This is a genomic window from Paraburkholderia ferrariae NBRC 106233 (assembly GCF_000685035.1).
GTDB lineage: Bacteria > Pseudomonadota > Gammaproteobacteria > Burkholderiales > Burkholderiaceae > Paraburkholderia > Paraburkholderia ferrariae.
The window spans coordinates 55104-111357 of record NZ_BAYB01000027.1; the positions used below are offsets into that span (position 1 = coordinate 55104).

Consider the following 56254-nt stretch of genomic DNA (forward strand, 5'->3'; position numbering starts at 1 on the left):
CATATCGGCTACTCCGGCCCGCTTTCGGGCGGTGCCGCGAAGTACGGCAAAGAGGTGCTCGAAGGCATGCAGATGGCCGTGAACGAGATCAACCAGGCCGGGCTCACGGTGGGAGGCAAGAAGGTCAAGCTCGATATCGTTGCACTCGACGACCAGTACAACCCGAGCGAGACCGCCATCAACGCGCGTCGCCTCGTGCAGGAAGACGGCGCCGCCGTGGTGCTCGTGCCGCATTCGGGCGGCTGCTATGCCGTGCAGACCATCAACGAACAGTTGAAACTGCTGCTGCTCGCCTACACGAGCGTGCCGCAACTGGCCGCGCGCGGCAATCCGCTCACGCTGCGCATCCCGCCCGAGTTCACCTCGTACACGGGGGCGTTCGTGAAGTACGAGATGGACAAGTACGGCAAGGCCGTCGCGCTCGCCAATACCGACACCGACTACGGCAAGGCCTGGGTCGCCGCGTTCAAACCCGCGTGGCAGGCCGCGGGCGGCACCGTCGTGGCCGACAACCCCATGTCCTATAACCGCGCGACCGACTTCTACAGCGGCGTGAGCCGCGTGCTGGCCGCCAAGCCGAACGTGATCTTCCTCGGCGGCCCGTCCGAACCCACCGGTCTCATCATCCGCCAGGCACGCGAACTGGGCTACAAGGGCGGTTTCGCGGTCATGGACCAGGCGAAGCTAGACGAAGTCGCGAAGATCGCGGGCGGCTATGGCCCGCTTGAAGGTGCGATCGGCGTGATGCCCATTGCCGACGACCCCGCGCCCTCGGCGAAATCGTTCGTAGTCCGATTCGCGAAGACGCACGACGGACGCATGCCCACGCAGGAGGCATCGCTCAACTACACGGCGGTCTGGGCCACCGCGCTCGCCATGAAGCAGGCCGGCACGACGAGCGATGCGGCCGCGATCCGCAAGTCGTTCGACCAGGCCATCAAGAGCCTCGCGACGGATAACAACCCCGATGGCCTCTCCGGCGTGGATGCGCGCGGCGGCTTCACGATGGGCCGCGCCGTGGTGGCCGTGGTGGAAGGCGGCAGTATCAAGGCGATGCCGGGCAGCGAGTTGAGCGCGGCAAAGTGAGTGCGTTGGGTTTGTTCGATGGGGGTGGTGTATAAGCGCGTTTCCCTCGCTCGAGATTCCGGTCGACGTGCGCCGCAAGTCCGACTTGACCGGAGACTGGCCCCCGCCAGGCCAATCGGGTCATTTAGTCGTTGTCGTGCCGCTCGAGCGGATCACGGACACGGCGGCCGGCCGCGCACGTCCGACAGCGGTCTGGCCAGAGTGCCGTAGATGCGATGGTCGCCGTGGACAATCGCCCGAGCACAGACGTGCTCGATAACGCCAAGTGTTGGAAGCAGCGCGCCCCTTCGGTGCAGGCCGTCCGTTAAAGCTCGGGGCCGCACGATGCCCTTGTCGGTTTGCCTTACCAGATCATCAAGGCTGCAAGCGCTGGGGGCGATATTGCCGCGTCGTGAACGTCTGGGCACTCAAATCAGATTTGTACGATTCTCGGAAGCGGTTCTTGAAGTCCCATTCTCGATTGCCTACCATCTCGGCGGTTTTTGGCAGGACAGGACGTCGGCGTGACCATCAGTTTTGCATGGCATGAAGCAGCAAGTCACTCGCGCACCGCGAACCCGCGCGTCTTCGCACTCGGTGCTATGCGGCGCAGACCGTGATGGCAGCGACCTTGACGTAGATCACATGCACAACTCAACCGGAAAAGACTGATATGGCGATTCAGGCAACACCGAAGACGGGCTTCGAGGTATGGCAAGACGGTATCAACAAGGCAGTCGGAGATGCTAGATGGAATTCTTGGGATTGCGAAATCCAGACAGCAGTCAATGAGTACAACCGCCACCTTTCTGGCACAGCAGGGTATGTGCCATTGGATTGGCAACTCGTCAAAGCGATGATTTGGGTCGAAACGGGAGCCAATCATTCTGAGTGGAACACCAAGCCAATGCAAATTGGCGTAGCCGGTGATCCAGGGATGACATCGCTTCTTTCCGGCAAAGAAGGCGGTAACTTAATTCTCCCGCCGACCTTTCAAGGGCGACTGACGACGAGATCAGTCCGAGTCATTCCAGCAGATAACATCCGGGCAGGTATAGGCTACCTGCTCATGCGTATGGCGAGCTTCGAGTACCGAAGCTCGCCCGATGCTGACACCGAGGTTTACGAAATCACTGTAAAGCCGGGCGATAGTCTTGACAAGATTGCCAAAGCACAAGGAAGTACGATCGATACGCTGAGAGGGTTGAATCCGACAACTACTGTTCTACGGTCCGGGCAGGTGTTGAAATACAGAAAGGCATCGGTACAACGTGTCATCACACGCTGGCGACCCATATCCACGCTGCTGATCTCGCAGCGCTATAACGGAGGCGGCGCTCCCAACTACGCCAGGAAGCTCGATTACGCATTGTCGTTGGTGCGCAAGGGGAAGGTTGTCGTATGCACACAATGAAGCTGTTAGGGGTTTTCCTCGCGGCTTATATGCCCGTATCGGCACTTGCAGCCGCCACTCCTCCCGCTCCTGGCGAGCGAGCCTTGCGCGAGGAATGCAGCGCCTTCTCCGAAGCTGGAATGCGAGACTGTTTGGCAAAGCACGCCGACAAAAGCCAGAAGGCATTACGGCAAGCAGAGGAAAAAGTAGCTAGCACCCTCTCAAAATGGGATGAGGACAATAAGTACGCTAACGAGGCCAAGGCCAAACTTGCTGCATCAAACAAGGACTTCGCCAGATACCGGGATGCCCAATGTGCATTTGCGTCATCTTTGGGCGGGGGAGCAATTGGCAACGCCCTCGATATGCGCCGTTTGGCTTGCGTTTCGGAACTCAATGACCGACGAGCCGAACAGCTACTTGACGCGGTGTCTGATTTGCCGTTGAAGTAGTTTGCATGAGCATGTCCCATTTCGAGGCGCTGGCCAGCGCCTGGGCGCGAATCACCGCGGAAACCGAATTTCCCGCCGATTACGAAGGCCCGGCAGCGCAGAAGGCGTATCGCGCGAGTCAGACCATGCAGGAGCGGATTCGGTAGTGCCGCCCACCGGCGATATGTGCCTGTTCGCCCGGCCCCCTGCCGGGTCGGGCCTCGCGGCGCGCGGATCACGCGTCGCGACGGGTGGAAAACCCGTCAGACCTACGAAGCTCTACGAGCCGTAATTCTACGCAGCGCCAGCACTGGGCAAAATATCATCCCCGTCCGCTCGAACGCCATCGAGTCGTGCCAGTCGTGTTCTCGCAGCCGGCGCCAGCATGTCGTGCCTCAGTCGCGGCCGAGTTCCTGCCGAAGGTCCTCCCATGGAATGCAGGTTCGTGAGACCTGCAGGATGCGGTTCAATGCTGCTCGGCCCTTAACCGTGCAGTGTCGACCTCCTTTGGACGACGGCGTGCATACCGAAATCAGCGGTTCCAGTGTAGTCCACAAATAGCTAATGATTTTTCTGATTTATCAAGTGTTATTGACGACGACTTCGCTATAGCGTTGGAGAAGCTGAACCCACATGCCAAAGACTGCCGAAATCGCTTGATACAGGAGGCGTTTATATGACAGGCGAAGAAAAATGTCCGCTTTGCCGTACAACATATTCGATATTCGAAAATTTTCCGGATCTACCCACGGGAATGGCGTTGAACGTCGAGACCGGCCGCTTCTTTCCACTTGCCATGCTCCGCTCGTATCAGTCCGGTTACGAGATGACCGAAGCTCTGGGCACCGCGTGGGCATGCCGGTGTCGCGAGTCCATCGCGAATCGTTTCGATGAACAATTCACGCTTCAAGATGCAAAGGGTCTGCCAGTCACCAATACGTACTACACCATCGAATCACTGGGGAGGCTAGTCCATGGCGTTACTGATTCATCGGGGCGTACCAGGCGACATAGAACAGAAGGTGCGAAAGCGATTCGCATTTATCTCGGCCATCGAAATTATGTTTAATATTTTACTGAAAATCTCAATAATTCAACAAACCAAAAATGATCGATCCGTTGCACAAATGCACAACCAATACAAACCCTGATTCGAATGTCAATGTTTACATATCTCGATATTGCAAGCCGTGGAAAATTTCCGATGATGGCTTGTCGTTCATTGCCGTATGGGAGTCCGGCGCTCTCGATGGAACGTATGCGGGACATAAAGTAATTGAAGGTTTTATATTGACCGCATATCTTGATAACGCCGGTATTCCGACGGTTGGGTGTGGACACCGCATCTACCCATCTGATCACATCAAGGTTGGAGATACCATCTCCCTTGAGCGTGCGAGAGGCTTCAAAGCGAAGGCCATTGAAAAAGTGGAGAGTCGATTAAATTCCGATGTCAATGTTCCCCTGTATCAGTTCGAATACGATGCTCTGGCGAGTATTATCTATAACTGTGGAGAAAATAGTGGTGCGGGCGCAATAATCGACAAAATAAACACAGGACACTACGAGACAATGTTCGACTATATTTTGACATATCGCGTGGGCCGCAATAAAGGGCTTCCTCCGCGGCGTTTTTCGGAAGCACGCTTGTTTGAATCGGGGATCTATGATGCATCTTACTAGCAGATATTTGATCAGCCTTGCTTCATTTATCGTCCTCACAAGCATGGCAGTAGCAAAAACGAACCCTGCATGCCTCAAACATTTAGGTGGAGGATATGGCGATGCCGAGTGTTACCACGGTTTGAGCGCAGACATAACTGCCGATAACGACAAACTCTATAGGAACTTACGGGCAACCATCCCTTTGGGAAATGCGCATCAAAAATTACTCAACGATTACATGGCATCACAGAATGACGCCATAAAATACTGTGAGCTGCAACGAAACGCGGGGGCGCAATGGAAAGCAGAGCATGATGGCTCAATGTTTCCTGCACTTTACGAGCAATGCGTTTACAATATAAGAAAGACGCAAAGCACATTTCTACAGGATTTACTGAAAATGGCAAACTGGAAGTAACCGAATTCATCGACCGAATTTCACGTTAACATTGAAATATAAAACATATATCTCAAAAAAAGAAAATGATAAATCGATTTTTTTCACGAGAATCGATATTTATATTAACTTTCTTATCGATTCCCATGAGTACCTATGCCGACGGATCCATCAGCTTTAATGAAAAAATCATTCCAATCATAAATGATCGACCACAATTCAGAGATTTTATATTACAGTCTTTTTCGGTAACAGACACCGGCTGGGGCGTCCGGATAAATAGCTCAACAATGCCGCATATGGGTGGTGCGCGTATGGGGCCATACAGATTTCAGGCTATCTGGCATAGCCCCGCCGGCGACACGCCGGTTACCCTCGTCATCGATACAGAAATTAAATTTTTCGATAAAAACCATCGCCAAATAACGGGCGACGATCTGCGAGGCGTTACCTCCATCACGGAAACGCTCGATTCTATTGAAATAGACCCGCCACGTCCGCAGTCTAAGCAAGCCCCCGCCCAAACCCCTCCCGCAAATCCCGCTTGAGCACCTTGCCGATGGCGCTGCGCGGCAGTGCATCGACCACGACCACCGCAGCCAGCCGCTGCATCTTTCCCAGCCGTTCGTTCGCCCAGGCCATCAGCGAAGGCGGCTCGAGCGCTGCCCCTTCGCGCAGCGTGACGAAAGCCACCGGCGTCTCGCCCCAGCGCTCGGACCCCACGCCCACCACGGCGGCCTCGATCACGTCGGGGTGCTCCACGATCACCTGTTCCAGATCGCTCGGATAAATGTTGAAGCCGCCCGAAATGATCATGTCTTTCTTGCGGTCCATAAGGACGAGAAAACCGTCTTCGTCGAAGCGGCCGATATCGCCCGTGCGGATGAAGCGCTCGCCCGTGGCGTCGTACCACTCCGCCTCCGCGGTCTTGTCCGGCTGCCCGTAGTAGCCCGTCATCATGGTCGGCGAGCGCCCCACCACTTCGCCGATGCTGCCCGGCGGCAGTTCGCGTCCTTCGGGGTCGATCAGCCGCATCTCGTGGCCCGGCATCGGCTGGCCGACGGTGTGCAGCTTGCCGGGGTGCTCTTCGGCGCGCAGTTCGCACGACGCCCCGCCCTCGGTCATGCCATAGAACTCGGTGAGCGTGCCCGGCCAGCGGCGCACCACCTCGGCCTTGAGATCGGCCGCGAACGGCGCGCTCGTGCACGACTTCGACTGGAAGCTCGTCAGATCGTAGCGGTCGAAGTCGGGATCGGCGAGCAGGCGCCGGTACTGCACCGGCACAAGCATCGTGTGCGTCGCGCGGTGCTGCTGCGCGAGTTCCAGATAGCGCTTCGTGTCGAACTTCGGCATCAGGACCACGGTGCCGCCGAGACCCAGCGTCGGGAAAAAGCTCACGAGCGTGGTGTTCGAATAAAGCGGCGTGGAGATCAGCGTCACCGCCCCGGGGCCGTAGCCGCGCGAGATGCTGCGATGCGCATAGGCAAAGCGCATGGCGTGCGACTGCACGATGCCTTTGGGCATGCCCGTGGTGCCCGACGAATAGATGATGTTGAAGGCCCATTCGGGCTGGATCGCGACAGGCTCCGGCACGGTGCCCGCAGGCGCGAGCCAGCTATCGAATGCATCCTGGCCGGTCTTCGTGTCGAGCCGCACCGTGCGAACCGCGGGCGGCGCCGCGGCGGCCGCCAGTGCCTTCTGAACCTCCGCATCGAGAAATACGAGGCCGGCGCCGGCATTTGCGATCATGCCCGCGAGGCTGTCGGGATGCGCCGTGGGCGATAGCGGCGCGACCGCGGCGCCCGCGCGCAGCGCGCCGACGAACGCCACCGCATAGGCAATCGAGCCCTGCGCACAAATGGCGACGACGTCGCGCGGCGCTACGCCATCGCGCTGCAGAGCGGCGGCGCAGCGATCGACGAACGTGTCGAAGGCCGCATAGCTCACCGTCTCGCCGTCGCAGACCAGCGCCGCACGCTCGCCTTGCGTGCGGGCCAACAGGCGGATCTCGTCGGGCAGGCTGACGAACGGTACAAGCGCCGTGTCGGGGGTTCCCGTCATGACTTTCGCACTCCTTTGCAGTTCAAAGATACGCGCCCAGCTCCATCTTCGCGATGGCGTTGCGATGCACTTCGTCGGGACCGTCGGCGAGGCGCAGTGTGCGCGCGCTCGCATACGCGCGCGCCAGCCCGAAGTCGTCGCTGACCCCGCCGCCTCCGTGCGCCTGGATGGCCCAGTCGATCACCTGGCAAGCCATCGAAGGCGCCGCCACCTTGATCATCGCGATCTCCTTGCGGGCGAGTTTGTTGCCGAGCGTATCCATCTTCCAGGCCGCATGCAAGACCAGAAAGCGCGCCTGGTCGATCAGGATGCGCGCATTGGCGATGCGCTCGCGCGTGACGCCGTGATCGGCGATCTTGCGGCCGAATGCCGTGCGCTTCACGGTGCGCCGGCACATGGCTTCGAGCGCGCGCTCCGCGCGCCCGATCAGGCGCATGCAGTGATGGATGCGGCCCGGCCCGAGGCGCCCCTGCGCAATCTCGAAGCCGCGCCCCTCGCCCAGCAGCACGTTCGAGACCGGCACGCGCACGTTTTCGAACAGCACCTCGGCGTGGCCGTGCGGTGCGTCGTCGTAGCCGAACACCGGCAGATGGCGCAGGACCGTGACGCCCGGCGTCTCCATGGGCACAAGGATCATCGACTGGCGGCGATGTGGATCGGCGTGATCGGGATCGGTCTTGCCCATGAAGATCAGGATCTTGCAGCGCGGATCGTTCGCCCCCGAAGTCCACCATTTGCGCGCGTTGATGACGTAGTGGTCGCCGTCACGCTCGATGCGGGCTTCGATGTTGGTCGCGTCCGAAGAGGCCACGGCAGGTTCGGTCATCGCGAAGCCCGAACGAATCTTGCCTTCCAGCAGCGGCTTGAGCCATGCGTCCTGCTGCGCGGGCGTGCCGTAGCGCACGAGTGTTTCCATGTTGCCGGTATCGGGCGCCGAGCAGTTGAACGGCTCCGAACCGATGCCCGAGCGGCCCATGATCTCGCACAGCGGCGCGTATTCGAGGTTCGTGAGGCCCGCCGCGCGCGCCTTGTCCTTCAGCCCTTCGATCACGGGCGCAGGCTGCCAGGCGTTGCCCGCGCGGCGCGCCGCGTCCATTTCGGCCTCGAACTGCGCCTCGGCGGGGTACACGTGCTGATCCGCGAACGCCCGAAGACGTGCCTGCAGATCCTTCACTTTATCCGAATGCTCGAAGTTCATCGCGTGATTCCTTCTATCAGAATGGCACCGGGCCGCCGCGCGGGCGCAGTGCGAGGGATGTTGGAATGGGAGCGCATCGGGTCCGCGCGCCCGGCTCAGATCAACTCAGCGCAGCGCATCGACCTGCTGCGCGAGCGCCCAGGCTTGTTCCGCGAGCGGCCGCGTGCGCCGCCCGGTTTCGAGCGCGAGCGCGCTCGACGCATTGCCTTGCAGCGCACGCGCCATCACGCCCTGCAGGATGCCGACGAGCCGGAACATGTTGAAAACGAGGTAGTAGCCCCAGGCCGCAGGCGAAACGCTTGCCCCCGTGTCGCGCGCGGTGCGTTCCAGATAGCGCAGCAGATAGCTGCGTTCGTCAGGAATGCCAAGCGAATCGAGATCGAGGCCAGCCAACCCGCGCCGCTCGCCCGCCGTCATGCGCCAGATCATGCAGTGATACGCGAAATCGACCAGCGGATGGCCCAGCGTGGAAAGCTCCCAGTCGAGCACGGCGAGGATGCGCGGTTCGTCCGGATGGAAGACGACATTGTCGAGCCGGTAGTCGCCGTGCACGATCCGGCTTTCGTCGCCGGGCGGCACGTGCTTCGGCAGCCAGTCGATCAGGCAGTCGGCGGCTTCGATGCGCTCGGTTTCCGAGGCGCGGTACTGCTTCGTCCAGCGCGCCACCTGCCGCGCGATATAGCTGCCCGGTTTGCCGTAGTCGGCAAGACCGATGGCGGCCGGATCGACCGAATGCAGTTCGGACAGCACGCGGTTCATCTCGTCGAAGATCGCTGTGCGCTCCTGCGGCGTCATGCCCGGCAGCGCCGGGTCCCAGAAAATACGCCCCGCTACGTACTCCATCAGATAGAACGGCGTGCCGAGCACGTCGGTGTATTCGCACAGCGCATAGGTCTTCGCCACGGGGACCGCGGTGCCCGCAAGCGCGCGGATCACGCGGTACTCGCGCTCCACCGCATGCGCGGAAGGCAGCAGCGTGCCGGGCGGTTTGCGGCGCAGCACATAGCGGCGGCCATCCGCTTCGAGCAAAAACGTGGGATTGGACTGGCCGCCCTTGAACTGCTCGGCGCGCAGGCGCCCCGAGAAACCCTCCACGTGCACGCGCATCCAGGCACTGAGGCGCACGAGGTCGAAGGCATACGCCTCGGCCACGGGGCGTGTGCCGCTGAAGCTGTTCTGGAAGTCGATCTTCATGTCGCCGAGCGCCCTCCGTCCACCGCGAGGTACTGGCCCGTGACGTGCCGCGAGGCGTCCGAGGCGAAGTACACGAGGGCGCCCTTCAGGTCGTCGTCGTCGCCGAGGCGTTGCAGCGGCGTGCGACGGATCACTTCGTCGCCGATCGTATCGAGCAGGCCCGCCGACATCTTCGAAGGAAAGAATCCCGGGCAGATCGCATTGACGTTGATGCCGTAACGTCCCCACTCCGGGATCTCGCCCAACGCCTCGGCCATCTGCAGGCCGAGGCCGCGCGAGCCACCCGTCACGAGCGCGACGCGCCCGTCCAGCCTGAACCGCTCTCTTACGCCCATTGCCGAATCCCTCGCGTTGCCCCGTCAATGAATCATTCCACTTTGCAGATAATGATTCTGCATTGCAGAAATGCTAACGCCTTGTCGTTCAACATGCAAACGGCACTGGGGCATCATTGGACGGGGGAAACCCTGGGAATCGTATGGAAAACTCGCGTCGCCGGGGTTCTCGGCGAATGGAAAGTGGCCGGATGCCCAACCTCGCGATTCTGAATTCCACCATGCGGACTGAAATTCCGCGAAGCATGAAGGATCAACCCGAGCGCTCCTGCGCCCCGCCGCGAGCGGTGCGCAATCGGCGGCGGCCGCTGCGCTCGCGAGCGAATTTCTGCCGGCCGCGCGCGCGGGTTGGAAACGGGCTGGAGGCCCATGCGAGCATGCGGCGCAATAGCCGGCGCATCCTGTTTGCACAATGCCCGCCCAGGATCGGGGAGCGCGAGAGGCTGCAAGCGAGCGGCACGTTCCTGCCGCTCGCTCGCAGACGGAAGACCCCGGAGCGCCTGCCCCGGGCTGCGCGTTTAGCGCAGCGAGACGTTGCCCTCTTCGAGCTGGGCGACCACGCGCAACAGGCGCGGCTTCACCGCTTCGAGCAGGAATTCCTTCGAAAGCGACGACGAGGGGCCGCCCACGTTGATCGCCATGACGGGCAGGCCGCCACCGGGCTGGAACGCGCGCGCGATGCCGTTGACGTCCTTCTGCCAGTCGCCGAACGAGCAGGTCACGCCGAGCGAGCGGTGATCTTCGATGCCTTCTTCGATGCCGCGCCGGATCTGCGGCCAGGCCACGTCGTCGAGTTCGCGGACCTGCTCCATCGCATCGATCCGCTCGCGCGCACTCGCGAGGGCAAGCCATGCGCGCCCGATCGCCGAGGTCGCGAGCGGAATGCGCGAACCCACATCCAGCGTGAGCGCGAGCGCGCCCGGCCCGCGGCAGCTTTCGATGTAGAGCATGGAAAGGCGGTCGCGCATGCCGAGCGAGACGGTGCCGCCCGAGAACTCGGCCAGTTCCTGCATGAGCGGGCGCGCCATCTTGCGCACGTCCAGACGCGCGAGGATCGAACTGCCGAGCGCGAGGCACGCCGTGCCCAGCCGATAGCGGCCGCTATCCTCCAGATGAATCAGGTAGCCGAGCTTCGTGAGCGTCATGGTGAGACGCGAGACGGTGGAGCGCGGCAGCTTGCAGCGCTGCGCGATTTCCTGGTTGGTCAGCGCCGTGTCGCCGCCGCGGAAACACGCCAGCACTTCGAGCCCCCGTGCCAGCGCAGTCACGAAATGCCGGTCTTCCTTGTGGGCCGTGGGCCGGTCTGTCTTGTTCTCGATGTCAGCCATCATGAATAAAGAATATGCGTTCGAATGGCGCCCCCTGCGGCGCGGCCTTCCAGGCTGTCCGCAAGCGTCTTTGCAGGGCAGCCAGCGCTGCCGGAATTATATTCTGTTATGCAGAACCGGGCGGCGGTCGATCGGCTTGCGCGGGCCTATGTGGGGCTTGCGTGGCCAGTCCGGGCGCCCTTCGCATGCGAGGCAGGCGGGCCGTCGCGGCGGCGCTCCGGCTTCGCCCTGGGTGCCCCGCCGCACGCACCATGCACCGCGGGAAAGACGAGGCCCCCCGGACGCAAGTAGACTCGTCGCTATCGGCCCGCATGGGGCCAGCCCGATCGCGCCGCATTGGCGCCCATTTACGGAGGAACGGTCATGCCGAACGAAACGATGCTCGCGCAGATGCGCTCGAAACCCGGCTTCATCGCCGCACTGGACCAGAGCGGCGGCTCGACGCCGGGCGCGCTGCGCCAGTACGGCATTCCCGAGAGCGCCTATAGCGGCGACGCGGACATGTTCCGGCTCATGCACGAAATGCGCGTGCGCATCATCACCGCGCCGGCGTTCACGGGCGAGAAGGTGATCGGCGCCATCCTGTTCGAGGCCACCATGGACGGCACCGCGCAAGGCAAGCCCGTGCCGGCCTTCCTGTGGCACGACCGGGGCGTGGTGCCGTTCCTGAAGGTGGACAAGGGCCTCGAAGCCGAAGCGGACGGCGTGCGCCTCATGAAGCCGATTCCGGGCCTCGACGCCCTGCTCGCGCGCGCGGTCGAGGCCGGCATCTTCGGCACGAAAATGCGCTCGGTGATCGAGCACGCTTCGCCCACGGGCATCGCGGCCGTCGTGGCGCAGCAGTTCGAGGTGGGCGAGCAGATTGGCGCTCGCGGCCTCGTGCCGATTCTCGAGCCCGAAGTCTCGATCAAGATTCCCGACAAGGCCGAAGCCGAAGCCCTGCTGCGCGCCGAACTGCTCAAGGGTCTGGATGCGCTGCCCGCCTCGCGCGAGGTCATGATCAAGCTCTCGATCCCCACCACGCCCGACTTCTACCTGCCGCTCGTCGAGCACCCGCGCGTGGTGCGCGTGGTGGCGCTCTCGGGCGGCTATTCGCGCAAGGATGCCTGCGAGCGTCTTGCCCGCGACCACGGCATGATCGCGAGCTTTTCGCGGGCGCTCATCAACGACCTCACGAAGTCGATGACCGACGCTGAATTCGACGCCGCCCTTGCCGAGAGCATCGACGAGATCTGGAAGGCATCGGTCCAGAAGGTTTGACGGAATGACGAGCTGCCCCGGCGAGCCGCCCCGGGGCGTGGCTTGCGCCGGGCGGTCCGCAAGGGCCGCCCGGCCTTGCACTGCACCAAAGTGCCTGCACACGCAACTGCGTGCACCGCCGCCAGTGCGGTTATACTTGCCCCTTCCCCTTTTCTCGACACGCACTGGCCATGAGGCGATTACTCTGCCTGATCGTCCTGCTGCCGGGCCTGCATGCGCAGGCGTGGGCCCAGCAAAGCCCCGCGATTGCTGCGAGCGCCCCGGCCCCGGCCGGCAACGACACGATCACGGCGTATCTCATGCAACGCTTCGGCGTGGCGAAAGAAAAGGCGACCACGATCTCCACGGCGGTCACTACGGCCGCCGAAAAATACTCGCTCCCCCCGGCTGTCCTCCTCGCCATCATTTCGATCGAATCGCGCTTTCGCGAGAAGGCGCATGGCGCCAACGGCGCGACGGGCCTCATGCAGGTCGTGCCCTCGGCGCACCGCAACCTGCTGCGCAACGTGAAAGACCTCACCAAACCCGATGTGAACATCGACATCGGGTCGTCGATTCTCTACGGCTACAAGCGCGCCGCGGGCGGCGACTTGGCCGCGGCCATGAAGAGCTATGGCGGATCGACGGCGTATGCGCAGAAGATCCAGTCGCGCGCCGTGGAATTCAACCATCTGTTCGAAACGCCCGCGGCAACGCAGGCCGGCTCCGATGCCGCGGATGCAGCGGATGCCTCGGCCGTGCCCGCCGTGTTCGTTGCCCCGGCGGCGTTCTTCGCTTCTTCTGCGGCGGCTTCTGTGGTGCCCGCCGGTTCGGACGCTACCGCGACGGCTGCCGTTCAATCCATGCACTGAGTCCAGAGGCCGGTGAGCCTGAGCGACTGGCGCTTTGCGTGATTGCCTGGCAGTGCGTATCGATTTTCAGCGCAGGCATCGTGTCTGGCGTGACGCCAACGAAAAACCCCGACATATCCGATTGGATATGTCGGGGCGGGAACCCCACCCTGGCGGCACGCCACCGTAGACGCGCCGGGCGGAAATTGCCCGGCGTGGCGCGTCAGACGCTCAAGCGTCGGTCGCAGGCGCCTCGGTATCGCCGGCGGCCGGTGCGGCCTGAACGGGCGTTTCGGCTTCCACCGGTTGCTGTTGGGGCTGCGGTTCGACCTGCTGCTGTTCGACCTGCTGCTGTTCGACCTGCTGCGCTGCGGCCTGCTGCGCTGCGGGCTGCCCGGCGGCCTGCGGCTGCGCTTCCTGTGCCTGCTCGTCGGCGGCCTTGGGCTTTTCCGCGCCCGCTTCCTTCGCCTTGACTTGCGCCTCGGCCTTGGCCTTCTGGCGCGCGAGCGCCGCGTTCGCGCGGCCGACGTGCGACGCCTCGATGCCCGGGCCCGCCGACACGCTGCCGTCCAGCTCGTAGCGCGAACCGCCCGCCGCCACACGCTCGTGGTAGCGCGGATGGTTCACGTGGCGCTTGAGCACGGCCACGATCAGCGTGCGGTCGTAGTCGGGATGGCGCGCCACGAGGTCTTCGGCCACGCCGATCTTCAGCGGCAGGCGGTCGCGAAACGCCGGATAGTGCTTCGCGAACACGTTCCAGACCGTGTTGAGCTGGCGATTGCGCTCGATGCGCGCCTTTTCGGCCTCGGTCAGATTGGCTGCCGGCTGCTGGGCGCGGGTCGGGCGCTGGCGCGCATGCGCAGGCCGCTGGCCATGCGGCTGGGCCGGCTTCTGACCAGAATTCTGACCAGGATTCTGGCCGGCATGCTGACCGGAGCTCTGGCCAGCCTGCTGCGCACGGGCCTGCCGCGGCTGCTGGGGCTTGGCCCCCTGCGGCCGGCCGCCGCCGGATGGTTGCGGGCGGCCGCGCGCACGCGTGTCCTTGCCCTGGGCGGGCGCCCCCTTGCGCGGGGGCTTGCTCTCAGGCGCTTGCGGCTGTTCTTCGGGCGTTTGCCCCGTGCCCTTCCCCATGCTCCGCTTGATTTCCAGCAGACCTTCCTTGAAGCTCAGGGGGCGGCGTTGTTGCGATGCGGCTTTCACGTCCAGCTCTCTTCCTTATTGGATCGGACGCTATGATACAGAATCGCGGGCGGCATTTCCGGCGCGCCGCGTCAAAACCCTTCGCAAGAACGTCGCGCGCACGGTCCCACCATTCATTGCGGGGCACCGCGCGTCCGTTTTTTGCGTACCCGTCCCTTCATTTCCGCCCTTTCCCATGACTGCTTCCACGCCTTCGCACACCGCTCCTTGCGCCATCGTCACCGGCCACACCCGCGGCCTGGGCGCCGCACTAGCCGATCTTCTGCTCGCGCGCGGCATCCGCGTGCTCGGCCTCGGACGGGGCACGAACGAGGCGGCTGGCCGCCGCCACGGCGAGGCGCTCGTGCAGGCCACGATCGATCTGGCCGATCCCGCCGCGCTCGAACGCTGGCTCGCCACGGACGCGCTGCGCAGCTTCACCGGCGAGGCGCGCTGCGTGCTGCTCTTCAACAATGCCGGCACGGTCGATCCGATCGCGCCCTGCGGCACCCAGGATGCGGGCGCGATTGCGCGCGCCGTCACGCTCAACGTTGCGGCGCCGCTGATGCTGGCAAACGCGATTGCCGCTCCCGGAGCGGCGCACCCGGAAGCCGAACGACGCATCGTGCACGTGTCGAGCGGCGCCGCGCGCAACGCCTATTCCGGCTGGAGCATTTATTGCGCGACGAAGGCGGCACTCGATCATCACGCGCGCGCCGTGGCGCTCGACGCACCGCACGGTGTGCGTATTTCGAGTGTCGCGCCGGGCGTGGTCGATACCGGCATGCAGGCAACGATCCGCGCAACGGGTATCGAACAGTTCCCGTTGCGCGAGCGCTTCGAGCAGCTCAAGCAGAACGGCCAGTTGGCGACACCGGAAGCCGCCGCCCTGCAACTGATCGATTACGCCTTGAGCGATGCGTTCGGCTCGACACCCGCGACGGACGTGCGCGAACTCGCGAAAGCGTGATGGGGCTCCCGCAAACGCTCACCTGTGCGTGTGCATAGAGGGCAGGGAAAATCACGCGCAGCCCTTGCTCTCCCGGGAAATAGCGCTGCCTTGTGCGGATGACGAACACCACTTCCCGCAAACACTCACCTTCGGTGACAAGGCCGTGCTCAGGTGAGCGCCACGCGGCGCGGGCGCGGCGTCTTCAGCCAGCGCGCGCCGCCGGCCAGCGTGAGCAACGCCGCAATGGCCAGCAGATCGCCGGCAAGCCGCGCCGGAAAGTACGTAGTCAGATGCAAGGCGCGCAACAGGGTATCGACCACGTTCGACGCCACGGCGCCACCCACGAAGCAGACGAGCGCCTGTTGCCCGATCGTCACCATGCCGGGCAGGCGTTCAGCGAGCCGCCCCACCCAGCCGAGCCGCACCGCCTGCGCGACGAGCCACGCAATGGCGCCGAAGCTCACGATGCGCAGGCTGGCGAGATTCTGCTTCATGTAGCCCGGCTGCGGTTCGACCTCCACCCACAGGCGGATGATGGCGAACCCGACGACAACGGCAAGCGCCACGATCGTGATCGCGCGCCCGGCGGGCGACACCTGGAACGCGTGCGACACGGGGTACAGTCGGCATAGCAGTCCGAGTATGAACATGGCCTGCCACGCGAACGGATTGAACGGCCAGATCGCGCCAGGCGCCGCCGGCAGATAGCGCACGAGCCAGCACGACGCCAACCAGATGCCGAAGCTGCCCATGAGCGCGAGGTCCGGCGAGCGGCGCGCCACCGGCATGACGAACGGGAGAGCCAGCACGAGCGCGACATACATCGGCAGCACGCCGGCAAGATAGGGCTGATCGCGGAACAGCGCGACATTCGCGAGCATCGTGAACGGATGCGCAATAAAGCGCGCGATGCCCGAATCGGTGACGAGCGGCGAGTCCACGCGCAGCAGCATGGCGGCCGCGCCCGAAAGCAGCATCAGCGCGGCGGTGCAGAGATAGGCCGCATAGATCTCGCGGCCGCGCCGCCAGAAACGCCGGTTCGCGGCGTCGGTGCCTCTGCGCGCGGCGAGCGCGAGCCAGCTTGCCGCGCAGACATAGCCGCTCACGAATACGAAGACCTCCGCCGAATCGCAAAAGGCGAAGTTGTGGAGCATGGCGTGAGAGAGCACGCTCGACGGAATGTGATCGAGTGCGATGGCGATCAACGCGTATCCTCGCAAAAAGTCGATTTCGATCGATCGCTTCGCAGTCTGACTCATCAATCGCAGCTCCATTCAGGTCGAAAATTCTGGTTGAACACAGGAAACAGGCGCGCATGCGTAGCGCGTTTCGATTCGCCACGCATGAAAATAATCTTGTAAGGATGACTGATCAATAGCGCCGCCCTTTCCACTCGCCTACGACGGTCTTTCCCACTATTTCGGCGTGAAAGGACTGCGTAATCGCACAGTGGGCATACAGTGGGCAGCGCAGAGATTCGAGCGCTCTGCAATGCGACTTTAATGCCAGAAAAACGGCATGGGGGGCGTTCGTAACGACCAGTAGCAATTCTCTGCTGCGCAATGGCGCGCATCCTCTCCTGCCTCGTTGCGATCGACGCTGCGCAGATCGAGACGCCATGCGGCTTTCGAGCCTGGGCCCGAGCGTCGCCCCGATAATCGCATCGCGAACAGCACCATTTCATTCCTGCCGAAGACGCGCACGCGCCGCTCCCGCACGCGGGCGAGTTCGGTGCGCGTCGCACACAACAAGCGCTGCCCGCACGTTCGTGGTGCCAGACCCTCAAACCAACGCGCGCCCGCAACATCAAGGCATTCGTAATCTCGCATGGAATCGGCGCAGCGCTCATGGGTGGGTTGACGCCAATGCGCGCGGCAGGTTCCGGCGATTTGTACACTTCTACCTCAATGGCCGATCCGCTCACGCCTCGCCAATTTACTTGACATATAAAATATTTAAACCTACATTGATTGGCAGATACACAAGGAGCGAGCATGCGCATCGTTTGCATCGGTGGCGGCCCCGCGGGCCTGTACTTCGGCCTGTTGATGAAGCGGCGCCACCCGGACTACGAGATCACCGTGATCGAGCGGAACCGGCCATACGACACGTTTGGCTGGGGGGTGGTGTTTTCGGACCAGACGCTCGGCAATCTGCGCGCGGCCGACCCGGAAAGCGCGGCGGAGATACTCGACGCGTTCAACCATTGGGACGACATCGAGATCCACTTCGGCGGCCGCGCGATCCGTTCGTCGGGGCACGGCTTCTGCGGCATCGGCCGCAAGCGCCTCCTCAATATCCTGCAGGCGCGCTGCGAAGCGCTCGGCGTCAAGCTCGTGTTCGAAACGCAGAGCACCGACGACGACATCGGCGAAGCCGACCTGATCATCGCGAGCGACGGCCTGAACAGCGCCACGCGCCAGAAGTACGCGGCCACCTATCAGCCCGACATCGACCTGCGCGACTGCCGCTTCGTGTGGCTCGGCACGTCGAAGCTCTTCGATGCGTTCACGTTCGCGTTCGAGAAAACCGAATGGGGCTGGTTCCAGGCGCACGCGTACCGCTTCGACGAAAACACCTCCACATTCATCGTGGAAACCCCCGAGCACGTCTGGCGTGCCGCGGGGCTCGACACGATGAGCAAGGAGGACAGCATCGCCTTCTGCGAAAAGCTCTTCGCACGCTATCTGGACGGCCATGCGCTGCGCTCGAATGCCTCGCATCAGCGCGGCTCCTCGCAATGGATCCGCTTCCCGCGTGTCGTGAACCGCGAGTGGGTGCACTGGAAACACGGCGCGAACGGACATCAGACGCCTGTCGTGCTGATGGGCGACGCGGCGCATACGGCCCACTTCTCGATTGGCTCCGGCACCAAGCTCGCGCTCGAAGATGCGATCGAACTCGCCAACAGCATGGAAGCGCATCCCGGCGATCTACGCGCCGCGCTCGCGCACTATACGAGCGTGCGCAGCGTCGATGTGCTGCGCATCCAGAATGCCGCGCGCAATTCGACCGAGTGGTTCGAGCACGTGGACCGCTACGCTCACTTCGAGCCCGAACAGTTCGCCTACTCGCTGCTCACGCGTTCGCAGCGTATTTCGCATGAGAACCTGCGCGAGCGCGACGCCGCCTACCTCGCGGGCTTCGAATCGTGGCTGGCGGCGCGCGCGGGCATGGGTACGGGCATAGGTGCAAGCGCAAGCGGGCGCACCGTGCCGCCGATGTTTACGCCTTACAGGGTGCGCGGCGTCACGCTGAAGAACCGCATCGTGGTCTCGCCGATGGCGCAGTACTCGGCGCACGACGGCGTGGCCGGCGATTACCATCTCATGCACCTGGGCGCGCGCGCAATGGGCGGCGCGGGCCTCGTGATGACCGAAATGACCTGCGTGTCGCCCGAAGCGCGCATCACGCCGGGCTGCCCGGGTCTCTACAACGAAGCCCAGCGCGATGCATGGCGGCGCATCGTCGATCTCGTGCACGCGCAGAGCGACGCGAAAATCGGCATCCAGCTCGGCCACTCGGGCGCCAAGGGTTCGACGCGCGTGGCGTGGGAAGGCATCGACCAGCCGCTCGCGGACGGCAACTGGCCGCTCGTTTCCGCGTCGCCGCAGCAGTATCTGCGCGGCGTGAGCCAATGGTCGCATGAAGCCAGCTTCGAGGAATTGCAGGAGATCAAGGCGCAATTCGTGCGCTCGACGCGCATGGCCGCCGAGGCGGGCTTCGACTGGCTCGAACTGCACTGCGCGCACGGCTATCTGCTTTCGAGCTTTCTCTCGCCGCTCACCAACCAGCGCAGCGACGCCTATGGCGGATCGCTCGAGAACCGCCTGCGCTACCCGCTGGAAGTGTTTGCCGCGATCCGCGCGGTGTGGCCCGAAGACAAGCCGATTTCGGTGCGTATCTCGGCGCATGACTGGGTGGAAGGCGGCAACACGCCCGACGACGCCGTGGAGATCGCTCGCGCCTTCAAGGCAGCCGGCGCCGACATGATCGACGTTTCGTCGGGCCAGGTGAGCAAGGAAGAGCGCCCCGTGTATGGCCGCATGTTCCAGACGCCGTTCGCCGATCGCGTGCGCAACGAAGCGGGCATTCCCACCATCGCCGTGGGCGCGATCTCCGAAGCGGACCACGCGAACGGCATCATCGCGGCAGGCCGCGCCGATCTGTGCGCCGTGGCGCGGCCCCATCTCGCGAACCCTTCGTGGACGCTCACGGAAGCCGCGAAGATCGGCTACTTCGACGTGATGTGGCCGCGCCAGTACACCGCCGCCAAGACGCAGCTCGAACGCAACATCGAACGCGAGCGCGCAGCCGCCGCGGCCAGCGCGGGCCTCTCGCCGCTCGAACGCGCGCAACGCGCGGAAGGAACCGTGTGATGAGCGCATCCACCACCCTTGCTGGGCTTCATGCCGTCGTCACCGGCGGCGGCAGCGGCATCGGCGCGGCCACGGCGGCCACGCTGCTGCGCGCCGGGGCGCGCGTCACGCTGATGGGCCGCGATGCCGCGCGCCTGGAAACGCAGCGCGCAGCGCTGGCCGGCGGCGAAAACATCGCGTGCGCGAGCGTGGACGTGACCGGCGAAGGTGCCGTCGAAGCCGCGTTCGCGCAGGCCGTCGAGCGCTTCGGCGCTGTCGATATTCTCGTCAACAACGCGGGCCAGGCGCAGGCCGCGCCCTTCGCGCAAACCGATCTCGCGCTCTGGCGGCGCATGCTCGACGTCAACCTCACGGGCGCGTTCCTCTGCACGCGCGCCGTGCTGCCGGGCATGCTCGCGCGCAAGAGCGGCCGCGTGGTCAACGTCGCGAGCACCGCGGGCCAGGTGGGCTATCCGTATGTGGCCGCCTATTGCGCCTCGAAGCACGGCGTGATCGGCATGACGCGCGCCCTCGCACTCGAAGTCGCGACCCAGGGCGTGACCGTCAACGCAGTCTGCCCGGGCTATACGGAAACCGAGCTCCTGCAGGCGTCGATCGAACAAATCACGCGCAAGACTTCGCGCAGCGCGGAAGAGGCGCGCAAGATCCTCGTGCGCCACAACCCGCAGCAACGCTTCGTCACGCCCAATGAAGTCGCCAACGCCGTGCTGTGGCTCTGCGCGCCCGGTTCCGCCTCGATCACCGGGCAGTCCATTTCCGTTTCCGGTGGAGAAATCACATGACCTCGCCTGTGTCCTCACGCAAGACCGCCGCTGCGAAGAACCCGCGCAAGGGTGTCGCGAAGCCTGCCGAGAACGTCTTCGATATGGAAATGAGCACCGGCGCGGATAGCCATATGGGCCTGCGTCTGTGGCTGCGCCTGCTCACCACCACCAACCTCGTGCAGGCCGAATTGCGCCGCCGCCTGCGGGTGGAATTCGACACCACGCTGCCTCGCTTCGACCTCATGGCGCAGCTCGAACGCCATCCCGAAGGACTGCGTATGACCGAGCTCTCGCGCCGCATGATGGTCACGGGCGGCAACGTGACCGGCATCACCGATCAACTGGAGAAAGAGGGCCTCGTGGTGCGCGATGCCGACCCGGACGACCGCCGCTCGATTGCCGTGCGCCTCACGCCCGAGGGTCGCGCGCTCTTCGACCGCATGGCGGTCGCGCACGAGCAATGGGTGGTGGAAATGCTGGGCGGCCTCTCGCTCGACGAAAAATCGAAGATGCACGAGCGCCTCGGCAAGCTCAAGCAACATCTGCGCGACAGCCTTCAAGGAGACTAACTTGACCACCCGCTCCCACGCCGACGCGCTCTTCGCCGGCAACCGCGTCGCGCTCGCTGACTATCGCGCGCAACACTTCGGCTGGTCCGTCGCAGGCCGCGTCGCGACCATTACGCTGAATCGCCCCGAGCGCAAGAACCCGCTCACGTTCGAGTCGTATGCGGAACTGCGCGACCTGTTTCGCCAGCTTGCCTACGCAACGGACATCAAGACCATCGTGCTGCATGGCGCGGGTGGAAACTTCTGCTCCGGCGGCGACGTGCACGACATCATCGCGCCGCTCGTCGATCTGCCCATGCCCGAACTGCTGATGTTCACGCGCATGACCGGCGATCTCGTCAAGGCCATGCGCCACTGCCCGCAGCCCATCGTCGCGGCCGTGGACGGCGTGTGCGCGGGCGCGGGCGCCATTCTCGCGATGGCCTCCGACATGCGCTACGGCACGGCACGCAGCAAGCTCGCGTTCCTCTTCACGCGCGTGGGCCTCGCCGGTTGCGACATGGGTGCCTGCGCGATCCTGCCGCGCATCATCGGCCAGGGGCGCGCCGCCGAACTGCTCTATACGGGCCGCTCGGCCAGCGGCGAAGAAGGTCATGCCTGGGGCTTCTACAACCGCCTGTGCGAGCCCGACACGCTGCTCGCCGACGCGCAGCAACTGGCCGCCGATCTCGCCGCGGGCCCCACCTTCGCGCACGGCATCACGAAGACGATGCTGCAGCAGGAATGGAGCATGAGCATCGACGAAGCGATCGAGTCCGAAGCGCAGGCCCAGGCAATCTGCATGGCCACGCGCGATTTCGGCCGCGCCTATACCGCATTCGCGGCGAAGACCCGACCTGTATTCGAAGGAGACTGACCCGATGGCATCCGCCGAAATCAACCCGCACGACGCCATCGCCTGGCCGTTCTTCGAAGACCGCCACCGTGCGCTCGCCGCCGGCATCGAAGCCTGGGCGCGCGAACATCTTGCCCACGTGCCGCACGACGATATCGACGCCGCCTGCCGCGCGCTCGTGCGCAAACTGGGCGAAGCGGGCTGGCTGCGCTACGGCGTGGGCGGCACCGCGTATGGCGGTCACGGCGACACGATCGATACGCGCGCCGTGTGCCTGCTGCGCGAAACGCTCGCGAAGCATTCGGGCCTCGCGGACTTCGCGCTCGCGATGCAGGGCCTCGGCTCGGGCGCCATCTCGCTCGCCGGCACCGACGCGCAAAAATCGCACTATCTGCCGCGCGTGGCACGCGGCGAGGCACTGGCCGCCTTCGCGCTCTCCGAGCCCGACGCCGGATCGGATGTCGCGGCGATGGCGCTCGCGGCCCGTGCGGAGGGCGACGACTACGTGCTCGACGGCGAAAAGACCTGGATCTCGAACGGCGGTATCGCGGACTTCTACGTGGTGTTCGCGCGCACCGGCGAAGCACCGGGTGCGCGCGGCATCAGCGCCTTCGTGGTCGATGCCGATACGCCGGGGCTCGAAATCGCCGAGCGCATCGACGTGATCGCACCGCACCCGCTCGCACGCCTGCGTTTTGCGGGCGCGCGCGTGAAGCGCAGCCAGATGCTGGGCGTGCCGGGCGAAGGCTTCAAGATTGCCATGCGCACGCTCGACATCTTCCGCACGTCGGTCGCGGCGGCGTCGCTCGGCTTTGCGCGGCGCGCGCTCGCCGAAGGGCTCGCACGCGCCGCATCGCGCAAGATGTTCGGCCACACGCTCGGCGATTTTCAGTTGACCCAGGCAAAGCTCGCTCAGATGGCGCTCACGATCGACAGCAGCGCCCTGCTCGTCTACCGCGCCGCCTGGCTGCGCGACCAGGGCGAAAGCGTCACGCGCGAGGCTGCGATGGCCAAGTGGCACGCGAGCGAAGGCGCCCAGCAGGTGATCGACGCCGCCGTGCAACTGTGGGGCGGCATGGGCGTGCAAAGCGGCACGGCCGTGGAGATGCTCTATCGCGAGATCCGCGCGCTACGCATCTACGAAGGCGCGACGGAAGTGCAGCAACTGATTGTCGGCCGCGATCTGCTCAAAGCCCACGCCGGCGCCTGAGCGCGCTCGTGTCAACGACACTCACCGAATCGGACGACTTATGAAACAAGCTCTTCTTCCCGCCGGCTGGGTCAAGCCGCGCGGCTATGCGAACGGCGTCGCCGCGCGCGGCACGCAGGTCTATATCGCCGGCCAGATCGGCTGGGACGAGAATGCCCGCTTCACGAGCCGCGAATTCGGCGCGCAAGCCGTGCAGGCGCTGCGCAACATCGTCGCGGTGCTGGAAGCGGCCGGCGGCAAGCCGGAGCATCTCGTGCGCCTCACGTGGTACGTCACCGACAAGCGCGAATATCTCGCCTCGCTCAAGGAGATCGGCGCGGCGTTTCGCGAGCTGATCGGAAACTACGACATCGCCATGAGCGCGGTGCAGGTGGTCGCGCTCGTGGAGGACGACGCGAAGGTCGAGATCGAAGCCACCGCCGTGATCCCGGACGACGTGCGCGCCTGAGCGCAAGAGAAGTGCTTCGAGGCTGCAACGGACAGTACGAAAACATCAGTTGGAGACGTCATGGAAGCGACTGCCCACGTCGATACCTTCGCCCGCGATAACCTACCGCCCGAGTCGCAATGGCCCGAGCTGCTGCTCGACAATCCCGACGTCGCCTACCCGGCGCGGCTCAATTGCGCGGCGGAACTGCTGGACCGCGCGATCGAGGCGGGACGCGGCGCGGCGCCCGCGATCTGGTCCGAAGTCGATGGCAAACCGCACGCCACGACCTATGCGCAGTTGCGCACGCTCGTGGATCGCAGCGCGCATGTTCTCGTCGAAGACATGGGTCTCGTGCCCGGCAACCGCGTGCTGTTGCGCGGCCCGAACACGCTGCAGATGGCCGTGGCCTTCCTCGCCGCGCTGAAGGCCGGTCTCGTGGTCGTGCCGACCATGCCGCTCCTGCGCGCCAAGGAGCTCAAGCAGATCGTGGACAAGGCGCAGGTCGCCGCGGCGCTCTGCGACGTGCGGCTAACCGACGAACTCTCGCGCTGCACGAATCCCGAAGACGAATTTTTCTGCGCCGGCCTGAAGCAGGTGCGCTACTTCCACGACGATGCGCCGGGGAGCCTGGAGCAGCTTGCGGCCGGCAAGCCCGATACGTTCATCGCCTGCAACACGGCGAGCGACGATGTGTGCCTGATCGCATTCACGAGCGGCACGACCGGCACGCCGAAGGGCTGCATGCACTTTCATCGCGACGTGCTCGCGATGTGCGACCTGTTCCCGCGTCATGTGTTGAAACCCACGGCCGATGATGTGTTCTGCGGCACGCCGCCCCTCGCCTTCACGTTCGGCCTGGGCGGCATTCTGTGCTTCCCGTTGCGCGCCGGCGCCTCGACGGTGCTGATCGAGAAGCTCACGCCGGCGCTCCTGCTGCAAGCTATCGAGCGGTTTCGCGCGACGATCGTCTTCACGGCGCCCACGTTCTACCGGCAGATGGCACCGCTTGTTAAGGATGCCGATATTTCCAGCTTGCGCAAGACCGTTTCCGCGGGCGAAGCGCTTCCGCAGGCAACGCGCGACCTCTGGCGCGAAGCGACGGGCATCGAGATGATCGACGGCATCGGCGGCACCGAGATGATTCATATCTTCATCTCGTCGGCCGGCGGCGAGGTGCGCCCCGGTTCAATCGGACGCGCCGTGCCGGGCTATGTCGTGCAAGCGCTCGACGATGCGCTCGAACCGGTGGCGCCTGGCGCGACAGGCCACCTTGCCGTGCGCGGCCCGACCGGATGCCGCTATCTCGCCGACGAACGGCAGATGAAGTTCGTGCGCAATGGCTGGAACCTGCCGGGCGATGCGGTCTCGATCGACGCGGACGGCTACGTGTACTACCAGGCGCGCGCCGACGACATGATCGTCTCCTCCGGCTACAACATTGCGGGCCCCGAGGTGGAGACCGTGCTCATGCAACACCCGGCGGTGGCGGAGTGCGGCGTGATCGGCACGCCCGACGAGGTGCGCGGACAGGTGGTGAAGGCCTTCGTCGTGCTGCGGCCCGGATTCGAGGGCGACGAGGCGATGGTGAGCGAGCTTCAGAATTTCGTGAAGAACGCCGTGGCGGCATACAAGTATCCGCGGGTGGTGACGTTTATCAATGCGCTGCCGCGTACGGAGACGGGCAAGCTCAAGCGTGCGGTGTTGAGGACGATGTGAGGGGTGGGGGCGGTGCTTATGGTTGGTGAACCCCGCCCTTCTATTAGTAATTCAACGTAATACGTTAAATATCCAACTATATACGGTGATTAATTTGACATTATTCATATAATGTTGATTTTATTGAAAAAAGCGCGTTCCAATTCGAACCTTGGCGCCTGCAAACGCCGAAACGGCGTCCAAAGCAGAGCGCACCGCCAAAACCGCACCGCCCTGCCCCGGCCCCCGTCGCACCATCACGCCGGTGCCCGTGCCTCCCGAATCCACGCCGAAAGCAGCGTCGAAGACACCGCGAGTATCACCGGCCCGATGAAGAGACCCACGATCCCGAACGCGAACATGCCGCCCAGCACGCCCGAAAGAATCAGCAGCATCGAGAGATTGACGCCGCGCTTGATCAACATCGGCCGCAGCAGCTTGTCCACGAGTTCGACCACCACGTACCACACCAGCAAGAGGGTCGCCGCGATACGCGCGTCGTGCATGAAGAGCCACGCCACGCCGCCCAGCATCGGCAGGAACGGACCGATCTGCGCGAGGCACAGCATCAGCAGCACCGCCGTGAGCACACCCGCACCGGGTACGCCGGCCACCCACAGCCCGATGCCGCCGAGCGCCGACTGGATCACCGCCGTCACCACGATGCCGAGCGCAACCGCACGAATCGATGCGCCGGCAAGACGCACGGCCTCCCTGCCGTACTGCGGGGAGATGCGGCTGGCAAAGCGCGTGACATACGCGCCCGCATGCTCCCCCTGGCTGTAAAGCACGCCGGTAATGATCACCGTCACGAACATGTGGATCACGAACACGCCCACCGAAGCGGCGTGCCCGATCAGCCAGTGGGCGGCGATCGACACATAGGGCTCCAGTTGGGCAAGCATGCCGCCGGGGCCGGCGTCGGAGAGCGTCTGCCACTTGTCCGCGATCCGCGTACCGACCAGCGGCACCTCGTGAATCCAGTCCGGCGGCGGAGCGAGCGTGTAATCGGGCAGGCTGCGGATCAGCTTCATGATGTCGCCGCCGTGCTGCGCAAGCGTCGAAATGGCTTCGTAGAGAGGCAGGACGATCACGAACAGCAGGATCACCAGCATGACCAGCGTGGCGATCCAGCGGCGGTTGCCGCAGCGGCGCTCGACAGCGAGCATCGCGGGCCAGGTGGCAACGACGATGGTGGTCGCCCAGATGAGCCCCGGGATGAACGGGCGCATGACGTAGAGCGAGCCGATCGTCAGGGCGCACAAAATGGCGACGACAAAGAGAACGCGGGCAATATCCGGCGAGTCTTGCGGCTTCACGGTGTTTTCCTCTTTGCGGGCGCCGCATCGGGCGCCGGGTTCGGGCATGAGCGGCCCCTCTCTCGGCGGGACCGCAGCGTGGCCGCCAGTCTAGCGCGGATGCCGGCAAGGCTACGCGAGCCCGTCCGCCAATCGCTCCGCATCGCGCAGGCCCGCGCGGCGGGCATGCCGCCGCTCTGGAATAATGGTGGCTCCCCGAACTCCCCTTCGCGAAGAGATCCGCCATGTCCGTTTCCGATCAGAAACTCCCCTGCGTGCTGTTGACCAACGACGACGGTATCGACGCCCCGGGCCTCGCCGTGCTCGAAGCCGTCGCGGCCGAACTGGCGCACGAAGTGTGGGTCGTGGCGCCGGAGCACGATCAGAGCGGCACCTCGCATTCCATCAGCCTGCACTCGCCGTTGCGCGTCACCCGCCGCGGCGAGCGGCGCTTCGGCGTGCTCGGCACGCCCGGAGACTGTGTGGTGATGGCCGTACGGCATCTGATGGGCGACGTGCGGCCCGCCCTCGTGCTCTCGGGCATCAACCGTGGCGGCAATCTCGGTGTGGAAACGATGTTTTCCGGAACGGTGGGCGCGGCCATGACCGGCCTGTTGCTCGGCGTGCCTTCGATCGCGCTCAGCCAGACCTTCCGCGACCGCGAGCGGGTGCGCTGGGATACGGCACGTGCACTCGCGCCGGAAACGATCCGGCGCCTCGCGGCCGTTGCCCACGACGCGCCCGTGTGTCTGAACGTGAATTTTCCCGACATCGACGCGAGCGCGGCCGGCCCGCTCACCGTGACGCGCCAGGGCGTGGGCCTCGTGCAGGGGATCGACGTGGTGCCGCAGATCGATCCGCGCGGCATCGACTATCACTGGCTGCGCTTCAACCGCGGCCCTCGCGAAAACGGCCCGGATACGGAAACGGCGGTCGTCAACTCGGGCCGCGTTTCCGTCACGCCGCTGCACTTCGAGCGCACCGACGAGCGGGTGTTCGCGCACCTGCGGGCCGCGCTGGGCGCCTAGGTCAGCACACGCGGCGGCACACGGCAAAACGCATCTAGCGTTCGATGGCGGCGCGCAGATCGTCGGGAATCGCAATGGCCCGATGCGTGTCGAGCGAGGTCGTCACGATGGTCTGCCGCGCCGCCATGCGCACGACTCCGTCCGCGCCCGTGCAGGCCCAGGCGAGCGCGAGCGACTTCTCGCCCAGCCGTTCGACGTCGAGCGAGAGCACGACTTCGTCGCCCATCTTGCTGACCGCCTTGAAGTCCGCCTCAAGATGCACGGTCGGCATGCCGATGCGGCGCGCGCCGATCACGCCGTGATAGCCCCCGGGCAGGAGCGAGTCGATCCACGCTTCGACCAGATCGTTGAACAGTACGAAGTACTGCGGATAGAACACGATACCGGCCGGATCGCATTCGGAAAACCGGATCTTGTGTTTTTGCGTATAGCTGTGCATGTCGGCAATCCAGCGCGTCTCGACTTAAATGACGAGGCGCGACACCTTGACGCCTTCCAGCGAGATGCCGGCCATCAATCCTGCATTGGTCAGCACGAAGGCTTCGACGGGGCTCGTGGCAGTGGAAGTATCGACATTGCCGTTCGCCCCCACGGTCACGAGCGCCACGGTGGCGTCGGCGCCGGCCGACCAGCCCTGGCTGCTCAGGAAACGATCCAGTGCCTCGCGAGTCATGAACGCGAAGATGATTGCCTGCGACTGCGCACCGATCTGCAGTCCGAACGATCCACCCACGGTGCTGTAGTAGCCCGTCGTGCGGCCGTCCACGCGCAGCGCACCGGTGCCGTACTGGCCGCCGATCCAGAAGCCCGCTGAAATCACGCCCGGAAACACGAGCACGCCGCTCGCCTTCGAAAGCAGTTCGTGCGAGCCGCCCACCTTGCTGTAGAGCCGGGCGAGCGTGGCGTCCACGTCCGCGTCGATGCTCTGGCGCTTCGCTGCGTTTTGGGCCTCCAGGTCGCCGCCGCCTGGCGGCGTCGTGGTGCAGCCCGCGAGCGCAAGGCCCGCCGTGGCAAGAGCGGCGCTGGAATGAAGAAGAAATTGGCGTCGGCGCATAACGGTGTTCCTGTAGAAGTCGATTTCAGTGGCTTCGATTGCCTGCCGGGCTGGCCGCGCGGGTCGCGCTGATCAGACTCGCGCGCGCTCGCCCGGGGAAGGGGCATCAGCATAACGCGCCGGGCCGCCCGCGGGCAGAAATTACCGCAACGGCCGTGCCCGCTGGCCCCTGGCGGGATAAGACCCCAGGCCGGCTACCGAGTTCGCCTTTCTCCGTGAAAACCCCGGGCAGGCACCAGCGGCGGGAAGCCGCGTGCGCAGGTCCGACACCCCGTGTTACACTGCGCCGCGATTTTCCTTTCACTCTCATGACTGCACGCAAGCACGTACTGCTGACCGCATGGCTTGGCCTCGTCGCCATGTGGCTCATCGTGCTTGCGCCGCCCGCGAGCCAGCTCGTGGAAGCGCATCGCGCGCACGAGCCCGATGCCATGTTCGCGTTGTGCTCGGCCGGCCAGTCCGATACGGCGGCAACGCATCTGTCACACGACGACGCGTTCGGTGCCTGCGGCTACTGCCATCTGCTCCAGCACCAGACAGCGATGACCTCCGTCGCGCCGCCGCAACTGGCCGCTACCCCGCTGATCCGCGTAGCGACCGTCGCGGCGCTCTCCACCCGCTTCACTCCGCTCGGCGCGTTCCCGTCCGGGCGCCCACGCGCACCACCCTTCGTTTCCTGACCGCTGCCGTCACCGGCCGTTCCTGCACGCCCGCCTGATCCGCTGATCGCGCCGGGGCGTGCACGGCCGCTCGTCCATCGCAACCGGAAACTTTTCATGTCTACGCCTTACCCGCGCAGCGGCGGCGCTCGCCTGCACGAGCGCGCCGTGCCGCGCGCGCTGCGCCACGCCCGCCTCGTCCTCACTGCGAGCGCCCCGCTCGGCCTGCTGCCGCTGCCCCTGTCTTTAGCCTTCCCTTTGGCCCTCTCCTTCGCCGCGCCGGCCGCGCGCGCGCAAACCGCCGCGACCCAGACACTGGCCGATACGGCCACGCTGCCCACCGTCACGGTGAATGCTTCCGCGCCCAGCCAGGGCGGCGCGCCCGCGGCCGCCGTCGATCCGAACCTGCCCGCCACGGTCGAAACCGTCACGCCGGCACAGTTCCAGAACTGGAACGTGGTGAACACCGAAGACGTGCTGAAGTACCTGCCCAACCTGGCGGTGCGCAAGCGCTTCGTCGGCGACCTCAACTCGATCATCGCGGTGCACGGCACGAGCAACACGCAAAGCGCGCGCGGGCTCGTCTACGCGGACGGCCTCCTGCTCTCGAACCTGCTCGGCAACAGCTACTCGTTTCCGCCGCGCTGGTCGATGGTGTTCCCCGACCAGATCCAGCAGGTCGATGTGATCTACGGGCCGTATTCGGCGCTTTATCCGGGCAACTCGCTTGGTGCGACCGTGCTGATCACCACGCGCATGCCGAAGCAGTTCGAAGCCACCGCCGACGTCAAGGGCTTCACGCAGCACTTCAGCCTCTTTGGCGTCAACGAAAACTTCAACGGCAGCGAGACGAGCGCCTCGATCGGCGACCGCATCGGCAAGTTCTCGTACCTCCTCGGCGTGAACCACCTCGAAAACACGAGCCAGCCGCTGCAGTTCGCCACGCTCGCCCAATCGGCCACGCCGGCAAAGCCCGGCGACACGCCGGTGCACGGCGCGTACTTCTACAACAACCAGACCAATGCGCGAACCGTGGTGCTGGGCGTGAACGGCGAAGGCATCGAGCACACCATCCAGGACCAGCTCAAGCTGCGCATGCAGTACGACTTCACGCCCGCCGTGCAAGGCGGCCTGACGCTCGGATACTGGCACCAGAGCTACAACAGCAGCACCTCTACGTTTCTCTACGACGCGAACGGCAACCCCGTGTACAGCGGCAAGGTCGCCATCGACGGCGACGAGTACAACATTCCGGCCGCCGCCCTCGCGCCCAGCAGCGGCTGGAGCGAAAACTGGCTCTACGGCGCCACGCTGCGCACGCACCAGGCGAGCGGCTGGAACGCCGAGGCCACTGCTTCGTACTACGACGTATCGAACAGCGTCGCGCGCACGGCCAGCCAGGGGGGACCGGGCGACGGTCCGGGCGTCGTGACGTTCGGCGACGGCACGGGCTGGAAGACGCTCGATCTGAAGACAACGTGGACGCCGGCCACGCCCGAGGCCGGACTCGGCGCACACTGGCTGACCTTCGGCTATCACTACGACAACTACTTTCTCGACAACCGCACGTACAACACGCTCGCGTGGCGCGACGGCGGCGCGGGCAGTTTCGCGAATGCGTTCTCGGGCAAGACGCAAACCCAGGCGCTCTACGCCCAGGACGCCTGGCGCTTCCTGCCGCGCTGGAAATTCGTCTACGGCGCGCGCTGGGAAGACTGGCGCGCCTACGACGGCTACCAGGCGCTGGGCGCTTCGACGGTGCCGTACGCGAGCGCGAGCGACCAGCACGTCTCGCCCAAAGCGTCGCTCTCGTTCGACGTCACCGACGACCTCACGCTGCGCGCCTCGATCGGCCGCGCGTACCGCTTCCCGACCGTGAGCGAACTGTTCCAGGGCCAGATAAACGGCTCGTCGATTGTGAACAACAACCCGAACCTGCGCCCCGAAGACGATCTCTCGAAGGAGCTCACCGCCGAATGGGCCCACTGGAACGGGCTCTTTCGCTTCTCGCTCTTCCAGGACGACGTGAAGAACACGATTTTCAGCCAGACCGACACGACCGTCATTCCGAACGTCACGAACTTCCAGAACATCGGCAAGGTGCGCTCGCGCGGCGTGGAGACGAGCTACCAGGGACAGGACGTACTCCTGAACGGTCTGGACCTCGCGGCAAGCGTGGCGTACACGCAGTCGAAGATTCTGGAGAACGCGCAGAATCCGGCCAGCGTGGGCAAGTACTTCTACCGCATACCGCTGTGGCGCGCGAATCTCGTCGCCACATGGCGCTTCGACGCGCGCTCGGCGCTCACGGTGGGCGTGCGTTACTCGGGGCGCCAGTACAACACGCTCACCAACGTCGATACCAACCCGGACGTGTTCGGCGGCACGAGCAGCTACACGGTCGCCGACGTGAAGTTCACGTTCCGGCCGACGAAAACGAGCGAGATCGGCGTGGGCATCGACAACCTCTTCGACGAACGCTACTTCGTCTATCACCCGTATCCGGGCCGCACGTTCTACTGCGAGGCGAAGCTGCGCCTCTGAGCGCCGCCGAACGCCCGCCGACACCACCGCGCCGAAACTGGCACGAACTTCGAGAGGAACATCCGATGTCCGCTTCCGCAACCCGCGCCGCGCGTGCCGCATGCCCCGCCGGCGCCGTTCATCCCGGCTATCGCACGCTATGGCGCTGGCATTTCTATGCCGGGCTGTTCGTCATGCCGTTTCTCATCGTGCTCGCCATCACCGGCACGATCTATTGCTTCCAGCCGCAGATCGAGCCACTGTTGTATCCGCAACGTCTCGTGGTCGAGCCCATGGCCGTACCGCGCCTGCCCGCCGATGCCCTGCTCGTGCGCGCCCGCACCGCGGTGCCCGCCCAGGCGCGCGCCATCCGCGCCCATATCGACGCGAATCCCGCGCGCAGCGCGGAGTTCGCCTTCGCGCTGCCCGGCGGCGCGAAGCAAAGCGTGTATGTGAACCCCTACACGGGCGCCGTGCTGGGCACGCTCGATGCCGACCGGCGCTTCATGCAGATCGACCGCATGCTGCATCGCAAGCTGCTGCTCGGCAAACCCGGGGAGCTGCTGATGGAACTGGCCGCGTGCTGGACTCTCGTGATGATCGCCACCGGCGTCGCGCTCTGGTGGCCGCGCGCGGGGGCAGTGTGGCGCGCCGCGCTCATGCCGCCACGGTTTTCCCGTCGCGCACCGGGCGGGCGAGTGTTCTGGAAGCGGCTGCACGGGATCATCGGCATCTGGCTGGCCGTGGGGGCGTTCGCGTTCGTCGTCACGGGGCTGCCGTGGACCGGTTCGTGGGGCAAGCAGTTCAAGGCGCTCGCCACGCGCGCCAACCTCGGCGCGCCCGCCGGTTCATGGGGCGGCGATCCGTCGCTGAAGTCCAGCGTGCCCGGCAGCAGCGCAGCCGTGCTCACGGGCGAGCACGCGGGCCACGACATGAGCTCCATGCCGGGCATGGTGATGGACGATCTGCCGCTGCCCAACGTCCCGTGGGCCGTGGGCGCCGTACCGGTGCCGCAGGCGGGCGAAACTCGCAAAACAGACCCAATGGACCAGGCGACGCGCCCCGCCCCTGCAGACTCGCCGCGCTGGAGCCTCGACCAGGTGGTCTCGCAGATGCGCGCACTCGGCGTGCAAAGCGGCTATGACGTCGCGCTGCCCGCTTCGCCCACGGGGGTCTATACGGTGTCGTACTTCCCCGCCGATCCGCGCGACGAGCGCACCGTCTATATCGACCAGTACGACGGCAGGATTCTCAAGGACATCCGCTACGAAAACTATGGCGCGGTTTCCCAGGCCATCTCTTATGGCACGTCGCTGCACATGGGACGATATTTCGGCATCCTGAATCAATTGATCTGCGCGGCGATTTCGCTCGGGCTCTGCGCGCTTGCCGTGACAGGCTTCGTGATGTGGTGGCTGCGCCGGCCCCGACGCGCGAGCGGCATGGCCGGCGCACTCGGTGCACCGGCCCGGGAACACGCCGCACCGCCCATGCGGGCCTGGAAAGCGGGCCTCGTCGCACTCGGCATCGTGTTTCCGCTGATGGGGGCGACGGTCGTCGCCGTGTGGCTCGTCGACCGCTTCGCCGCCAGGCGCGACGCTAAAAGAGCCGCGGAAGCAGCCTCGAAGCTGTCGGTTTCCTGACGCTCCGGCCCGTTTCTGCGCGCTGCGGCGCGAGCCGGTAAACTTGCGACACAATTCTGCTTGAACCCGACCCTGAAGTGGCTTTCCAAGCTAAAGGACAGACGGAGACGATTGTGTTGCGGCTAATTTCGGCACTTGCGACGGTAGCCATCCTGGGCGGCTGCGCTGTCGCGCCCGGCTATGGCTATCCGTACTACGACGGCTATGGCTCCCCCGACTACGGTTACGGTTATCCCTACCCCTATGGCTACGGCTACTACCCGGGTTACGCGAGCATCGGCATCTGGGGCGGCGGCGGAGGGGGCTACTACTATCGCGGCTACTGGTGGCATGGCAACCCGCATTGGCATGGTGGCGGGCACGGCGGTTGGCACGGCGGCGGCTGGCATGGGGGCGGCTCCCACGGCGGCGGCGAATGGCAAGGCGGCAGCCACGGCGGAATGGGCGGCATGGGCGGCCACGGCCACTGAGCGTGGCCGCTAAGTGCGCTACTGAGTGCGCCACTGAGTGCGCCGCTGAGCAGTCCACTGCGCTGCGCGCGCAGTGGTCATGCCGCCGCGCTCAACTCATACGCGTCCGTTCACCGGAATCGACGCCCCCGTAATCGCCCGCGCATCGGCGGAAAGCAGGAAGCCGACGAGCGCGGCAATCTCGGCCGGCGCGACCCAGCGCGTGAAATCCGCGTCGGGCATGTCCTTGCGATTCTGCGGCGTATCGATGATGCTCGGCAATATCGCGTTCACAGTCACGCCCTTGTCCTTGAGCTCCTCGGCAAGCGCTTCGGTCAGGCGCGCCACGCCGGCCTTCGCCGCGGCGTAGGCGCCCATGCCGAGCCCCGCCTTCTGGCCCGCACCCGCTCCGATATTCACGATCCGCCCCGCGTTGCCGCGCAACAGATGCGGCAGCGCCGCCCTCGACGCGTTCAGCGCCGTTTTCACGTTCAGTTCGAACATGAGGTCCCAGGTGGCGGGGTCGCCGTCCGCGATCGTTTCCCAGCGAAATGCGCCTGCGATGTTGAGCAGCGCGTCGAGTCCGCCTAGCTGGGCGTTCACGGCATCGAGCGCCTGACGCGCCGCCGCGGCATCCGCGAGGTCCACGCCGCCGATTGCGAGCGCGTTGCTCAAACCCTCGGGCATCGCGTCAGGCGCAGGCACCGCGCCATGCCCGATGAGCGCCACGCGTGCGCCCCGCGCGGCAAGCCACGCCGCCGTCGCCACGCCGAGGTTGCCAAAGCCGCCCGTAATGGCGACCACTTTTCCCTTTACACCGGTTTCCATACGCTGCGAGTCCATTCGAGTCTATCGTTGCGGCAGGCTGGCCGCCCTATGCGCGCACCTTACGCGAGCGGGCCATTCGATTCAAGCGCTCGCTGGGCAAGTTGCCTTGCACCGCGCTTTGTACTGCGCTTTGCACGGGCACAGGCGCCATGCTTTTCATCGACACGGCAGGCACGAACTGCATCCTGGCACGACGCTGCGCAAGGCGCAGTTCCTCCGTCGTTTCGCCCTTGCCATCGGGCAGCCAGCCCGGCGGCATGACGACGTGCCGCACGGCCGTCCAGAGACTTTTCGCCTTGACCACGTCGCGCACGAGGCTTGCCCAGTGCTCGAACTCCACCACGAACGGATTGCGCGTGCGCGTGGGCGTGACGAGCCCGTAGCGGCACGGCTCTTCGGCGCGCTCGGCCACATAGGTGCCGAACAGCCGGTCGAACACGATCAGCACGCCGCCGTAGTTCGCATCGAGGTAATCGACATTCGAAGCATGATGCACGCGATGGGCCGAAGGCGTGTTGAAGACGTACTCGAGCCAGCCGAGCTTCGGTATCCACGTGTTGTGCAGCCAGAACTGATAGAGCAGGTTGAGACCGAGGATGGAGAGCACGACTTCGGGGCGCACCCCGACCCACACGAGCGGCGCAAAGAACATTGCGGGGCCGGTGAGCTTGCCGGTCCAGCCGAGCCGGTACGCGGACGAAAGCGATAACTGGTTCGGCGAATGATGCACGGCGTGGGTCGCCCAGAAAAAGCGCATGCGGTGCGAGGCGCGGTGATACCAGTAGTAGCAGAACTCCTGGCCGATGAAGATGACCAGCACGAGCGGCACAATCGGCAGGTCCAGCGTGAAGAGCCGGTGCGCCCAGACGAAATCGAGGATCGGCAGGGCGAGCGAGATGGGCAGGAGTGCGAATAGTTTGCGCCCGGCCATGTCGGCAAGCGAGAGCCACACTTCGTTCCAGTCGAACGGCGCACCGCCGCGGCGGCTTCGCCACGTGAGCACGCAGGCCTCGATCAGCGAGACGGCAATGACGAACGCCGTCACGTAGTACGCGATTTTTTCGGTGATAAGCATGATGGAGCGCTTCTTTTGTCGGTTGAAAGGGGGCGTGTCGTGAGCGGGTCGAACCGCCGACGCGCCGGATGAGACGCACTCTAGAAGCGCCGCCCCCGAAAAACCACGCGCAAAGTATGTCGCCCTATGTCATGGCGGCGTCCGGTGCCGCAGCGCAGGTTTTCGACACAAGCCCGCCCGGAACTGCCGGCCCGGCCGCACGGGCCGCAGCGGCGCCCTTCCGCCGGCAGCAGCAGCGAATCGTCTGGCAAAAGCAGCGCCCGGCGGTGTAACACCACGACATGGTTTATGACGCGACTCGCACGCGCCCCGGTCCTATAGTTCGTCCCGCTGACACGCCAATGCGTGACCCGAAACGAATCGCAAGGACCTCTGATGAAGACCCGTACTCTCGCTGCCGCTGCCCTTTCGCTGCTCGCCTTCGCGAGCGCACCGGCCTTCGCCGGATGGTCCGGCCACGGCACCGCCTACACGCCGCACGGCACCTATAGCGGCGCCCACTGGGGCTCGTGCGGCGGCGGCAGCTGCTCGCATGCGGGCGGTGCCGCCGGCCCATGGGGCGGCGTTGCCACCAACACCGGCACCGTCACGCGTACGGCACCGGGCCAGTTTTCGAACAGCGGCACCGCGGTCGGCCCGAACGGCCGCTCGGTGAATCACGCCGGCGACACGAATTGCGCCGGCGGCACCTGCTCGCACACCGGCACGATGACCGGGTCGGACGGCCGCAGCGGCTCGACTTCGGGCAGCGTCACGCTCACGGCGCCGGGCCAGTATTCGTCGTCGGGCACGATCACGGGATCGGGCGGCAACACGGTGAGCCATTCGGCCTCGACCGATTGCGCAGGTTCCACCTGCAACCGCTCGGGGACTGTGACGGGCACAGACGGCGGCACCGTCACGCACGCGGGCAGCGCAACGCGCGTGGCGCCCGGCGTGGTGACCACTTCGGGCGGCACGACGGTTGTGCACGGCGGCACAGTGACGACGGGCGGGACGACTGTGGTGCACGGCAGCACGGTTGCCACGGGCTCGGTGACGGCAGTAGGCGTGGCGGTGGTGCCGCCCCCGGTGGTGGTCGCGCCGCCGCCTCCGCCGCCGGTAACGACGGTGTATGTCGCGCCGCCCCCGCCGCCGAAGGCCGTTGTCGTGGTCGCGCCTGCGCCCCAGGCCGTGGTGCCGCCGCCGCCGAAGCCGGTCGCGGTGGTTCCGCCGTCACCGAAAACGCTTTACGTTGCGCCGCCGCCGCCCGCCCCGAAGGTCGTCTACGTGGCGCCGCCCCCGCCGCGCATCGTGTATGTGGCGCGTCCGCTGCCGCAGGCCGTGTACGTCGCGCCGCGCGGCGTCTACGTGGCGCCTGCACCGCGTCCCGCCATCTGGGTGCCGGGCCACTGGGCCGGCGCCGTCTGGGTGCCCGCGCACTGGGCCTGACCTGAATTACGCAGCCGTTTCCCCTTTTCAATCCAACCCGGCCGGCAAGGGATGCCGGCCACCCCACGGAGAAAACCATGAAGAAGATGATTGCCCTGCTCGTTTTGTGTATCGTTTCAGCAGTTGCCTCGGCTCAGGGCATGCCCGCCCAGGGCGCAGACGGCGAGCGCATCGAACAGGCGATGTCCCAGTTGCAAACGCGCTTCGCCAGCGCGAACACCACGCACGACGGCCGGCTCACGCGCGCCCAGGCGCAGGCAGGCATGCCGATGGTGGCCCGGCATTTCGACGAGATCGACACGCAACAGCAGGGCTACGTCACGCTGGCGCAGATCGAAGACTTCATGCGCCAGAAGGCAGCCGCCCGCCAGGGCGGCTGACACGCGCCGCAGGCCGTCGCGCAAAGAAGCGCGAGGAGAGCATCGATGGAGCAGGCACACCGGATCATCGTGCTGGACGACGAAGCGGAGCTGCGCAACATGCTCCAGCGCTTCCTGAGCGGCCACGGCTTCCAGGTGCGCGCGGTGGCGGACGGCAAGCGGCTCGACCGCCTGCTGCAGCGCGAGCCCTACGACCTGCTGGTGCTCGATCTGATGATGGAGCCCGAGGACGGCCTCGCGGTCTGCCGCCGCCTGCGCGCCGAAGGACAGACGCTGCCCATCCTCATGCTCACGGCCAAGGGCGATGCGGCCGACAAGGTAGTGGGCCTCGAAACCGGTGCCGACGACTACCTCGCCAAGCCCTTCCTCCCCGACGAACTCGTCGCCCGCATCCGCGCGCTGCTGCGCCGCCAGAGAATGGCGGCGGGAGAGCCGACGGTGACCTCGCAGCTACTGCGCTTCGGCGACTTCACATTCGACGTGGGCAAGCAGGCGCTCATGCGCAACGGCGCAAGCATCGAGGTGCATTCGGCGCAGATGCTGTTGCTGCACGCCCTCGGCTCCTCGCCGAATCGCGCCGTGAGCCGCGAAAACCTGCTCGCGCGGGCACGCGGACGCGATCACGACGCGCTCGACCGCAGCGTGGACGTGCAGATCCTGCGGCTGCGCCAGATCGTCGAAGACGATCCCTCGAAGCCGCGCTTCATCAAGACGGTCTGGGGCGTCGGCTACATGCTCGTGGCCGGCGTCGAGGCATGATGCGCATCGCGCTGCCGCGCTCGCTGCTCGCGCGCAATATCGCGCTGCTCGTGGCGCTCGTCGCGCTGGCGCAGATCTGCTCGCTCGCCGTGCTGCTGCATTTCGTGCAGCGGCCGCGCATCGAGCGCGCCGCGGTGATTTTCGCCGACTACGTGACCCTGCTCGACGACGCGGTAGCGCGCATGCCCCCCGACGAAGGCCGCGTCGTCGCCGCACGTCTGCATGCGCAGCGCGAAACGCCGCCCGCGCCGGCCCCGGAGCCGGCGAGTCTCGTGAACTTTTTCCGCACGTGGCAGCGCGACGTGTTCATCGCCGACCTGCAACGCCATCTGCCCGCCGACATGCCCTTGCGGTGGCAAGCGGGTTCCGGTCAGCGCCTGTGGATCCGTCTGCACATTTCGGGCGAGCCCGCATGGATGCCGATGCCGCTGGTCCCCGACGCGCAGGGAACCGGCATTGCGACCACGCTCGCCCTCTCGCTCCTGCTCGCCGTGCTGGCCGCGTTGACCGGCTACCTGATCCAGCTCCACCTGAACCGCCCGCTCGCCGACCTCGCGCGCGCCGCGCGCCGCGTGAGCGCCGGCGAAACCCCGCCGCCGCTGCCCACCGACGGCCCGACCGAAATCGCTCAGGTCAGCCGCGCCTTCAATCAGATGACCGAAGCATTGCAGCAGGCCGAAACCACGCGTGCGCTGATGCTGGCCGGCGTCTCGCACGATATCCGCACGCCGCTCACGAAACTGCGCCTCGCGATCGCCATGGCCCTGCCGCGCGGCACGAACGATGCGCTGGTGGCGTCGTCCGAGGCTTACCTCGACCGCATCGACACGATCCTGCAGCAGTTCATGGACTACGCCGGCAGCGGCGAGCGCGAGCCGCTCCAGGTGGGCGACCTCAACACGCTGAGCGGCCAGCTCGTGGCCGACTTCGCCGGGCTGGGGCACGAATTCGACTTCGAAGAGGGGCCCATTCCGCCCTTCCCGTTCCGTCCCGTCGCCGTGATGCGGCTGTTAATGAACCTCATGCATAACGCGGTGGCCTACGGTCAAACCGGCCTCGCCGTGCGTACATGGGCTGACGAAAGCGCGGCGCACGTTGCCGTGTGCGACCGCGGCACAGGCATTCGCGCAGCCGAGATGGAAAAGCTCAAGGCGCCCTTCAGCCGGGGATCGAACGAGCGCACGCATTCGGGCGGTACCGGCCTCGGTCTCGCCATCGTCGATCGCATCGCCCGCCTGCACGGCGGCTCGCTCACGTTCCGCGACCGCGAAGGCGGCGGTCTGGAAGCGCTCGTGGCGCTGCCGCTGGACCCGCCCGCCGTTCTCCCGCCGAACGGCCGCGCCTCCTGAGCATCCGCCTTTGCACACGACCGTGCGGATGACATGAAACGACATAATTTGCGCGTGGCGCGTGGCGGCGGCCGCCTTCATACTTGCGCCTGAGCGTTGCGAAACGATGCCGGGCCAGGTCGCCCGGGAGCACGAAGCAACACTCCCCGATAGTTCGCGATCCTGATTAACTGGCGATTATCGGCACCGTATATTCGCCCACTCATCCAGGCCGCGCATTCGGACACGCACTCGGCCACTCACTCGGCCACTCAGGCAACGGACATCGACATGAACACCTCTTTCCACTCCCTCGTCGTCAAGGCAAAACGTCTCGCGGGTACCGCCGTGCTCGCCGGCTCGCTCTTCAGCGCCGGTTGCGCTTCGGCCATGCCCGAAGTGCAGACATCCGGCACGATGCCCGCCGTGAAGGCCGAGATCGTGTATGTCTACGCGTTCGACGCCGCCGCCGACCAGGTCAAGCTCGACGAAGGCGGCATGGTGAAGAAGCTCATGTCGGCGGGGGATGGCACGTCGGCCGCCCAAAAGCAGCAGCAAACCGCGCTCGCAGCCCGGGAGCAGCTCGCCGACGCACTCGTGCAACAGCTTCAGTCGATGGGCGTGCCCGCCATGCGCGTGGACGGCCCCGCCCCCGCGGGCCGCAATGCGCTGATCATCGAAGGCCAGTTCGAGAAGATCGACGCGGGCAATCGCCGCCGCCGCATTCTGATCGGCCTCGGCGCGGGCAAGAGCGAAATGGGCGCCTCGGTGGCGGTGCTGTATCAGCCGGCCTGCGGTACGCCGCAGCCGCTCGCTACGTTCTCGGCCAAGGCCGACAGCGGCCATATGCCCGGCGTGGCCGAAACCGCCGGCGTCGGTGCCGTGGCGGGCCAGGTCGCGACGTCGGTGGCGGTCAGCGGCGGATTGCACGGCGTTTCCGAAGCGAAACACGACGCCGTTTCGTCCAATACGGCCAGGCTCGCCAAATCGATTGCGAAGCAACTGGCCGCGGCAAGCGAGAAGAACGGCTGGCTGCCGGTCGGCACGGCTGGCTAAACTGAACGACCTGGCCGGGCGTGGTGTGGCAGCAAAACGGCGGCACGATGCCGCCGTTTTGCCTTATTCGGCGGTCTCGCGGTAATGCGCGAACTTCGAAGTGTGGCCGATGCCCGGGTTGAAACAGTTGCACGGATCGAGGCTTTCGTAGAAGGCCTTCAACGCGGGTTTCGCATAGTAGAGATGCCCCACGTTGTGTTCCGCGGGGTATTCGGCGCCACGCGCGTCCAGCAGCTTCCACATCTCGTGCTCCAGCGCGAGGCAGTCGTTGCCCTTGCGCACGATGTAGTCCTGATGGAAGACGTGGCAAAGAAAATGGCCATAGTAGAGCTTGATCGCAATGGGCCGTTCCACCGCCTCGGGCAGGCGCTCGAACCAGGCGCGGTCGTTGCGCCGCAGGGCGATGTCGAGCGCGACGATATCCTCCACTTCATCGCCATGCACGGCGCGATAACGCACCGCCGCGCCCGCCGCCGCGAAGCGGTGCAGGAAAGCCTTGCTCCCCTCCTCGTCGGTGCATTCGAAAAAGTCGCCGCTCGCGCCCGCAAAGTATTGCTTCAGCCAGGCGCGTGTTTCGTCCACCATCCCGGCGCCGACCTTCAGCATGAGATGGTGCTCGTAGCGGTTGCGATAGTCTTTCATCCGCGCGGGCAGATGATCGGGAAACAGGCGGCTTGCCGCCTGCATCACGCGGTCCGTGAAGTGGGCCGGCAGGAAGCCCAGGCGGTCGAAGAACGCGTCGCAGCGGCTCTTCAGGCCGAAGAGCGCCGGCAGGCGTTTCGTGCCCAGGTACTGGATCATCAGGAACATGTCCTTGCCGTAGCGCTCGGCCACGTCGAACGCGTCCCGGTGCAGATACTCGCCCGCAATGGGCAGTGCCGGCATGGCCGAGAGAATATGGCGGCGCAGTTCGGTGAGCTCGTCCGTTTCGTTCGTGCCGATATAGAACACTTTCGCGCCGGCTTCGATCGGAAACGTGTCGAGACGCACGGCGAAGACCATCACCTTGCCCGCCGATCCCGAGGCTTCGTGGAGGCGCAGCGGATCGGCGTTGTAGCGCGCGGGGGTATCGGCATCGACATCGCGCACATGCTGGGCATAGCCGTGATCCGATGCGGCGCCCGCGTCGCGCTGAATGTCCGCCTCCGGCAGTTCGCCGCGGTCGAGACGGCCAAGCACTTCCTCCGGCGTAGTGCCGAGACGAATGCCAAGGTGATTCACGAGTTCGGGGCGCCCCGCTCCGTCCACGCGCGCGAACACGCTCATTTCCGTATAGGCGGGCCCACGCTGCACGAGCGCGCCGCCCGAGTTGTTGCAAACGCCTCCTACCACCGAAGCGCCGATACACGAGGAGCCGATCACCGAATGCGGTTCGCGGCCGAGCGGCTTGAGCGTCTGTTCGAGTTGATCGAGCGTCGAACCCGGCAGGCAGACCACCTGCTTGCCGCCCTCGATCACGTAGACCTTGCGCATGCGCGACATGCTGACGATCACGATGTCGCGGTCGTAGTCGTCGCCGTCGGGCGTCGAGCCGCCGGTCAGGCCCGTGTTCGACGCCTGCGAAATCACAATCGCGTTGGCCGCAAGACACGCTTCGAGCACTTTCCACTGCTCGACGAGGGAACCGGGCCGCGCCACCGCCGCCACCCGGCCCTGGCCGAAGCGAAACCCGGTACGGTAACGCCGCGTGGCCTCGTCGCCGGTCAGCACGTATTTGCGGCCCACCGCGTTTCGCAGCGATTCGACGAGGGCCTCTCGTGCGCCGTGAGCGACGTGTGCAGACGGCGGGGAACGGTGCGGGACGGTGGACATGCAAGCGGCTCCTTCATGGGACGAATGGCGCCGGACTGTGTGTCGACCACGGCTCCGGGCGGCCAGGCGAAAGCATAGGCCGCCCTCGCCACCAGGTCCAATATCGCGCCCACACGCGATCAAGACGAAAAAGCTCTGGATCGTCAGCCGCGCGACGTCTGGCGTGCGATCTCGCGCAGGACCCGCACGAAGTTGCGCACGGTCGGCGCGCGCTCGCGCGGGCGGTACACGAGCGCGATGGTCGTATGCAATGTGCCGCCCTTGAGCCCGTGATACGTCACGCCTTTGGCCTGGATCTGCCGCATCGACGAAGGAATCAGCGCCACGCCGAAGCCGGCGGCGGCCATGTTGACCGTCGAGGAGATCTGCGGCGACTCCATGCCGATCACCGGCTGGAACCCCGCCGCGTGGCACGCGCTGATGATCGAGTCGTAGAGGTCCGGCCCGATCGGGCGCGGAAACAGAATGAGCGGCTCGCCGGCCAGTTCCGCGAGATCGAGGCTGCGCCGGCGTGCGAGGCGATGACGCGGGGGCAACACGGCGAGCACCTCTTCCTGGGCGAGCGCTTCGGTCTCGAGCCCGCGGCAATCGAGCGGCAGACGCACGAAGGCCGCGTCCACGCGCGCCTCGCTCACCCGTTCGAGCAGCACCGAACTATTGCTTTCCTCGCAGCCGATGGCCACGCCCGGATACGCGCTGCGGTAGCGCTGCAACACGGTGGCCACGAGGGGATGAAACACCGTGGAGCCCGCGAAGCCGAGATTGAGCCGCCCGGTCTCGCCGCGCCCGGCGTTCTGCGCCTCGGCGAGCGCGAGGCCGGCCTCCTCCAGAATGCGCTGCGCGCGTTCGCGAAAGAGCCGCCCCGCTTCGGTCAGCTCGACATGGCGCGAGTGCCGGATGAAGAGCTTCGTGCCCATCTCGCGTTCGAGCTTCAGAATCTGCTGGGACAGCGGCGGCTGCGCGATGCCCAGCGTTTCGGCGGCGGCGCTGAAGTGCAGGTGCTCCGCGACCGCAAGAAAGTAGCGTAGCTGGCGAAATTCCATAGCGTTTTCGTCTGGATGCGAACGCGCCATAGTGGACCGGATTCGCGCCGGCGTCGAGCCCGGCACGCTCCGGCCGCGAGGTTCAGCCAGTGCCCATGCGCGTCTCGTCCACGAACTTCTCGGTGGCGTCGTCGATCTTGCGGCCCTTGCGGCCCATCGGCCCGTGGATATAGACAGCCTTCATATCGATCTGCGGCGGCCCGTTCGTGGCGGGCGGCGGCGTCATCTCGTAGCGCACTTCGCGCTCGTGATCGGCCAGTTGCAGGCGCGGGTCGAACACCGAATTGAAGCGCCACAGCATCCGCACAAAGTTCGTCTGCCCGCGCACGAGCAGGCGCGTTGCCTGTCCCGCCGCGCCGCGCAGCGCGGTCCAGCCCAGATGCTTGCGGTTGAGCACCTGCTGCGTGCGCACGAGCTCCGCGTAGAACTCCGGCAGCGGCAGCTTCGTGGGCACCACGGCGTGCTGGATGTCGTAGAGCCGGTAGTCGAGGCTCGTCAGGTGGCGCGCTTCGTTTTGCCAGTTCTCGGTGCCCGGATAAGGCGTGTTCACGCTGATGTTCACGATCTCCGGAATTTCCAGGCACCACTGACGAATCGTCTCGAAGCGCTCGCGGTCCCAGTCGGGATCGGCAATCAGATTGATCGCAACCGTGATGCCCAGCGAACGCGCAAATTCCAGCGCCTCGAAATTGCGGTCGAGGCTGATGCGCTTGCGGAACGCCTTGAGCCCCGCCTCGTCGATGGCTTCGAGGCCGAGAAACATGTACTTGAGCCCGAGCGACTGCCACGCGCGAAACACGTCCTTGTTGCGCAGGAGCACGTCGCCGCGCGTCTCCAGGTAGTAGCGCTTCTTGATGCCGCGCTGCCGGATCGCATCGGCGATCGCCATGCCGTGCTCGGCATGCACGAACGCCACATCGTCGACGATGAAGACGCCCGGCTCGCGCAGCGCCGCCAGTTCCTCCACCACGACCTCGGGGCTGCGCGTGCGATAGCTGCGCCCGTAGAAGGTCCAGGCGCTGCAGAACGTGCAGTCCCACGGGCAGCCGCGCGCGAACTCGATGGAAGCGCACGGGTCCAGCGTGCCGATGAAGTATTTGCGGCGGTGGTGCAGCAGGTCGCGGGCGGGATGCACGGTGTCGAGCCGTTCGACGAAACGCGGCGGCGGTCCCGATCCGTCACGCGTCAGCACCCCGGGCACGGCGCACAGGTCGCCGCCGCTCGCCACCGTATCGAGCAGTTCGGCAATCGAGGCCTCGCCTTCGCCGCGCAGCACGCAGTCGATTGCGCCCTCGGCGTGGCGCAGCAGATCGCCGGCCGTGAAGGACACGCTATGGCCGCCCACGAACACGAAGCACGAGGGCAGCGCCGCCTTGACGGCCTTCGACAGATCGATGATTTCGGGGATATTCGCGAGGTAGTTGCCGGAGAAGCACAGCGCATCCGGGCGGAAAGCGCGCACCATGCGCATGAGGTCGGCGTGGGTTTCGACCTGCAGATCGAGCAGGCGCACCTCGTGGCCGGCGTCGCGCGCCGCGCCCGCGACGGATTCGAGCCCCAGCGGCTCGAGACGCAGGAACACGCGCGTGTACATCAGGCCGCTCGGGTGGACAGCGAGCAATCTCATGAAGCCTCCTTGTGATGCGCGCCGGAAGGGCTCGCGGACGGGTGGCCCGAGTGACGGAGCACAAAGCGCGCCCGCCCCTCGATACTGCTGCTTCGTGGGAGCTGCTGTATGGGAGTTTATGCGCGTTCGCGGGGCGGCGCCCGGGCAACGCAAGAGCAATCGCCTGCGCAATGCAGCAGAAACTGGCGAAGAGGCTTCGGATCGAGGCTCGGAACCGAACCGCGAAACCGGGCCTCAGGAGTTCGCCTCAAAAGCTGCCGAACAGCGAACCGAGCACGATCACGACGGCCAGCGCCAGCACCGCGCCGACGATGCTCACCACCACGAGATCGCGGTAGCTCTCGCGGTGCGTCGAGCCGCAGACGGCCAGCAGCGTGACCACGGCGCCGTTGTGCGGGAGACTGTCGAGCGTGCCCGACGACATCACCGCGACGCGGTGCAGCAAGTCCGGCGCGATATGGTGCTGGGCGGCGATCTGCATGTAGGTGCCGCCGAGCGCATCGAGCGCGATGGTGAGTCCGCCCGAGGCCGATCCCGTGAGCCCGGCCAGCAGGTTGGTGGCCACCGCAAGCGAAACGAGCGGCCCCCCGCCGATGCCGAGCACCCAGTCGCGCACCGCCTCGAATGCGGGCAGCGCGGCGATCACGGCGCCATAGCCCACGAGGCTGCCCACGCTCAGCACCGGCAGCACCGAAGCGTTGGCGCCCGCATCCACGCTCTCGCGCAGCGCGGGCAGCCGCCGCCGGTTGAGCGCGACGAGCACGGCAATGCCGCAGGCAAGCGCCACGCTCACGCCCCACACGCCGGCCACGGCCGAAAGCGAGGTGGCGCCCCAGCGCGGCTCGGCCAGATAGGCGGCGTCGATGCGCGGAAAGACCACCACGTTCATTACGAAGTTCATCGCCACCACCACGGCGAGCGGCGCGAGCGCCACCCATGCGGAAGGCGGCCCCGCGTGGCCCGGCGCGCCGCTGGCGAAGGGCGCGCCGCTGTCGATCTCGGCGGGATCGAAGGTCTGCGCGACGCTCGCCCGTTCGCGCACGAGCGCCGATTTGCCGCCCGCCGCCTCGGCTTCGCCCGCGTGCCCGGCCGCCCTGCCCGCCGGCTCGACGAAGCCTTCGCCGCCGCGCCTTGCCGCGGCGGCCGCCCGGCCCAGCCACCAGAGCCCGAAGCCGGCCATCACCACGCTCGCGATCACGCCAAGGCCGGGCGCTGCAAACGGCGTGGTGCCGAAGAACGGCATCGGGATGGCGTTTTGCAGCGCGGGCGTGCCGGGCAACGCCGACATCGTGAAGGTCGCCGTGCCGAGCATGATCGTCGCCGGCATGAGGCGGCGCGGCAGGTTGGCGGAGCGAAACAGCGCTTCGGCCATCGGTGCGAGCACGAAGAACGCGACAAAGAGGCTCACGCCGCCATAGGTGACGAGCGCACCGCCCAGCACGACCGCGGCCAGCGCGTGGCGCGTGCCGAGGCGGTCGATCATGAACTGCGCGACGGCGTCCACGGAGCCGCTGTCTTCCATGAGCTTGCCGAACAGCGAGCCGAGCAGGAAGAGCGGAAAGAACTGCGCGAGGAAACGGCCCGTGCTCCCCATGAAAGTCTGGGTCCAGTGCGCGAGCACCGGCTGGCCCGAAATGAGCGCCGCAAGCATGGCGGCGAGCGGCGCGAGCAAAAGCACGCTCCAGCCGCGATACGCGAGCCAGATAAGCAGGCCGAGGCTCGCGAGCATGCCCGCAAGGCCGAGCGCGAGCGTGCCCGCGCTCATGGCCGCGCCCCGCGTGCCGGCGTGGCGCGCTCCGGCTGCAATCTGCAATCGACGTGGATATCGATGCGAATCGGTTGGGAAATCGTCTCTGTTCCGGTGAACATGGCGGCTCCGTGCAGGCGCGCGGGCGAGGCGCGGCACCGGCGAGATTACCGGAAAAGAAAGAAGCGCCACGGTCGGGTGCGAAGCCGCGGCCGCGCGCAAGGCACGCGTGGCAGGTTTGATAGACTCGCGCTCATCGATTGCACCGCCTTGGCCACCGCCTTCCATCGTGCCCGCCACGCCCACGCTGCCCCGTCTGCTCAAGGAAATCCGCGCCTGCCGCGTCTGCGCCGAGGCCCTGCCGCTCGGCCCGCGGCCCGTGGTTCAGGCGCACGCGCATGCGCGCCTCTTGATCGTCGGCCAGGCGCCCGGCGCGAAGGTCCATGCATCAGGCGTGCCGTGGGACGATGCGAGCGGCGAGCGGCTGCGCGCGTGGACCGGCATCGACCGCGACACCTTCTACGACGCCGCGCAGGTCGCCCTCGTGCCGATGGGCTTCTGCTATCCCGGCCGCGCCGCCGATGGCGACAACCCGCCGCGGCCCGAATGCGCACCGCTCTGGCACGCGCGTCTGCTTGCCCAGTTGCCCGAGGTGCGGCTCACGCTGCTGGTCGGCCAGTATGCGCAGCGCGCTTTTCTCGGCGCGCGGCGCCGGGCCTCGCTCACGGAAACCGTCGAGCACGCGCGCGACTACCTGCCCGACTTCTTGCCGCTGCCGCATCCGTCGCCGCGCAACCAGCCCTGGCTCAAGCGCCACGCGTGGTTCGGGCGGGACGTGCTGCCCGCGCTGCAAGAGCGCGTTGCGGCGGCGCTGGCGCAAGCGCCGGCACAACCGAACATCCGGAAGAAAGGAGAGACGCCACGATGAGCCCGCCCACCATCGACCTGCAGCGCGTGTACGATCCGCCGCCCACGGCCAGTCATGCGTGCTTTCTCGTCGACCGGCTCTGGCCGCGCGGCATCCGCAAGGAGGCGCTCGCGCACGTGCAATGGCTCAAGGACGTGGCGCCGAGCACCGCGCTGCGCCAGTGGTATCACAAGGACCCGACGCAATGGGACGCGTTCGCGCAACGCTACGTCGCCGAACTCGACGCGAACCCTGCCGCGTGGCAGCCGCTGGCCGGGGCCTGCGCGAAGGGTCCGGTCGCCCTGCTCTATGGCTCGCGCGACGTGGAGCATAACCACGCGATCGTGCTGCGCGCGTTTCTGCTGAAGAAGCTCGAGCGCCGCTAGCGCGGCGCCGCGGCCATCACACCATCAGCGCATCAGAACAGGTACATGCCCGCGATGAAGACGACGCCCGAGAACAGCAGCGTCGTCACGCAGTAGCCCATGATGTCGCGCACGCCAAGGCCCGCGATGGCGAGCGCGGGCAGCGCCCAGAACGGCTGCGCCATGTTGGTCCAGGCCTCGCCGTAGGCAATCGCCATCGCCGACTTGCCGAGGTCCGCGCCCAGGGCCTGCGCGGCCGGCATCACGAAGGGGCCCTGCACGACCCAGTGGCCGCCGCCCGAAGGCACCGCGAAGTTGATCAGCGCGGAGCTCAGGAATACGAGCAGCGGGAACGTGTGAACGTTGGCGATATCGACGAACCACTTCGTAATCACGCCCGCGAGGCCGGAGTGATCCATCAACGCCTGGATGCCCGCGTAGAACGGGAACTGGATCATGATGCCCGAGGCGCCCTTCGCGGCACCGGCCACGGCGCGCGCATAAGCCATCGGCGTTTTATGCAGCACGAGGCCCGCGGCGAGGAACACGAGATTCACGGTGTCGATGTCGAGCGAGAAACCCTTCGTGTGAAAGCGCACTCCGAGGAACACCGCGCACAGCGCGGCCACGAGCAGCGAAAGCGCGCGGCTCTCTTCGATGCGTTCGGCGAACGTGGCGTCGGGGCCGAGCTTGCGCTCGACGGTGGGCGGGTCTTCGAGCAGCGCGGGATCGACGGAGACCACGTCTTCGGGCTTCGGCATCATGAGACGCGCAAGGAAAGGCAGCATGACGATCAGGCCAATGGTGATGAACGCGTTGTAGCCCGTGAAGATCGTCTGCGTGACCGGGATGAGGCCCACGGTCTTCTCCATCGGATTGCCCCTGGTAGCCGCCACGAGCGGCACCGAACCCGAAAGCCCGCCGTGCCAGGTCAAAAAGCCCATGTAGGCGGCGGCAACGAGCAGGCGATAGTCGGCGCCGCGCACGCGCCGCGCCACCTCGCGCGAGAACATCGCGCCCAGCACGAGGCCGAAGCCCCAGTTGATCGCACACGCCACGGCGGCGACGAACGCCACCAGCATCACGCCCTGCGCCGGCGTGCGCGCGCAGCCCGCGAGCGCGACCAGAAGGCGCTTGACCGGCCCCGAACTGGCGAGCGCGTGGCCCGTCACGAGGATCAGCACCATCTGCATCGCAAACGCGAGCAGGTTCCAGAAACCCGAACCCCACATCATGACAAGCGCCTCGGGCGGCTGCGGCGTGAGCGCGAACGCCAGCACGAAGGTCACGACCGTCAGCAGGATGGCGAAAATGAGAGGATCGGGCAGCACCCGATGCACCACCCCGGTAAAGAAACCTGCAATGCGCTGTATCACCTGTCTACTCCTTGTTATCCGAATCTGCATGGCCGCGCGGTTACGCCTTGTGGTCGGCAGCGCGTGGCGAGCCGCGATTCTTCCACAACCTGGCCAAACGCGTAGCGCTGCGACCCGGGCCGCATAGGGCCATGCGACCTCCCGCCTTCCGTCTCACGCGCGCTGCGCGAAATCCGCCGTTACAAGCGCAACCGCGCCGGCTTTGGCATATCTGCTAACGTAATGACTGAAAGCGCAACGATCGACCGGCCATCCCCCTACAAGGAGAAATAACGATGCGCAAGCTTGTCGGCACCATGCTGGCCGGCCTCGCCGTGGGCCTTGCGGCTTCGCCGCCGGCCCAGGCCCAGAGCCAGGCTTTCACCAGCACGACCGTGAATCTCTATGCCGGGCCCGCGGGCGACTATCCCGTCGTCGCGCAGGTGCCGGGCGGCGTCTCGCTCGCGGTGATGGGCTGCGTGGCGGGCTATAGCTGGTGCGATGTCAGCATGCCGGGGCTGCGCGGCTGGGTGTACGGCGGCTACCTGACCTACCCGTACCAGGGCAGCAGCGTGCCGCTCCTCGCCTACGGCGCACGGATCGGCCTGCCGGTTGTCACGTTCTCGATCGGCGCGTACTGGGGCAGCTACTATCGCGACCGGCCCTGGTACGGCAACCAGTCGCACTGGATGCGGCACCCGCCGCCCAGACCCGCTCCGCCGCCGCGGCCCGGACCGAGGCCGCCGGGGCATGGCGGCAAGCCGCCGCCCGGCGGCGGCCATGGGCACAACGGCGGGCGGCCGCCGGGTGGAGGACCGGGCGCGGGTTCTGGCGGGCGGCCGCCGCCTAATGCCGGTCCGGGCGGACGGCCGCCCACCGCCCAACCGGGGCCGGGCGGTGGGCGACCACCGGGCGGCAGTCACGGAGGCCGGCCGCCGGGTGGCGGTGGGGGCGGCGGCGGTGGAAGGCCGCCCGGCGGCGGTGGCCAGGGTGGCGGAGGGGGCGGCGGCGGTCCGCGTCCGCCGGGCGGAGGCTGACCGCCTCGATGTACGCCACCAGTGCGTCCCATGCGGACGGGACGCACTGGCCGTCATCGAAAACGATCTGAAGCGCGCGCCCTAGAAGCGATAGCCGATACCGCCCAGGATCACGTCGGTGTCGCGGCTGTAGCGCGTCACCACGCGGTTCCACGTCACGCGCGCAGCCCAGTGCCGCGTGAAGCGCCAGGACGCCGAGACCGACACGAGGCCCGAAAGTATCCCGTCGCCCGTCGGGCGATCCTCCCCATCCTTGCCGTGGTGAATAGCCGCGTACAGACCCGCGCCGAAACCAAGCGTGAGTTTGTCGTCGAGGAATGCGCGCGTGAGCCATAGCTGCGCCGTCCCGCCATCGCGCCGCGCGCTCACGCCGTTGCCCTCGTGGAGATAGCCGATCGTCGCATCGACGAAATGCCAGAGCCCGCGGCGATATTCGATCGACTCCGCCGCCGAAGTCTGCGACTGCAGGCTGTTGAGTATCGTCTCGCCCGCCATCAGCGTGATTTCGTTGTGGGTCACGTCGTGCGTGCGCGGCAACGCCCAGTCGCGCGGGCCGGGCGAATCCGGCGCATCGAGTTGATAGCCGATGCCGAGCAGCACCGCGGTTGTCGAGGGACCGCTGTCCACCACCACGCGGTTCACCTGCAGGTTCGCGGTCAAACGGTCCGACGCATACCAGGTCGCTCGTGCGCTATACGCGACACCCCAGCCGTGCGTGTTCGAGTAGCCGAGGCCCTGCGCCGCGGCCTCCGTGTCGAAGTACCGGTAGGGCCCCACGCCGAGCGCCAGCACGATGCGCCGCTGGGCGAGCGGCAGGCGCGCCCAGGCCTGAATCGTCTGGCCGTCGCGGTGATGATCAGGAATGTGACCTTCATTGAGCCACGAGATGCTGCCCGCGAAGTACTCGCCGAACCCCTCCGTGTAATCCATTTGCCACGAATAGGTGTGGTGGGTGCCGCTCTTCAGTCCGCCACCGTAAAGCGTGAATTCCTGCGCGCGCAACGAGCCCGAGCCCACCGAAAACGCCGCGGCGGCGAGGGCCAATGTCCAGTTTCCCTTCATCGTTTTTCGAAGCCTCTCGATAGAGGCGCGGCGCGCCGCCTGGCCGCGACCTGCAATAGCAGATACCCCGGCGGTCTATCTGCCGGGAATCGCAAAAAATAGTCTCGTAATCGAGCTGGAACAGCTTAGCGTGAAGGCGTGTCAGGCGCTCTGGCTGGACGTTTACGTGGCGTTACAGACAGGCGGCACGTCCGTCCCGCGCAATGTCCCGCCAATACGGCGATTGGCAGCCGCCACGCCATCGATAAGCAATCCTTAATGACATGAATTGAAAAAAATGCCGCACTTTCATGCGGCACTTTTTGACAGGATTTGCGCCCTTGGCGCGGGCCATGCCGGGTTTCGTTACACGGTTGTAACGGGCGCAGCGTCTGGGATAAATGACCTTCGGCCTTTCCTGCTGCGCCGTTATCCGCCCTCGTCGCCCAGCGTGAGTCGCTTGAGCAACGCCTGCCCCCGGGAAGTGAGCCGCAGTGCCGGATCGCCCTCCAGCGAATCCATTTCGACGAGTTGATACCGCTGCAAGGCGAGAAAATCGGAATCGATCGCCTGAATCGGCGCGCTGGCATCGCGGATCAATAAAAGTGCCGCAAGTTCGTGATGACTGAGCATTGAATCTCTCCTGTCAACCGGAAACCAGGGCTCGTGCCCCTGCTCCGGTCCCATGCAAGATGGTTGCTGTTCAGAAATCCCCGTGCCAAACAGCATAGCCGCGCAAACGTACAGTTTTGCTACAGCCGTGTTTCTCCGCGTTACGCGCGCATGTGCCCTTAAAAGCTTCAAGGTGCGCGAGGCGATGATTCGGGATTTTCCCTACATTTCTTATATCAATCGGATTCCTGACTTTTCAGCGGCGCAAACAAAATGACAAACCTGCCAGCTTGACCGCGCCAGGCAACGGGCTTACTGCATGTGCATGCCGCCATTTATCGCAATATCCGGTCATGCCCGCGTCGCACAGGCGCCGGCTGATCGCTTCTCCCAGCCCGCCCATGCCGCCCGTCACGAACGCCACGCGCCTAGCGGCCATGGTGTTCTCCGTGCTCATGGCCGAGCGCCTCGTCCGTGGTACCCGGGGTGCCGCTCTCCCCGCTGGGCGCCTGACTCGATGCCCCGCCGCTGACACCGTCGCCGCCCCCATAAGCACGCCCCACGGCGCGCTCGAACGCGGCCATCCATTCGCGCATGGGCAGCGCGGACGGCGTATTGGTGCCGGGCTGAAGCCCCGACAGCGAATCGTGCCACTCCTGCGTGAGATCGCGTGCCGTGTCGGCCCAGGCGCCCGCGCCTTGCATGGCGGCGGTGACGCCCGCCTGCCAGAGCGCGGCGCTCGCGCTGAAGTAGTCGCGCAGCACCGACTGGCTGGCCGTCGAAAAATCGCTCCAGTCGCGCGCGTCGCGCAGCGTCTCCAGCGTGCCTTCGAGCGCAGCGCGATCGCGGGCAAGGCGCCGCTGCTGCAGTTCCAGGACCTGTTCACGCCACTGCTCGCCCTGCGCGAACAGCTTGATCGCTGCCGAAGCGTTGAGGCGGTACGCATCGAATGACGGATTGGAAACGGTAGCCATGTTCAGGATCCTCTCGATCTCAAGACGGCGTCGCCCGGCGCGCTGCCGGCCGCCCGGCCGTTAAGGGGGGCGGCAGTCGCGACGATGCGCAGCGGATGAAGGTGGCCTGCAAGCCGCGAATGCGGCAGCGCAGTGGTGATGACCGGGAGCGCGGCACGCCGAAGGCAGCCGGCTCCCTTAATCATCATAGGCAGGAAGATTGGCTATCGCGTGACGGGTGTACAGCCAGGCGCTGATCCAGGTCATCTATCGCGATACGGGCGGGCGCGGCCGCCTCCCCGAAAGGCCGGCCCGCGCCGGATCCTTCACAAAACGCTTCACGAAATACGCAAGAGCGAAACGCCGGGCGCCGCGCCTCACTCGGCCGCCGCATCCTCGCTGCGCACGAGCATCACCGGCCGGTCGGCCGCGCGCAGGTACGACTCCGCCACGCTGCCCAGCAGCAGCCTTTTCATGCCGGAGAGGCCACGCGTGCCCATTACGACGAGATCGACCTCCTCTTCCGCGGCGATCCGGTAGATCACCGCGGCGATTTCCTCGCCGTTCGAATCGGCAGCGCGCGTGCCGCCGTCCACGCCCGCTTGCGCGAACACCGTCCTCGCTTCCTCGAGCGCGGCGGTTGCGGCGTCGATCTCCGCGGAATGGCGGGTCTGCTCTTCGGCGAATCCCGAGCTGATGTCCACGAGCCGGGCCGGATGCTGCACGACGCACAGCGCCTCCACGTGGGCGCCGGTCGCCTTTGCGATCTTCACGGCCTCGTCGAGCGCGCGGCGGCCGCTGCGGCTGCCGTCGATCGCCACCAGAATCTGCTTGTACATCGTTAACATCGTTACCTCCCCGGGCGACGCCCATGATGCGCGGCGGCCCTCGTGCGCCAGCATTCGTCCGCACACATGCAGGACGCCGCGCGCGACGGCCAGCCAGCCGTTGCAGAAAGCGCGAACCGCAAAAGCGTCGCGCCATGAGACTACTGTCTCACTATCCCCCTGTATTGGGGTGCGGATGCGGCAGACCGTCAGTGCGGCACGTTGCCACAAAGTGCCGATGCACGGCCTGCGCCCCATCGCACCCCATCGCGCTCCATCGCCCCGAACGCGCTCAGCGCATCGTCAGCACCGCGGCGCCCGTGAGGCGGCCCTCGCGCAGATCGGCGAGCGCTTCGTTCGCGCGAGCGAGTGGATAGGGTGTGGTATCGATTTCGAGCGTGTGCCGGGCGGCGATCGCCATGAACGCGGCGCCGTCGTCGCGCGTGAGGTTCGCCACGGAGACGATGCTGCGCTCTTCCCACAGCCACGCGTAGGGGAACGCCGGAATGTCGCTCATGTGGATGCCGCCGCACACCACCTTGCCGCCCTTCGTCACCGCGCGCAGCGCAGCGGGCACGAGTGCGCCGACCGGCGCGAACAGCAGCGCGGCGTCGAGCGCATCGGGCGGGGTTTCGTCGCTGCCGCCCGCCCATACCGCCCCCAGACGCCGCGCGAACTGCTGCGCCGCGGCATCGCCGGGACGGGTGAAGGCATACACGATACGGCCCTGATGCCGCGCGATCTGCGCCACGATATGCGCCGCCGCGCCGAAGCCGTAGATGCCGATGCGCTCGGCATCGCCCGCCATGACGAGCGTGCGGTAGCCGATCAGGCCGGCGCAGAGTAGCGGCGCCGCGGCGACGTCGCTGTACTGGCGCGGCAGATGGAAGCAATAGCGGGCGTCGGCGACCGTGCGCTGCGCGTAGCCGCCGTCGAGCGTGTAGCCGGTGAAGCCGGGCGCGTCGCACAGGTTTTCGCGGCCGCGCAGGCAGTAGCGGCAGTGGCCGCAGGTATGGCCGAGCCACGGCACGCCCACGCGGTCGCCGCGCGCGAAACCCGTGACCCCGCGCCCGAGCGCCGCCACCGTCCCGACGATCTCATGCCCCGGAATGACCGGTTTCTTCGGATGCCGAAGATCGCCGTCGACAACATGAAGATCGGTGCGGCATACGCCGCACGCATGCACGTCGAGGAGCATTTCGCCCTCGCCCGGCTCGGGGTCGGGCAGATCGACTTCGCGCAACAACGGACTCGTGCCGTCGAACAGCATTGCTCGCATGGCCTGGCTCCTGGTGCGGCGCACCGTGCCCGAAAGTGGGCGCGGCGCCCCTATGGGCCGTGATATCGACCATGTTACGCGGTCGCCGCGCGCACCGCGTCCTGCGTGCCGTCCGCTGTGTCAGTGGCCCCGGCCGAACACGCGGGCGAATGCGGTCACGAACGTGTCCAGCCGGTCGGACGCGAGGCAGTTGATTCCTGCCGCGCCCACCCGGCCGTTGCCGCCCGGGAAAGCGCGGCAAAGCTCGTCCGCGCCGCGCGGGCTCGCGAGCGGCGCGCGCACGCTCACCGCGTAGCTGCCGTCCGCGTTCTCGGTCAGCACGGCGTGCGCGCGCGTGGGTTCCTCGTTGGCGAGCGCGTTGCCGAACACGCCCCGCACGCGCCGCGCCCAGGGCGCATCGGGCAGCACGACCACGCTGCCGTACTGGAGCGCGATCAGCGGCGTCACCGCCTGGGCAAGCGCGAGATCCTCGCGGCGGCATTCGCCGAGCCGCTGAACGAGCGGCTCGGCGGCGATGAAGTCGAAGGGGTTGGCGTAGGGTTTGAGCGTCTCGTAGAGCGCCTGCGGGGCAATCAGCAGATCCGACACCTCGTCGCCATAGGCGTTGTAGTTGATCGACTCGCCCAGTTCGCGCAGTTGCGTGGACTGCGCCTCGTCCAGACCCGCCTGCCGCGCGAGGGCAGCGGCGGTGCCGCTCAGATTGTCGCCCCATGCGGCCGCAATCGCCCAGGCGCGGTAGCGGCCCTGCAGATGGCGGTCGACCAGCACGCTCGTGCAGACCTCCGAAGTCGTGTCGATATGGGCGATGAGATTGACGGTCTGCGGCAGGTCGCCGGCATAGTGATGGTCGAAGTATTCGACCCGCACGCCCCGGTCGAGCAGTTTCACGAGCGCGTCGCGATTGGAATCGAACGAGATGTCGAGCACCGTCAGCGTGTCGCCGGGCTGGGCGGGAACGCGCGCGACAA

55 protein-coding genes and 2 pseudogenes (2 of these 57 only partly in view) are annotated in these 56254 nt (G+C 66.1%); 31 read left to right on the forward strand and 26 right to left on the reverse strand.

Features of this window, described 5'->3' with window-relative positions; translation table 11 throughout:
- The 4 genes from BFE01S_RS25645 to BFE01S_RS44555 all read left to right on the forward strand — a co-directional run.
- Positions 1-1086: the 3' portion of an ABC transporter substrate-binding protein gene (locus tag BFE01S_RS25645; protein WP_028227963.1), read on the forward strand. Its footprint begins 78 nt before the window's first position; 1086 of the gene's 1164 nt are visible here — the last part of the coding sequence; its start codon lies off the left edge, out of view; the stop codon is at positions 1084-1086.
- Positions 1087-1738: 652 nt separating this feature from the next.
- The gene (locus BFE01S_RS43370; protein ID WP_084170153.1) at positions 1739-2479 is read left to right on the forward strand and encodes a LysM peptidoglycan-binding domain-containing protein; all 741 of its coding nucleotides are present in this window, start codon (positions 1739-1741) and stop codon (positions 2477-2479) included.
- Positions 2467-2910, forward strand: coding sequence for a lysozyme inhibitor LprI family protein (locus tag BFE01S_RS43375; protein WP_084170154.1), 444 nt, complete (start codon positions 2467-2469; stop codon positions 2908-2910). Before BFE01S_RS43370 ends, BFE01S_RS43375 begins: the two co-directional genes overlap by 13 nt.
- Before the next feature lie 5 nt (positions 2911-2915).
- Complete coding sequence (locus BFE01S_RS44555; RefSeq protein ID WP_156967149.1) at positions 2916-3056, forward strand: hypothetical protein; 141 nt, start codon at positions 2916-2918, stop codon at positions 3054-3056.
- A 228-nt stretch (positions 3057-3284) separates the two neighbouring features.
- On the opposite strand, the gene BFE01S_RS45970 is transcribed toward BFE01S_RS44555, so the two are convergent.
- The gene (locus tag BFE01S_RS45970; protein ID WP_407668246.1) at positions 3285-3446 is read right to left on the reverse strand and encodes a transposase; all 162 of its coding nucleotides are present in this window, start codon (positions 3444-3446) and stop codon (positions 3285-3287) included.
- 119 nt (positions 3447-3565) lie between these two features.
- Between BFE01S_RS45970 and BFE01S_RS43385 the strand changes: the two genes are divergently transcribed.
- The 4 genes from BFE01S_RS43385 (at position 3566) to BFE01S_RS44565 (ending at position 5499) form a co-directional block, all read left to right on the forward strand.
- The gene (locus tag BFE01S_RS43385; protein WP_084170156.1) at positions 3566-3958 is read left to right on the forward strand and encodes a hypothetical protein; all 393 of its coding nucleotides are present in this window, start codon (positions 3566-3568) and stop codon (positions 3956-3958) included.
- Positions 3959-3996: 38 nt separating this feature from the next.
- Entirely contained in the window at positions 3997-4572 is a 576-nt protein-coding gene (locus BFE01S_RS44560; RefSeq protein ID WP_156967150.1) for a lysozyme, read from the forward strand.
- Complete coding sequence (locus tag BFE01S_RS43390) at positions 4556-4972, forward strand: hypothetical protein (protein WP_245621194.1); 417 nt, start codon at positions 4556-4558, stop codon at positions 4970-4972. Before BFE01S_RS44560 ends, BFE01S_RS43390 begins: the two co-directional genes overlap by 17 nt.
- A 125-nt stretch (positions 4973-5097) precedes the next feature.
- A complete protein-coding gene (locus tag BFE01S_RS44565) occupies positions 5098-5499 on the forward strand; it encodes a hypothetical protein (RefSeq protein ID WP_156967151.1) in 402 nt (133 codons plus the stop codon).
- Here the strand turns inward: BFE01S_RS44565 and BFE01S_RS25655 are convergent.
- From BFE01S_RS25655 to BFE01S_RS25675, 5 genes and pseudogenes are all read right to left on the reverse strand, one after another.
- On the reverse strand, positions 5456-7012 hold the full coding sequence (locus BFE01S_RS25655) for a class I adenylate-forming enzyme family protein (RefSeq protein WP_028227964.1): 1557 nt from the start codon (positions 7010-7012) through the stop codon (positions 5456-5458). The two genes, BFE01S_RS44565 and BFE01S_RS25655, sit on opposite strands and share 44 nt — an antisense overlap.
- A 22-nt stretch (positions 7013-7034) precedes the next feature.
- Entirely contained in the window at positions 7035-8210 is a 1176-nt protein-coding gene (locus BFE01S_RS25660) for an acyl-CoA dehydrogenase family protein (protein WP_028227965.1), read from the reverse strand.
- Positions 8211-8315: 105 nt separating this feature from the next.
- Positions 8316-9404 carry a phosphotransferase gene (locus BFE01S_RS25665; protein ID WP_028227966.1) on the reverse strand — a complete coding sequence of 363 codons (1089 nt, stop codon included), beginning with the start codon at positions 9402-9404 and terminating at the stop codon, positions 8316-8318.
- A pseudogene (locus tag BFE01S_RS25670) lies at positions 9401-9634 on the reverse strand (SDR family oxidoreductase); the annotation flags it as partial. The gene BFE01S_RS25665 and the pseudogene BFE01S_RS25670, both read right to left, overlap by 4 nt.
- A 623-nt stretch (positions 9635-10257) precedes the next feature.
- The gene (locus tag BFE01S_RS25675) at positions 10258-11070 is read right to left on the reverse strand and encodes an IclR family transcriptional regulator (protein ID WP_084170157.1); all 813 of its coding nucleotides are present in this window, start codon (positions 11068-11070) and stop codon (positions 10258-10260) included.
- A gap of 360 nt (positions 11071-11430) precedes the next feature.
- Here BFE01S_RS25675 and BFE01S_RS25680 point away from each other — a divergent pair, with 360 nt between their 5' ends.
- A complete protein-coding gene (locus BFE01S_RS25680) occupies positions 11431-12327 on the forward strand; it encodes a fructose bisphosphate aldolase (protein ID WP_028227969.1) in 897 nt (298 codons plus the stop codon).
- Between the two features lie 170 nt (positions 12328-12497).
- Entirely contained in the window at positions 12498-13178 is a 681-nt protein-coding gene (locus BFE01S_RS25685; RefSeq protein ID WP_028227970.1) for a transglycosylase SLT domain-containing protein, read from the forward strand.
- 210 nt (positions 13179-13388) lie between these two features.
- On the opposite strand, the gene BFE01S_RS25690 is transcribed toward BFE01S_RS25685, so the two are convergent.
- Positions 13389-14357 (reverse strand): ProQ/FINO family protein, encoded by a 969-nt coding sequence (locus tag BFE01S_RS25690; protein WP_028227971.1) that lies wholly within the window; start codon positions 14355-14357, stop codon positions 13389-13391.
- Between the two features lie 175 nt (positions 14358-14532).
- Here BFE01S_RS25690 and BFE01S_RS25695 point away from each other — a divergent pair, with 175 nt between their 5' ends.
- Positions 14533-15306 carry an SDR family oxidoreductase gene (locus BFE01S_RS25695; RefSeq protein ID WP_028227972.1) on the forward strand — a complete coding sequence of 258 codons (774 nt, stop codon included), beginning with the start codon at positions 14533-14535 and terminating at the stop codon, positions 15304-15306.
- 149 nt (positions 15307-15455) lie between these two features.
- Here BFE01S_RS25695 and BFE01S_RS25700 read toward each other — a convergent pair whose 3' ends face one another.
- Together BFE01S_RS25700 and BFE01S_RS44570 are read right to left on the reverse strand one after the other, a co-directional pair.
- Entirely contained in the window at positions 15456-16547 is a 1092-nt protein-coding gene (locus BFE01S_RS25700) for an OpgC domain-containing protein (RefSeq protein ID WP_028227973.1), read from the reverse strand.
- A gap of 240 nt (positions 16548-16787) precedes the next feature.
- A complete protein-coding gene (locus tag BFE01S_RS44570; protein WP_156967152.1) occupies positions 16788-17117 on the reverse strand; it encodes a hypothetical protein in 330 nt (109 codons plus the stop codon).
- Positions 17118-17282: 165 nt separating this feature from the next.
- Here BFE01S_RS44570 and BFE01S_RS25705 point away from each other — a divergent pair, with 165 nt between their 5' ends.
- From BFE01S_RS25705 to BFE01S_RS25735, 7 genes are read left to right on the forward strand one after another with little or no spacing between them, the layout of a single operon-like run.
- Positions 17283-19667: a bifunctional salicylyl-CoA 5-hydroxylase/oxidoreductase gene (locus tag BFE01S_RS25705; protein ID WP_028227974.1), complete on the forward strand. Its 2385-nt coding sequence runs from the start codon at positions 17283-17285 to the stop codon at positions 19665-19667.
- Positions 19667-20449: an SDR family NAD(P)-dependent oxidoreductase gene (locus BFE01S_RS25710; RefSeq protein WP_407668247.1), complete on the forward strand. Its 783-nt coding sequence runs from the start codon at positions 19667-19669 to the stop codon at positions 20447-20449. Before BFE01S_RS25705 ends, BFE01S_RS25710 begins: the two co-directional genes overlap by 1 nt.
- Positions 20446-21000, forward strand: coding sequence for a MarR family winged helix-turn-helix transcriptional regulator (locus BFE01S_RS25715; RefSeq protein WP_028227976.1), 555 nt, complete (start codon positions 20446-20448; stop codon positions 20998-21000). The genes BFE01S_RS25710 and BFE01S_RS25715 overlap by 4 nt, the downstream gene beginning before the upstream one ends.
- Position 21001: 1 nt before the next feature.
- A complete protein-coding gene (locus tag BFE01S_RS25720) occupies positions 21002-21856 on the forward strand; it encodes an enoyl-CoA hydratase family protein (RefSeq protein ID WP_028227977.1) in 855 nt (284 codons plus the stop codon).
- 4 nt (positions 21857-21860) lie between these two features.
- Entirely contained in the window at positions 21861-23045 is a 1185-nt protein-coding gene (locus BFE01S_RS25725; RefSeq protein WP_028227978.1) for an acyl-CoA dehydrogenase family protein, read from the forward strand.
- Between the two features lie 40 nt (positions 23046-23085).
- Entirely contained in the window at positions 23086-23493 is a 408-nt protein-coding gene (locus BFE01S_RS25730) for a RidA family protein (RefSeq protein WP_028227979.1), read from the forward strand.
- 60 nt (positions 23494-23553) lie between these two features.
- The gene (locus BFE01S_RS25735) at positions 23554-25191 is read left to right on the forward strand and encodes an AMP-binding protein (protein ID WP_028227980.1); all 1638 of its coding nucleotides are present in this window, start codon (positions 23554-23556) and stop codon (positions 25189-25191) included.
- Between the two features lie 236 nt (positions 25192-25427).
- Here the strand turns inward: BFE01S_RS25735 and ydiK are convergent, their stop codons facing one another.
- A complete protein-coding gene (gene ydiK / locus BFE01S_RS40190; RefSeq protein ID WP_245621195.1) occupies positions 25428-26489 on the reverse strand; it encodes an AI-2E family transporter YdiK in 1062 nt (353 codons plus the stop codon).
- A gap of 224 nt (positions 26490-26713) precedes the next feature.
- Here ydiK and surE point away from each other — a divergent pair, with 224 nt between their 5' ends.
- On the forward strand, positions 26714-27496 hold the full coding sequence (gene surE / locus BFE01S_RS25745) for a 5'/3'-nucleotidase SurE (RefSeq protein WP_028227981.1): 783 nt from the start codon (positions 26714-26716) through the stop codon (positions 27494-27496).
- 34 nt (positions 27497-27530) lie between these two features.
- Here the strand turns inward: surE and BFE01S_RS25750 are convergent, their stop codons facing one another.
- Together BFE01S_RS25750 and BFE01S_RS25755 are read right to left on the reverse strand one after the other, a co-directional pair.
- Complete coding sequence (locus tag BFE01S_RS25750; RefSeq protein WP_028227982.1) at positions 27531-27935, reverse strand: acyl-CoA thioesterase; 405 nt, start codon at positions 27933-27935, stop codon at positions 27531-27533.
- A 24-nt stretch (positions 27936-27959) separates the two neighbouring features.
- Positions 27960-28550 (reverse strand): BPSL1445 family SYLF domain-containing lipoprotein, encoded by a 591-nt coding sequence (locus tag BFE01S_RS25755; protein WP_028227983.1) that lies wholly within the window; start codon positions 28548-28550, stop codon positions 27960-27962.
- A gap of 308 nt (positions 28551-28858) precedes the next feature.
- Between BFE01S_RS25755 and BFE01S_RS25760 the strand changes: the two genes are divergently transcribed.
- The 4 genes from BFE01S_RS25760 (at position 28859) to BFE01S_RS25775 (ending at position 33845) form a co-directional block, all read left to right on the forward strand.
- Complete coding sequence (locus BFE01S_RS25760) at positions 28859-29230, forward strand: DUF2946 domain-containing protein (protein ID WP_028227984.1); 372 nt, start codon at positions 28859-28861, stop codon at positions 29228-29230.
- A 96-nt stretch (positions 29231-29326) separates the two neighbouring features.
- Positions 29327-31753 carry a TonB-dependent receptor gene (locus BFE01S_RS25765; protein ID WP_084170159.1) on the forward strand — a complete coding sequence of 809 codons (2427 nt, stop codon included), beginning with the start codon at positions 29327-29329 and terminating at the stop codon, positions 31751-31753.
- Positions 31754-31818: 65 nt separating this feature from the next.
- Positions 31819-33375: a PepSY-associated TM helix domain-containing protein gene (locus BFE01S_RS25770; protein ID WP_028227986.1), complete on the forward strand. Its 1557-nt coding sequence runs from the start codon at positions 31819-31821 to the stop codon at positions 33373-33375.
- A 113-nt stretch (positions 33376-33488) separates the two neighbouring features.
- Positions 33489-33845 carry a hypothetical protein gene (locus BFE01S_RS25775; RefSeq protein ID WP_028227987.1) on the forward strand — a complete coding sequence of 119 codons (357 nt, stop codon included), beginning with the start codon at positions 33489-33491 and terminating at the stop codon, positions 33843-33845.
- A 96-nt stretch (positions 33846-33941) separates the two neighbouring features.
- Here BFE01S_RS25775 and BFE01S_RS25780 read toward each other — a convergent pair whose 3' ends face one another.
- Together BFE01S_RS25780 and BFE01S_RS40195 are read right to left on the reverse strand one after the other, a co-directional pair.
- Positions 33942-34652, reverse strand: a complete 711-nt coding sequence (locus BFE01S_RS25780; protein ID WP_028227988.1) for an SDR family NAD(P)-dependent oxidoreductase — start codon at positions 34650-34652, stop codon at positions 33942-33944.
- A 46-nt stretch (positions 34653-34698) separates the two neighbouring features.
- A complete protein-coding gene (locus tag BFE01S_RS40195) occupies positions 34699-35727 on the reverse strand; it encodes a sterol desaturase family protein (protein WP_084170160.1) in 1029 nt (342 codons plus the stop codon).
- Between the two features lie 375 nt (positions 35728-36102).
- Here BFE01S_RS40195 and BFE01S_RS25790 point away from each other — a divergent pair, with 375 nt between their 5' ends.
- From BFE01S_RS25790 to BFE01S_RS25810, 5 genes are all read left to right on the forward strand, one after another.
- Positions 36103-37158, forward strand: a complete 1056-nt coding sequence (locus BFE01S_RS25790) for a hypothetical protein (RefSeq protein ID WP_028227989.1) — start codon at positions 36103-36105, stop codon at positions 37156-37158.
- Positions 37159-37235: 77 nt separating this feature from the next.
- On the forward strand, positions 37236-37538 hold the full coding sequence (locus BFE01S_RS25795; RefSeq protein ID WP_028227990.1) for an EF-hand domain-containing protein: 303 nt from the start codon (positions 37236-37238) through the stop codon (positions 37536-37538).
- Positions 37539-37583: 45 nt separating this feature from the next.
- On the forward strand, positions 37584-38297 hold the full coding sequence (locus tag BFE01S_RS25800) for a response regulator (RefSeq protein WP_028227991.1): 714 nt from the start codon (positions 37584-37586) through the stop codon (positions 38295-38297).
- Positions 38297-39646, forward strand: coding sequence for an ATP-binding protein (locus tag BFE01S_RS40200; protein ID WP_042338582.1), 1350 nt, complete (start codon positions 38297-38299; stop codon positions 39644-39646). The genes BFE01S_RS25800 and BFE01S_RS40200 overlap by 1 nt, the downstream gene beginning before the upstream one ends.
- Positions 39647-39916: 270 nt before the next feature.
- Complete coding sequence (locus tag BFE01S_RS25810; RefSeq protein WP_028227992.1) at positions 39917-40681, forward strand: DUF4410 domain-containing protein; 765 nt, start codon at positions 39917-39919, stop codon at positions 40679-40681.
- Positions 40682-40744: 63 nt separating this feature from the next.
- Here the strand turns inward: BFE01S_RS25810 and dld are convergent, their stop codons facing one another.
- From dld to BFE01S_RS25830, 4 genes are all read right to left on the reverse strand, one after another.
- Entirely contained in the window at positions 40745-42493 is a 1749-nt protein-coding gene (dld, locus tag BFE01S_RS25815; RefSeq protein WP_028227993.1) for a D-lactate dehydrogenase, read from the reverse strand.
- A 143-nt stretch (positions 42494-42636) separates the two neighbouring features.
- On the reverse strand, positions 42637-43536 hold the full coding sequence (locus tag BFE01S_RS25820) for a LysR family transcriptional regulator (RefSeq protein ID WP_028227994.1): 900 nt from the start codon (positions 43534-43536) through the stop codon (positions 42637-42639).
- A gap of 82 nt (positions 43537-43618) precedes the next feature.
- On the reverse strand, positions 43619-45163 hold the full coding sequence (gene hpnR / locus BFE01S_RS25825) for a hopanoid C-3 methylase HpnR (protein ID WP_028227995.1): 1545 nt from the start codon (positions 45161-45163) through the stop codon (positions 43619-43621).
- Positions 45164-45410: 247 nt separating this feature from the next.
- Positions 45411-46928, reverse strand: coding sequence for a GntP family permease (locus tag BFE01S_RS25830; protein ID WP_028227996.1), 1518 nt, complete (start codon positions 46926-46928; stop codon positions 45411-45413).
- 268 nt (positions 46929-47196) lie between these two features.
- Here BFE01S_RS25830 and BFE01S_RS40205 point away from each other — a divergent pair, with 268 nt between their 5' ends.
- Together BFE01S_RS40205 and BFE01S_RS25840 are read left to right on the forward strand one after the other, a co-directional pair.
- Positions 47197-47838 carry a uracil-DNA glycosylase family protein gene (locus BFE01S_RS40205; protein ID WP_063834445.1) on the forward strand — a complete coding sequence of 214 codons (642 nt, stop codon included), beginning with the start codon at positions 47197-47199 and terminating at the stop codon, positions 47836-47838.
- Complete coding sequence (locus BFE01S_RS25840) at positions 47835-48203, forward strand: DUF488 domain-containing protein (protein ID WP_028227997.1); 369 nt, start codon at positions 47835-47837, stop codon at positions 48201-48203. The genes BFE01S_RS40205 and BFE01S_RS25840 overlap by 4 nt, the downstream gene beginning before the upstream one ends.
- 32 nt (positions 48204-48235) lie before the next feature.
- On the opposite strand, the gene BFE01S_RS25845 is transcribed toward BFE01S_RS25840, so the two are convergent.
- Positions 48236-49558 carry a TIGR00366 family protein gene (locus tag BFE01S_RS25845; protein ID WP_028227998.1) on the reverse strand — a complete coding sequence of 441 codons (1323 nt, stop codon included), beginning with the start codon at positions 49556-49558 and terminating at the stop codon, positions 48236-48238.
- 275 nt (positions 49559-49833) lie between these two features.
- On the opposite strand from BFE01S_RS25845, the gene BFE01S_RS25850 reads away from it, so the two are divergent.
- The gene (locus BFE01S_RS25850; RefSeq protein ID WP_028227999.1) at positions 49834-50574 is read left to right on the forward strand and encodes an SH3 domain-containing protein; all 741 of its coding nucleotides are present in this window, start codon (positions 49834-49836) and stop codon (positions 50572-50574) included.
- An 81-nt stretch (positions 50575-50655) separates the two neighbouring features.
- Here BFE01S_RS25850 and BFE01S_RS25855 read toward each other — a convergent pair whose 3' ends face one another.
- The 7 genes and pseudogenes from BFE01S_RS25855 to BFE01S_RS25880 form a co-directional block, all read right to left on the reverse strand.
- Positions 50656-51636 (reverse strand): hypothetical protein, encoded by a 981-nt coding sequence (locus BFE01S_RS25855; RefSeq protein WP_028228000.1) that lies wholly within the window; start codon positions 51634-51636, stop codon positions 50656-50658.
- Between the two features lie 408 nt (positions 51637-52044).
- Positions 52045-52248, reverse strand: coding sequence for a hypothetical protein (locus BFE01S_RS25860; RefSeq protein WP_028228001.1), 204 nt, complete (start codon positions 52246-52248; stop codon positions 52045-52047).
- 331 nt (positions 52249-52579) lie between these two features.
- Positions 52580-52666, reverse strand: a pseudogene (locus tag BFE01S_RS44575) (beta-ketoacyl-ACP reductase); the annotation flags it as partial.
- The gene (locus tag BFE01S_RS25865; RefSeq protein WP_028228002.1) at positions 52656-53201 is read right to left on the reverse strand and encodes a hypothetical protein; all 546 of its coding nucleotides are present in this window, start codon (positions 53199-53201) and stop codon (positions 52656-52658) included. The pseudogene BFE01S_RS44575 and the gene BFE01S_RS25865, both read right to left, overlap by 11 nt.
- Positions 53202-53557: 356 nt before the next feature.
- Complete coding sequence (locus tag BFE01S_RS25870; protein WP_028228003.1) at positions 53558-54019, reverse strand: universal stress protein; 462 nt, start codon at positions 54017-54019, stop codon at positions 53558-53560.
- A 280-nt stretch (positions 54020-54299) separates the two neighbouring features.
- Positions 54300-55286: a zinc-dependent alcohol dehydrogenase family protein gene (locus BFE01S_RS25875; RefSeq protein WP_028228004.1), complete on the reverse strand. Its 987-nt coding sequence runs from the start codon at positions 55284-55286 to the stop codon at positions 54300-54302.
- Positions 55287-55406: 120 nt separating this feature from the next.
- Positions 55407-56254, reverse strand: the 3' portion of a protein-coding gene (locus BFE01S_RS25880) for a hypothetical protein (RefSeq protein WP_028228005.1). 118 nt of this gene lie beyond the right edge of the window; the window shows 848 of its 966 coding nt (coding positions 119-966); its start codon lies off the right edge, out of view — the gene reads right to left on this strand; it ends in the stop codon at positions 55407-55409.

Coding starts and splice junctions, on each gene's coding strand:
- BFE01S_RS43390 (WP_245621194.1), top strand. CDS start 4,556: ATGATGCATCTTACTAGCAGATATTTGATCAGCCTTGCTTCATTTATC.
- BFE01S_RS25695 (WP_028227972.1), top strand. CDS start 14,533: ATGACTGCTTCCACGCCTTCGCACACCGCTCCTTGCGCCATCGTCACC.
- BFE01S_RS25750 (WP_028227982.1), bottom strand. CDS start 27,935: ATGCACAGCTATACGCAAAAACACAAGATCCGGTTTTCCGAATGCGAT.
- BFE01S_RS25820 (WP_028227994.1), bottom strand. CDS start 43,536: ATGGAATTTCGCCAGCTACGCTACTTTCTTGCGGTCGCGGAGCACCTG.
- BFE01S_RS25830 (WP_028227996.1), bottom strand. CDS start 46,928: ATGAGCGCGGGCACGCTCGCGCTCGGCCTTGCGGGCATGCTCGCGAGC.
- BFE01S_RS25730 (WP_028227979.1), top strand. CDS start 23,086: ATGAAACAAGCTCTTCTTCCCGCCGGCTGGGTCAAGCCGCGCGGCTAT.
- BFE01S_RS25710 (WP_407668247.1), top strand. CDS start 19,667: ATGAGCGCATCCACCACCCTTGCTGGGCTTCATGCCGTCGTCACCGGC.
- BFE01S_RS25850 (WP_028227999.1), top strand. CDS start 49,834: ATGCGCAAGCTTGTCGGCACCATGCTGGCCGGCCTCGCCGTGGGCCTT.
- BFE01S_RS25675 (WP_084170157.1), bottom strand. CDS start 11,070: ATGATGGCTGACATCGAGAACAAGACAGACCGGCCCACGGCCCACAAG.
- BFE01S_RS25800 (WP_028227991.1), top strand. CDS start 37,584: ATGGAGCAGGCACACCGGATCATCGTGCTGGACGACGAAGCGGAGCTG.
- BFE01S_RS25705 (WP_028227974.1), top strand. CDS start 17,283: ATGCGCATCGTTTGCATCGGTGGCGGCCCCGCGGGCCTGTACTTCGGC.
- BFE01S_RS25655 (WP_028227964.1), bottom strand. CDS start 7,012: ATGACGGGAACCCCCGACACGGCGCTTGTACCGTTCGTCAGCCTGCCC.
- BFE01S_RS25680 (WP_028227969.1), top strand. CDS start 11,431: ATGCCGAACGAAACGATGCTCGCGCAGATGCGCTCGAAACCCGGCTTC.
- BFE01S_RS25780 (WP_028227988.1), bottom strand. CDS start 34,652: ATGGAAACCGGTGTAAAGGGAAAAGTGGTCGCCATTACGGGCGGCTTT.
- BFE01S_RS43370 (WP_084170153.1), top strand. CDS start 1,739: ATGGCGATTCAGGCAACACCGAAGACGGGCTTCGAGGTATGGCAAGAC.
- BFE01S_RS43375 (WP_084170154.1), top strand. CDS start 2,467: ATGCACACAATGAAGCTGTTAGGGGTTTTCCTCGCGGCTTATATGCCC.
- BFE01S_RS25865 (WP_028228002.1), bottom strand. CDS start 53,201: ATGGCTACCGTTTCCAATCCGTCATTCGATGCGTACCGCCTCAACGCT.
- BFE01S_RS25700 (WP_028227973.1), bottom strand. CDS start 16,547: ATGAGTCAGACTGCGAAGCGATCGATCGAAATCGACTTTTTGCGAGGA.
- BFE01S_RS25715 (WP_028227976.1), top strand. CDS start 20,446: ATGACCTCGCCTGTGTCCTCACGCAAGACCGCCGCTGCGAAGAACCCG.
- BFE01S_RS44555 (WP_156967149.1), top strand. CDS start 2,916: ATGAGCATGTCCCATTTCGAGGCGCTGGCCAGCGCCTGGGCGCGAATC.
- BFE01S_RS25755 (WP_028227983.1), bottom strand. CDS start 28,550: ATGCGCCGACGCCAATTTCTTCTTCATTCCAGCGCCGCTCTTGCCACG.
- BFE01S_RS25660 (WP_028227965.1), bottom strand. CDS start 8,210: ATGAACTTCGAGCATTCGGATAAAGTGAAGGATCTGCAGGCACGTCTT.
- BFE01S_RS44560 (WP_156967150.1), top strand. CDS start 3,997: ATGATCGATCCGTTGCACAAATGCACAACCAATACAAACCCTGATTCG.
- BFE01S_RS25870 (WP_028228003.1), bottom strand. CDS start 54,019: ATGTACAAGCAGATTCTGGTGGCGATCGACGGCAGCCGCAGCGGCCGC.
- hpnR (WP_028227995.1), bottom strand. CDS start 45,163: ATGAGATTGCTCGCTGTCCACCCGAGCGGCCTGATGTACACGCGCGTG.
- BFE01S_RS25840 (WP_028227997.1), top strand. CDS start 47,835: ATGAGCCCGCCCACCATCGACCTGCAGCGCGTGTACGATCCGCCGCCC.
- BFE01S_RS25760 (WP_028227984.1), top strand. CDS start 28,859: ATGACTGCACGCAAGCACGTACTGCTGACCGCATGGCTTGGCCTCGTC.
- BFE01S_RS25855 (WP_028228000.1), bottom strand. CDS start 51,636: ATGAAGGGAAACTGGACATTGGCCCTCGCCGCCGCGGCGTTTTCGGTG.
- BFE01S_RS44570 (WP_156967152.1), bottom strand. CDS start 17,117: ATGCGAGATTACGAATGCCTTGATGTTGCGGGCGCGCGTTGGTTTGAG.
- BFE01S_RS40195 (WP_084170160.1), bottom strand. CDS start 35,727: ATGCTTATCACCGAAAAAATCGCGTACTACGTGACGGCGTTCGTCATT.
- BFE01S_RS25725 (WP_028227978.1), top strand. CDS start 21,861: ATGGCATCCGCCGAAATCAACCCGCACGACGCCATCGCCTGGCCGTTC.
- BFE01S_RS25860 (WP_028228001.1), bottom strand. CDS start 52,248: ATGCTCAGTCATCACGAACTTGCGGCACTTTTATTGATCCGCGATGCC.
- BFE01S_RS25765 (WP_084170159.1), top strand. CDS start 29,327: ATGTCTACGCCTTACCCGCGCAGCGGCGGCGCTCGCCTGCACGAGCGC.
- BFE01S_RS40200 (WP_042338582.1), top strand. CDS start 38,297: ATGCGCATCGCGCTGCCGCGCTCGCTGCTCGCGCGCAATATCGCGCTG.
- BFE01S_RS25810 (WP_028227992.1), top strand. CDS start 39,917: ATGAACACCTCTTTCCACTCCCTCGTCGTCAAGGCAAAACGTCTCGCG.
- BFE01S_RS25875 (WP_028228004.1), bottom strand. CDS start 55,286: ATGCGAGCAATGCTGTTCGACGGCACGAGTCCGTTGTTGCGCGAAGTC.
- BFE01S_RS25795 (WP_028227990.1), top strand. CDS start 37,236: ATGAAGAAGATGATTGCCCTGCTCGTTTTGTGTATCGTTTCAGCAGTT.
- BFE01S_RS43385 (WP_084170156.1), top strand. CDS start 3,566: ATGACAGGCGAAGAAAAATGTCCGCTTTGCCGTACAACATATTCGATA.
- BFE01S_RS25770 (WP_028227986.1), top strand. CDS start 31,819: ATGTCCGCTTCCGCAACCCGCGCCGCGCGTGCCGCATGCCCCGCCGGC.
- BFE01S_RS25790 (WP_028227989.1), top strand. CDS start 36,103: ATGAAGACCCGTACTCTCGCTGCCGCTGCCCTTTCGCTGCTCGCCTTC.
- BFE01S_RS25735 (WP_028227980.1), top strand. CDS start 23,554: ATGGAAGCGACTGCCCACGTCGATACCTTCGCCCGCGATAACCTACCG.
- dld (WP_028227993.1), bottom strand. CDS start 42,493: ATGTCCACCGTCCCGCACCGTTCCCCGCCGTCTGCACACGTCGCTCAC.
- BFE01S_RS44565 (WP_156967151.1), top strand. CDS start 5,098: ATGAGTACCTATGCCGACGGATCCATCAGCTTTAATGAAAAAATCATT.
- BFE01S_RS25685 (WP_028227970.1), top strand. CDS start 12,498: ATGAGGCGATTACTCTGCCTGATCGTCCTGCTGCCGGGCCTGCATGCG.
- surE (WP_028227981.1), top strand. CDS start 26,714: ATGTCCGTTTCCGATCAGAAACTCCCCTGCGTGCTGTTGACCAACGAC.
- BFE01S_RS25665 (WP_028227966.1), bottom strand. CDS start 9,404: ATGAAGATCGACTTCCAGAACAGCTTCAGCGGCACACGCCCCGTGGCC.